We start from the raw sequence: 44,166 nt of genomic DNA, 5'->3' as shown, positions 1-44,166 counted from the left end.
GATAAATCGCGAAATTGTTCCGATAAAACACAAATTTATTCCGATAAATCTCTCAACCACGCTTTGTCGCTGCCGTTGCGCTTCGCTCCACTTTCGTCGCAGAGAACTTGTCGCTGCCGTTACGCTGCCGTTACGCTACCGCTTCGCTCCACTCCACTTTCGCGGCAGAAAAATGAGCTCCCCTTTAGGGCAGCTCATTTCTTGTAACTAATTTGTAACTAGTCTTTTATATAGTGTTTACATAGCAACGAAAGCGCTTTCTTTTTAGTTCATTATGAAAGGGGTTATGGGATGAAGAAGCATTGGTTATTTGTGCTTTTATTAATGTTGGCGATGTTGATGGTGGCTTGTAATTCGGATGATACGAAGGATAGTTCAACTGGTGGTAAGGCTTCGGAGGATGATACAAAGGGGACTACTGAGGAAGGCGGGACTATTAAAATTGGGGTGCTTGCGTCATTGACGGGTGCTCTTGAGTCGTATGGGAAACAAACGCAGCGTGGCTTTGATTTAGGGATTGATTACGCTACAGGCGGTACGATGGAGGTTAATGGTAAGAAAATTGAGATTGTTTATGAAGATACAGAAACAAAGCCTGAGGTTGCGGTACAAAAAGCAACGAAGCTATTAGAGGATGATAAGGTTGATTTTTTAGTAGGTTCCTCTAGCTCTGGGGATACGCTTGCTGTACTACCACTTGCGGAAGAATACGAAAAAATTATGGTTGTGGAGCCTGCCGTAGCGGATAGCATTACGGGCGCAGAATTTAATGACTATATTTTCCGAACAGGTCGAAATTCTTCTCAGGACGCTTATGCAGCAGCTGCAGCAATAGCTGGAAAGGATGTTAAAATTGCAACGTTTGCACCAGACTATTCTTTTGGCTGGGATGGGGTGAATGCATTTAAAACTGCTGCGGAGAAGCTAGGTGCAAAAATTGTTTTAGAGGAATATGCAGATCCGGCAGCAACTGATTTTACGTCTAATTTGCAAAAAGTAATTGATGCAAAACCAGATTATTTATTTGTTGTATGGGCAGGAGCAAACTCACCGTGGAATCAAATTGCAGATTTAAAAATTCAAGAAAAGGGCATTAAAATTTCAACAGGTGCACCAGATATTATTGCACTAAAATTTATGAATCCATTAATAGGTATGGAAGGGTTCTCTGTTTATTATCACACATTACCACAAAATGGTGTGAATAAATGGTTGGTTGATGAACATAAAAAACGCTTCAATGAGGTTCCGGATTTATTTACGCCTGGAGGAATGTCCGCTGCGATCTCTATTGTAGAGGCTTTGAAGAAATCAGAGGGTGACGCAGATGCGAAAAAACTGATCGGTATTATGGAAGGGATGTCATTTGAAACGCCAAAAGGAACAATGACTTTCCGAAAAGAAGACCATCAAGCATTACAGTCGATGTATTCGATCCGTCTTGAAAAACAAGAGGGGGTAGATTATCCGGTTCCAGTACTAATTCGTGAGCTTAGCCCTGAAGAAACAGCCCCTCCAATTATGAATTAGTGAAGTTGGAGACAGAATGACAATTCTGTCTCTCTTCATCTACTTTTATTTGAGAATGGATGAAGAGAGATAGAAGTGTTAGAAAGGAGAATACGATGGATCCTATTTTACGAACAGAAAACTTAACGATTCGTTTTGGAGGACACACAGCTGTCGACCATGTGAATTTTAATATGCCAGAAAAGCATTTGAAATCAATTATTGGACCAAATGGAGCTGGCAAAACAACTTTCTTTAATTTGATTAGTGGAGAGTTACAGCCGACTGTAGGGGATGTTTATTTTAAGGGACAATCACTTGCCCAAAAGTCAGCCATAGAAAGAACAAGAATGGGGCTTGGGCGATCTTTTCAAATTACGAATGTTTTCCCGAACTTGACGGTTTTAGAAAATGTCCGTTTAGCTGTGCAATCAAAGGAGAAAGTACGCTACCAATTATTTCGCCATTATAAAAGTTATAAAGCGATCACAGAAAAAGCAGAGGAACTTTTAACGCTTGTTTTACTTGACAATAAAAGGGATGCCCTAACAACAATGCTGTCTCATGGGGAAAAGAGAAAGCTTGAAATTGCTATGTTGTTAGCTCTTGATACGGAAATCCTTTTGCTTGATGAACCAACGGCTGGTATGTCTTTAGAGGAGGTACCGACGATATTAGAGGTTATACGCACCATAAAAAAACAGGGCGATAAAACAATTCTCCTCATTGAGCACAAGATGGATATGATTCTAGATTTGTCGGATTCGATTATGGTGCTGTTTAATGGCCAGCTTCTTGCGGATGGAACACCAGAGGACATCATGAAAAACGAAACCGTACAAAATGCTTATTTAGGAGGTCTGTACGATGAACACCTTACTGAAATTAAATGATGTTCACACGCATATCGGTCAATACCATATTTTGCAGGGGGTCAATTTTGAGGCCATGGAGGGGCAAGTAAGTGTCCTGCTTGGAAGAAATGGTGCAGGTAAAACTACCACTTTAAAAACGATTATGGGGTTAACACCTGCTTCAAAGGGAGAGGTAGAATTTCGTTCGCATTCAATTAAGAAAAGCCCTACCTATAAAGTGGCGAAATTAGGAATAGGCTATGTACCTGAAAATCAAGGGATATTTGCAGATTTAACAGTAGAGGAAAATATGAAAGTGGCGATGCGAAAAGAAGATACAGCTACTTTAGAGCGACAAAATTATGTGCTGGAGCTGTTTCCTGATTTAAAGAAATTTTGGAAGAAGGCTGGTGGACATCTTTCGGGTGGTCAAAAACAAATGCTGTCGATGGCCAGGGCATTTATCAATGATAGTAAGTTAATTTTGATTGATGAGCCTTCAAAAGGACTGGCACCAATAGTGGTAGAGAAAGTAATGGAGGCCATCGTTGAAATGAAAAAGCAAACGTCCATTGTACTTGTAGAACAAAACTTTATTATGGCGAGTCGAATCGGTGATACGTATACATTAATTGATGACGGGAGAACGGTTCACTCAGGTAAAATGCAGGATCTTATCCATCATGAAGAACTAAAAAGAAAATATCTTGGAATCGGATAAAGGTGGTGTACTTTATTGGAGCTATTCGTAAATTTAGTCATTAATGGCCTAGCGACTGGCATGTTAATTTTTTTACTGGCGGCAGGTCTAACGTTAATTTTTGGATTAATGGATGTTTTGAACTTTGCACATGGTGGTTTATTTGTGTGGGGGGCTTATGCGGGGATCTTTACGTATATGTTCACAGAGAGCTTTCTTATTGGAATTGTAGGTGCCATTGTAACGGGAGCTTTATTAGGCCTCATTACAGAAAAATTAATTATTACTCCTGTGTATGGCAATCATATTCAACAAATTTTAATTACATTAGGGCTGATGCTCGTGCTACAGGAGATGATTAAAGTTGTTTTCGGTCCAAATGGTGTGGCCGTTAAAACGCCTAGTTATTTATCAGGAAGCTGGGAAATTGGAGACGTAATTATCATAAAATATCGATTATTTATTATTGTAGTAGGTTTTGTGATTTTCGGTATTTTCCAGTACATGCTGAAGCGTACAAAGATTGGGCTAATCGTTCGAGCTGGTGTACAGGATAAAGAAATGGCACAGGCACTTGGCATTCATATTAAACGGGTATTTTTATATGTCTTTATGGTCGGAGCGGCACTTGCAGCCCTCAGTGGTATGTTAATGGCTCCGTATTCAGGTGTGATCTATGCGGAAATGGGCATGGAGTATGCGATTTTAGGTTTTATCGTTGTCGTTATTGGCGGGATGGGCAGTTTTTCAGGTTCGCTACTAGCAGCGATATTAGTCGGTTTAGCAGGTAGCTTTATGGCGTATTATGTGCCAGTGTTATCGCTTGCGGTCAATATGATATTAATGGCGATAGTATTAATTTTCCGTCCACAAGGATTATTTGCAATGCGAAAGGAGAGATCGACATGAAAAATAAGCTTTCATTAAAGTGTGTAGGCTTTTTCCTCATGCTGGCAATATTAGTGCTTCTCCCTTTCGTCAATGATTCAAGGACGCTCATAATTTTATTAACGCAAATCTTTATTTTCGGTATTTTAGCGATGAGCTATGATATTCTCCTTGGCTACACAGGGATTGTGTCGTTCGGGCATGCGATGTTTTTTGGAATAGGTGCCTACACAACGGCAGTCATGCTGAAACAAATGGATACAACTCTTTCGATATTTTTATTATCAATCGTAGTCGGTATGTTGCTAGCGGGGTTCATTAGCTTTTTAGTAGGGTTACTGACACTGCGATTAAAAAGTCATTTCTTTGCGATGCTGACATTAGCTTTTTCAGGACTATTTTTAGTCGTTGCAGAAAAATGGCGTTCGGTCACTTATGGAAATGATGGTTTTACGTTCAGAGCACCAGAACTATTTAGAGATAGAATGACGTTTTATTTCTTCGTCCTGGCATGCTTAGTCGTTATTTTTATTGCGTTATATCGCTTCGTGAACTCACCAACTGGTCGAATTTTAATTGCTGTTCGGGAAAATGAACAACGAACTAAATCATTAGGCTACAACACCTTACATTATAAAGTGATTGCATCAGTTGTCGCAGGGACCGTTGCAAGCTTAGCAGGCTCTTTATATGCTGTATCACTCCGATTCGTCAATACGAGTGTGATGACAATGGACATTACGCTAGATGCGTTATTGATGACGATTATTGGGGGTGTTGGCACATTAGTTGGACCATTGCTCGGAGCGGGTGTTATTGAATATGCACAGCATGCACTTTCAGGATTAGCCCGTGATTATCCAATATTTGAACGTTGGATTATTTTCTTTGGGATTCTTTATATTTTAGCTGTTATCTTTTTCCCAAAAGGAATTATTGGATCACTGCGCATGCTGTATTGGAAATGGAGATTAAAGATAAAAGAAAGAAAAACAACGGGTGCCCTGTCGCAGGAAAAGGAGCGATTTGAATGACTGTAGGCATTGTAAGTACCGGAATTTATATTCCACAAACAAAAATGACATCTAAAGAAATAGCAGTACGTTCTACTATTCCAGAAGATATTATTCGACAAAAAATGGGCATCTATGAAAAGCCTATTCCTGGTGAGCATGATCATACCGTTCAAATGGGTGTTTGGGCCGCTCAGGAGGCTATACGCAAGGCTAATATCGAGCCTAAGGATATTGATGTTGTTATTTATATGGGGGAGGAGCATAAGGAATATCCCCTGTGGACGGCCTCTATAAAAATGCAGGAGGAGCTTGGGGCCGTAAATGCTTGGGCATTCGATGTGCAATTAAGATGCGGCACGACTATAATGGCTCTAAAATTAGCAAAAAGCTTAATGGCATCAGATGATTCTATTCAAACTATTCTGTTGGCAGGTGGCTATCGAAATGTTGATTTTATTGATTACAGTAATCCTCGAACACGCTTTATGTACAATTTAGCAGCTGGTGGAGGCGCTATCCTTCTACAAAAAAACTATGATAAAAACCAATTATTAGAGGCGGATATCATGACGGATGGCTCGTTCTCGGAGGATGTGGTCGTGCCTGTTGGTGGTACTAAGAAACCTTTGACACCATTTGATTTAGAGAATAATTTATATCAACTTGATGTCATAGATCCGATAGGGATGAAGGAGCGCTTAGAACAAAAATCTTTAAGCAATTTTTTGAAGGTCATTCGAACATCTCTGGCGAAAAGTGGATTAAGTGAGGAAAATCTTAGCTATTTAGCGATGCTTCATATGAAAAGATCTGCTCATCATTATATTTTATCTGAACTTGGTCTAGAGCAGGAGCAATCCATATACTTAGAAAATTATGGTCATATCGGACAGATTGACCAAATATTATCATTGCAGTTGGCGGTAGAAGAAGGTTGTATTCACGATGGAGACATCGTCACACTTGTAAGTGCAGGTATTGGCTATGTATGGGGAGCTATGACAATTCGATGGGGCTAAGGGGGAAATGCGATGTTAAAAACTGTTGAGCTATCAAATGGAGAAACGATTGCTTATCGTAAACGTCATGGGGGAGAACGTGTTTTATTACTTATTCATGGCAATATGACATCCTCTAAGCATTGGGATGTTTTAATAGATTCATTGGATGAGAAATATACAATTTATGCAATGGATTTACGAGGTTTTGGTGGTTCATCTTATCATAAACCAATTTCTTCGATTAAAGATTTTAGCGATGATGTGAAGCTTTTTGTGGATGCCATTCAATTGAAACAGTTTGACATGATTGGCTGGTCTACGGGCGGAGCAGTATGTATGCAATTTGTCGCAAATTATTCAGGTTATTGTCAGCAACTTATTTTACTAGCCTCGGCATCTACGAGAGGCTATCCATTTTACACAGATTTAGGTACTGGCAATCAAGCATCTTTAAAAAGGGCATTTTCTTATGAAGAGGTACTCGTCGATACATCAAAAACAAAATTAGTTCAAGGTTTGTACGACTCGAAAAATGTGCAAGGCTTACAGGCGATTTGGAACGCCCTTATATACACACATCAGCAACCAAGCACGAAACAGTATCAGGAATATGTGGAGGATATGCTGACGCAAAGAAATTTAGCTGAAGTTTATCATGCATTAAATGCCTTTAATATTAGTGCAGTTGACAATGAGGTCGCGAAAGGAACTCAAGAAGTACAACAGATCACCATTCCTGTCTTAATGTTAAGAGGGGATCGTGATTACGTTATAACAAAAGAAATGAATGATGAAACAATGCTCGATTTAGGTGCCAATGCACAATTTGTTAGCTTAAAAGACTGCGGTCACTCCCCATTAATTGATGATTTAACACAGCTTACATCTGAAATCGAAGCTTTTTTAGAAATTGGAGGAAAGAATTATGCGTTTAAACAATAAGGTTGCCATAATTACAGGAGCTGCAAACGGAATTGGCTATGCTGCTGCTGAACGATTTATAGAAGAAGGCGCATTCGTTGTTATTGCGGATTTTGACGAGGAGGCTGGTGTATTAGCTACGCGGCAATTAGGAGATCAGGCATTATTTGTGCAAGTAAATGTTGCGGATAGAGAGAGTGTCAAAAAGTTAGTTGCAACGGTCATAGAGCATGCGGGCCGAGTCGATATTTTAGTGAATAATGCAGGTATTACACGTGATGCGATGTTAACGAAGATGACAGAGGATCAGTTTCAACAAGTACTTGATGTTAATTTGACTGGCGTTTTTCATTGTACACAGGAGGTTATTCCACATATGGTTGCTGCCGGCGGGGGCAAAATCATTAATACATCTTCTGTTAGTGGTGTATATGGCAATGTTGGACAAACGAATTACGCTGCAACAAAGGCCGCTATTGTCGGCATGACAAAAACTTGGGCGAAGGAATTGGGACGTAAGGGTATCAACGTTAATGCGGTGGCACCTGGCTTTACAGAAACTGACATGGTGAAAAAAATGCCGGAAAATGTGTTAGCACAAATGCGTTCAGTCGTACCATTGCAAAGATTAGGCACACCAAGAGATATTGCCAATGCCTATTTATTTTTAGCATCTGATGAGGCTTCCTATGTCCACGGTCACACGCTTCATGTGGATGGGGCAATTATGATGTGATAAGGGGGCTTTCAAGATGTTTGTAGAGCAAGCCTGGATATTAAAACGTGCATCGTTAACACCTAAACGTCTAGCATTGGTGAACCTAGAAACAAAGGAGCAGTGGACTTATCAGCAATTAACGGAGGAAATTACAAAATGGAGTTATTTTTTTGAGCGACAAAACTTGCAGGTAGGGAGTCGTGTAGCCGTCTTTGCGAAAAATCACATCCAGCTTTTTGCCGTCTTATTCGCCTGTGGATTAAGGGGACTGATCTACGTGCCATTAAATTGGCGTATGAGTACGAAGGAATTAAATGATATTTTGACGGATGCTACGCCTTCCTTACTGCTTTACGATGAAGAAATGAATTGCCCTTTATCTTTAGAAAATATGCATTCCCTTCGTTTAGCGAGGGAAACGGCTACACTTAGCATTCGAGAGGTAGAACTGAATGATCCATGGCTAATGATTTATACTGGGGGCACAACTGGCAAGGCAAAGGGTGTTGTACTATCCTTTAATTCTGTTAATTGGAATGCCATCAATACCATTATTAGCTGGGGCTTAAATGATACTGATTGTACGTTAAATTATATGCCGTTGTTTCATACAGGAGGTTTGAATGCCCTATGTATTCCGCTGCTAATGGCTGGGGGTACGGTTGTTATTGCTGATAAGTTTGACGCAGAAACGGCACTTAAGGCAACGAATCAATATAAGACGACGATTTCGCTTTTTGTACCAACGATGTACCAAGCGATGATTGCGACGGATTACTTTAAGAAGAGTAGCTTCCCTTCTATGAAAGTATTTTTATCAGGAGGGGCACCATGTCCGTATCCAATCTATGATGAATTTTATAAAAAAGGACTATTTTTTAAAGAGGGCTACGGCTTAACGGAAGCAGGTCCAAATAATTTTTATATTGCTCGCGAGGATGCTTATTTGAAAAAGGGTGCTGTAGGAAAGAGCATGCAATTCAATGAAGCTAAAATTATCAATAGTGCAGGAGAAGGCTGTTCACCAAATGAAGTGGGCGAGCTATTGGTCAAAGGAAAGCATATGTTTCGGTTTTACTGGAATAATCAGCAGGAAACTGAAAAAATCATTCATGACGGTTGGTTAAAAACTGGTGATTTAGCCATGATGGATGAAGACGGTGACTTTTATATTGTCGGTCGCAGTAAGGAGATGATTATTTCTGGTGGTGAAAATGTTTATCCGCAGGAGGTTGAGCAATATATTTTACGCCATCAGTTAGTTCAAGAAGTCGCGGTGATTGGCGTAGAGGATAATTATTGGGGAGAAATTGTAGTAGCCTTTATCGTTTGTAATGATCGGGAAGATACTTTATTAGAGGAAATTAAAGAAATCTGTAGTAAGCATCTAGGTCGCTACAAAATCCCCAAAAAGATTATTGTCATCGATGAATTGCCAAAAACAAGTGTCGGAAAAATTGATAAAAAAGCATTACAAATGTATGTGAAAACTATGAATTAAAAGGAAGCGCTTGGAGATCCAGGCGTTTTTTCAGGTCTATAAATGAAATATTTTCTTATTGCTCAAAGCAACTTCTTCCTAGAATCATCCTAAATCGAGGAAGGAGTATTTATGTTAAAATATTGCGAGTGAAATCAGTTTCTTAAGGAAGTATCAAGAATATAATTCGGGAACGAAGAAAGGGCAGTACTAATATGGAAAACGTATCAAATGTAGAAAAAATGGAATCAATAAATTCTTTACAATCGACAATCAGAAAACTCGAAAATGCCTTGTCCCAGATGACTCAGAAAGGCGCAAATACTAAATTAGTGAAGAAACGACTCAAAGCTGTTTGCATTGGCTTAGCAATGCTAGAAAATGTTTGGAATCAAAGCCCCCATCAATATACCCCAGAAGATTTAGCTGAAGCTCGCAATGTTCTTACTGGTTTATTACCATCAATTGAGAACATATATATTAAGTCGAAGGTTGGTAGTCCCCAAAGAACGCTATTAGAAAGAAGAATCAAAGCGTTGGAACTAGCCGTTCAAGCGATTGATGAATATTCAATAACTAAATAAAGTATCAGGAGATTTAATAAGAAATCATAATAATCCTTTTGAAGAATATATACAGCCACTTCCTTAGCACTTCGCTTTCGCACAAAAACCATTTGTTGTTGCCCCGACGCCCCTAGGAGGAACGGAAATAAACCCTACGTTGTGAATTTACTGTCTTCCCACTGCTCACTAATTAGTGAGCAGTGGCTATGAAAAAATAAGATCAAGGGGAATAGAATGATTTCCATCTTCAATAAGTTCATACAATAATTGACAAACTAATAATAGTTAAGTAAACTTAACTTAACTAAATGTGAATTGGGGCTGATAAAACTGTGCATGATTATTTAATAATGATAGACCAAATCAATCAGAAGTTTGAGCAGTTCAAGTTGTTAGTTTTACAAGAAACCAAAGAGGTTGAGGAATTAGAAAACTTTCATTTAACCCCTCAACAAGAAATTATTATGTTTTATATCATTCGCAATGAGCCCTTAATCGCGAATGAAATTGCAAATCATTTTGGTATTTCAAAAAGTGCGGTTAGCCAAGTAATTTCAAAGCTCGAAGAAATGAAAATGATCTATCGACAAGAGAATTCAATAAACCGTAGAGAGACCTTTATTTATCTTGGGGATAGAGGTCAAGAGTTTCATCAGCTTCTAAATAAAATTGACGCAATTCTTGTTGAAAAATATTATTCGAAAGTTAGCTTAACAGAGTTAAAAAATGTTCTTGATACATTAAATAAGATTGTCGGAACTAATGAAAACAAAGGGAGTTAAGATAATGGAGAAAAATTTGAAACAACTAACGAATCGTATACATTATTTGCCGCATGATCCTGATACAGATCGACCAATACTGTCTGTCATTTGTGGGAATCAGCAAACCCTAATTGTAGATGCAGGAAATTCTGATAAACATGCTAAGTTATTTTTTGATGAACTAAATCAAAGCCAAATTGCTAATTATCATTCTGTAGTATTGACGCATTGGCATTGGGATCATAGCTTTGGAACAAATCAGATGAATCTCTTAACCATTGCACATGAAAACACAAAAATGCATCTTGAAAAAATGATGGAATTTGATTGGACAGATGAAGCGTTAAATAATCGTGTCGAAAAAGGCCTAGAGAATCAATTTTGTTCCGACATGATAAAAAAAGAATTTGGAGAAGACAGAAATATTACCATCAAATTACCTAATATTACTTTTAAAGATAAATATGAGATTGAATTAGGTGGTATTCGGTGTGTAGTCAAACATGTAGGTGGAGATCATTCTGATGACTCATCACTTATTTATGTAGAGGAAGAAAAGGTACTTTTCTTAGGGGACTGTTTGTATCCAAGTATTTACACACAACAACCACAATATAAAATTGAAAATGTTAGACATCTCTTAGAAAACATCGAAATGTTTGATGCCGAAATTTATGTACTTTCGCATGAGCCCCCATTGTCTAAAGAGGAGTTTATGGGGTATATAATGTTGTTGAAGTTAATTTGTGATTTAACAGAAAAACAGCAAAGAAACCATTCGAATTTGGTTAATGAACTATCTACTCAACTGAATCGTAAATTAAGTCAGATAGAAGAAGAAATAGTATTTTGTTTTATTAACGGGTTATCAGTTGATTAAAATAAAGTTGTAAGTGGTATGTAGTTCCATTATAGAACCGAAAAAACGCTTGGAGATCCAGGCGTTTTCCAATTCTACAAATGAAATGTTTCCTTTATGCTTAAAGCAACTTCTTCAGCACTCAAGTTTGTGTTGTTGATCTTGAGATAATTTGGATATTTTAATTCGCCCTCTAAGGAATTTAATCTGTATTTTTCCATTGAGCTTTTCAAATCCTTTTCGGACCATTCAATATCTCTTTTTGAAGGTTTATGCTCAAGTCGATTACCGCTTTTATTTCTTTCCAATCTTTCTATTACATCAGCTTCAAGCTCTACATAATAAACAGTACCACCTCTAGATTCAAAAAGCTTTGCAAGATCGTCGACATAATCCCAATCCTTCTGCATATCAAATGCCCAGACATAAGTAAAAATTAACCCATACAAATTACTTTTGGATACCTCTTCGAATATTTCCTGACGAAACAAATTAACCAATCTTTTTCCTTCTGTTGTACCATAACCAAAAAAATGACCAACCAAATCAATCGTCATATGGTTATGAAAAAGCTTCAAATCCGTTAATTTAGCTAATTCCTGTCCAACAGTCATTTTTCCAACTGCTTGAGGACCAAATAGTAAAATAAGTTTCATAAACTCTCCCCTTTTAAAAGATATATTAACATAAATTTAAAATTACACCATAAAAATGAAGAATTTTAGTTCACCAGCGAGAGATGATGGTGACATTATGTTGTTAAAGTGTATGTTATACGGATAAGTTGATTGGAGTGAAGACTGGGTGACTTCTCGGGGATTAGGTCACAGATGAGACCCTGGAGCAAAGCGGATGTTTTCTGTGCGAAAGCGTAGTGTTAACGTAGCGGCAGCAACAAAGTGGCTCATCGGACGCCTTCAGGAAGCTCTGCTCCGTGCGAAAGCGAAGCGGCAGCAACAAATGTTTTATCTGTGCGAAAGCGAAGCGGCAGCAACAAAGCGCCCAGTCGGAACGGAAATCAACGACACGTTGTGAATTCATTGTATCTCCCTTAGCCACTGCTTACCAACAACTCATTTATATTAAAATTGTTAATTTATTGATAATGTATTGAAACTATTTATAGAATCATGTTTAATAAAAATGGTTTACATTTTATACATAATATTCCTGATTGATGTGAGAAAGGAGAGAAAACTTTGTGCGCACTTTTAAAATTAGTACGAAATTTAATTTGCTTTTAGTGGGCGTTATTCTGTTTTTAAGCATTATGATTGGATTTGTATCTCATATACAAGTGAAGCAAATTATGCTTAACAATTTTGAGAAGAGTATAACCCATATTTCAAAGGTTGGTTATATGCTGCTAGAAGAACGCTTTAAGGGCGATTGGGCCATAAAAGATGGTGAGCTTTACAAAGGGAATACGAAAATGGTTGATCAGGAGGCATTTGTGGATGAGGTAGGAGAAAGCATCGATGGTGGTGTAACCATTTTCCAAGGCACAAAAGGACTGATCACCAATCTACAGCTAAATGGAGAACGTTTAGTTGGCAAAGACGCAGATCCAAAAGTTGTTGAAAATGTAATGAATAAAGGGGAAACCTTCATAGGGGAAGCGGATGTAGTAGGAACAAAATATCTAACGCTATATTCACCAATTAAAGATGCAAATGGAGACATCATTGGGATGTGGTTTGTCGGTGAACCGATTGATGAGATGAATGCTATTATTTTCACATTTATTGGCAAGATACTCATTGTCTTATTCATCGGAGCTGTCATTGCAGTATTAGGAAGTTTCCTTTTCACAAGGGCTTTTGTCAAGCCACTTCATGAAATGAATGATCAGCTACGAGATATAGCTGATGGAGAGGGAGATTTAACAAAGCAGCTACAAATTAATTCAAAAGATGAAGCAGGTGAGCTTGCCCAATCTTTTAATAAAATGCTGACAAGCTTAAAAGTATTAATGCAACAAATAGCACACTCTTCTAAACAGGTTGATATATCTTCGGATGGCTTAACATCTAAAGCACAGCAAACGGCGGATATGACGAGACAGCTAACGTCAAGCTTACAAGATATAGCAACTGGTTCAAGAACGACTTTGCATAGTACAAGTGAGAGCTTACATGCAACGCAGGAAATGGCGGTTGGCATCCAACAAGTTGCTGAAACCGTTTCGACTCTTTCAGATGCTGCTGATTTAATGAGCAATGAGGCAGCACAAGGAAATGACTCTTTGAATCGTGTAATGACACAAATGACAATCATTAATGATTCATCTGACAATGTAGAGTCGCAGGTCCGAATATTAGGTGATCAGTCACAGCAAATAGGCAATATCGTTGATGTGATTACAAGTATCGCCGATCAAACGAACTTGCTTGCTTTAAATGCTGCTATAGAAGCGGCTCGTGCCGGAGAGCAAGGAAAGGGATTTGCTGTCGTTGCAGATGAGGTTCGTAAATTAGCAGAACAATCAAAGGAATCTGCGGATCAAATAGCATCACTTATTTTTTCTATTCAAAATAATACGGCCAATGTTATTACGGCCATTTCTAGTAACTCGAAGGAAACAGCAGCAGGTAGGGATGTTGTAGATGAAACAAAGCAGGTCTTCCACAAGATTATGCATTCGATTAAGGGAGTTAGTACTCAGCTACATGACATCTCTGCTGTAACAGAGCAAATGTCTGCCAGTATTGAAGAAGTTACAGCGTCAACAGAAGAGATGGCACGCATTGCCAACAAAGCAAGTGAAAGTACAGACCATGTTTCGCTTACATCGAAAGAGCAATTAGCTTTCATAGAAAATATGGCCACTTCCTCAAAAGAAATGGCACAACAGGCACATGAGCTGCAAGGCTTACTCAAAAAATTCCAATATTAAAGATGAGAAAACGCTTGGATATCCAGGCGTTTTTTTAATGGTGCGCCAGGCATGTGCAATAACTTGGTGCTGAAAGCCTACTACAGGCATGGCGGTAGGAACTGTTAGAGAAAGATAAGGGTGTTCATGAAATCGGAAGCGCCAAGCCGGAACGGAAATCAACCCCACGCTAGAAGATTTCAAACACGATATAAAAGGAAAATCTCTGTTTATCGTTATTTAAATTAAATGATTGTGCAAACTGTCATTTATTTTTTTTATATAGGTTCCCAGAATGCGAACATACCAGTAAAATAGAGAAGGTTAGGGGGACTTTATTTTGAAAGATCAACGCTTTAAAATTGCGCATCGAGAGGCGCTTATTGGCATCGGGCTTGTGATCGTCAACTTTGCGATTTGGTACGGCTTTGCCTATGGACTTGGTTCGGGTGATCCGAAGAACTATACGTATGTATTCGGTTTCCCTGCATGGTTTTTCTATAGCTGTATTGCAGGGACAGGCTTCATGATTATTTTAATCTGGCTCGTCTTGAAACTCTTTTTCAAAGAGGTACCATTTGATGATGAGGAGGTGGATCAATAATGCACTGGCAAGTTATTGTTCCACTGCTATTATTTTTAGTCATCATTTTTGGGATTGGTATTTGGTCAAATAAGCATATACGCTCTTCCAATTCATTTTTACAGGAGTACTTCCTTGGTGGTCGTGAAATGGGAGGCTTCATCTTGGCCATGACTATGATTGCAACGTACGGTAGTGCGAGTAGCTTTATTGGAGGTCCAGGTGTAGCTTACACGAAAGGGCTTGGCTGGGTATTGTTGGCGATGGCGCAGCTTCCTGCAGGTTACTTTGTTCTGATGATTTTAGGGAAGAAATTCGCTATTATCGCAAGACGTTACCAAGCCATTACATTAATTGATTTTTTACGAGAACGCTATAAAAGCCATGTTATTGTGATTTTATCAGCTATTAGTATTATCGTATTTTTATTTTCTGCGATGATGGCTCAATGGGTAGGTGGTGCTCGCTTAATCGAATCGTTAACTGGCTTAAACTACACAACTGCACTCTTTATTTTTGCGATTTCCGTATTAGTTTATGTAATCATTGGGGGCTTCCGTGCAGTTGCATTAACGGATACAGTGCAAGGGTCAATTATGGTGATCGGAACAATCATTTTATTAATTGGGACAATCATCGCTGGTGGGGGAATCGATAATATTATGGCCTCACTTGTCGCAGAAAACCCAAATCTTGTGTCTCCATTTGGAGCTGAAGGTGATTTAACGCCATTATACGTTTCTACATTTTGGATTTTAATAGGTGTTGGAGTTGTAGGACTCCCACAAATCGCAGTTCGTGCCATGAGCTATAAAGATTCAAAAAGCATGCATTTAGCTATTATCATTGGCACTATTGCCATTGGGACAATCATGTTTGGGATGCATTTAATTGGTGTATTTGCTCGTCCAGTTTTACCGGGAATAGAAATTGGAGATAAAGTTATGCCGCTACTGACATTGAAGGTTTTGCCACCGTTTTTAGCTGGCGTTGTGTTAGCAGCACCAATGGCAGCAACAATGTCTACAGTCAACGCGCTACTTATGCTTGTAAGTTCCACGGTAGTAAAAGACATTTACTTAAATTATATTAAGCCAACTGCGAACGATACTGAAATTAAGCGGGCAAGCTTTATTGTCACGACGGTTATTGGTTTTGCGGTTATTATCTTTGCATTAAACCCACCAGATTTATTAGTATGGCTTAATTTATTTGCTTTTGGTGGACTTGAGGCCGTCTTTATTTGGTCCGTCGTTTTAGGACTATATTGGAAAAAGGCCAATAAATATGGTGCTATTGCATCGATGATTTCAGGTATGACCTTATATATAATCATTGATCGTTTTTACCCATCCGTCTTTGGTATGCATACCGTAACAATTCCAATTGTCGCTTCACTTTTCATTTTTGTTATTGTTAGCTTATTAACAAGTCATAAATTTAAAGACGAAAAATTATTTATTTAACTAAGAAAACGCCGTAGAGTGAATATCTACGGCGTTTTCTATTTTAGACAATAAGCGACGGATAGAACCTTCGAAATGATGGATAGAACGTCCAAAGTCGTGGATAGAACCTTTGAAATGATGGATAGAACGTCCAAAGTCGTGGATAGAACCTTTGAAATGATGGATAGAACGCTCAAAGTCGTGGATAGAACCTTTGAAATGATGGATAGAACGCCCGGAATCGTGGATAGAACCGTCGAAATGATGGATAGAACGTCCAAAACCGTGGATAGAACCTTTGGAATGATGGATAGAACGTCCAAAATCGTGGATAGAACCTTTGAAATGATGGATAGAACGTTCAAAGTCGTGGATAGAACCTTCGAAATGATGGATAGAAAGTCCAAAAGTTTGTCGACAAGCAAAAACGCCGTAGATAATATATCTACAGCGTTTTTTTAACGAACTACTATGTAATCATAAGCATTTTTAGTGAGCAAGGTAATTGTTACGATAATAAACAATACGCGAACAAAGCCGCTCCCTTTTTTTATCGCCATACGTGAGCCTACAAGTGCACCGGCAATTTGAGCTACCCCCATCAATAATCCATAAACATAATGGATGTGACCTAAGTAAGTGAACATCAAAAGTCCAGCAAAATTACTTGCTAAATTTAAAAACTTCGCATTTCCTGCCGCTTTTAAAAAATCAAATCCTACAAGTAAAAAGCTAAAGATTAAAAATGAGCCAGTCCCTGGACCTAGAAATCCATCATAAAATCCAATGCTAAATAACAACAGCATAAATAACAGTAAATGAGTACGTGATAAATGTTTAACTGCAGATACAGAGCCCCAGTCTTTTTTGAAGATCGTATAGACTGCAACAGCAGCAAGCATGATGAGCATGATTGGTTTTAATAATTCAGGATTTATTAAATGAACTGTCCATGCACCCAGTAACGATCCAATAAAGGATAAAGGAAAGTATTTAATCACAGAACGAATTTCTAACTGTCCAGATCGATAAAAGGAGATGGTCGATGTCAAAGCCCCAAATGTTCCGGCAAGTTTATTGGTCGCAACAGCAGCTGCTGGATTTAAACCAGCAAACATGAGGGCAGGCAATGCAATCAAGCCACCCCCTCCGACGACTGCGTCCACAAAGGCGGCTAAAAAACCGAAAGATATTAATAATATTACTAAATTTAAATCTAATTCAACTGGCATGTTTGCACCTCTTTATTTAGTTACTACTGAAATAGTAACTAAAATTCTGCTTGCTGTAAAGACTAACTTTTTAGTAAGCAAATGATCTGCAAAATTTAGATTCTTAGAAACTGGTTGAGGGTAATACTATTTTAAAACGATACCATTAAATTAAATCTAGACTGTATTTGTATCTAAGTTGAATTAAAGAGAGTTCTATCACTTGAAGTAAGGATAGAAGAGGATAGGTATGGGGTTAAAAAGGCATAGATTGCGAAGAAGCCTTTGAATAAAAGGTAGAATAAAAAATATGGAGCGAAATCCAATTTCACTCCATACTTTACATGAAAATAATAGTGTTGGTACTGCCATAAAGAGTCTTAGTTTTGACTAATTAAAACGTACTTGCTACTTTAACAGCCTTTTCAAGTCCTGCTGCAATAATTTCTTTCGCTTTATCTGGGAATTGATTGTGACCTTCAATCACTATTTTCTCTAAATCTTTTACACCGAAGAAGTTCATCATGTTTGTTACATATGTAACAGCCATTTCTAACTCAGCTTTTGGTCTTTCAGAATAGACACCGCCACTTGCGTTTAATAATGTAATTTTTGTATCTCCAAAGTAGGGAATCCTACTGTCTTTACAATATCTTAGTAAAACTATACTCCATGTCTCCACCTAGAGCTTCAGGAGTATCCCCAGTTTCTCTGAAGTCATGTGTATGAATTTTCTCAAAAGGACCAAAACTTACTTGCTTATAAAATTCATAACAAGGGAATCCGTCATGTGCACCTTGAATATCGACAGTACCATCTTTTTTGACATGTACAGTTAAAAGATAATCAACGGGAGGTGCATATACATTTAATGGGTTGCTAGCACTAGCACTCATTTGAAATTTAACGTCATCTAATCCCCATACAATATCAGTACATAAAATACCTTCCGTACTAGCTTTTCCTGTTCTTTTATTAACGGATCCATCGGGAGTTATGATTTTTTCTGTTGTTATGCCAGTATTTGCATATGTGAAAATTTCTTTTTTATAAAAATCTACAACTACTTCTTGTTCAACTCTGGACCGCATAGTGTTGACAGCATATGGTGTAAATTCACGTGAGTCACCTTCAAATTGAATGACATTTCCTGTTTGAGTATCCTTCTTAGGTTCAGTCCAAGACATTGGAATAAATACACTTGCTCTAACTTTAATGATGTTAGCCATAAGAATCCTCCATGATATATTTATTTAAGAATCGAATTATAGTCAACTTGATTGACCACATTGCGTATAGTACAATGTGTTACAAATAAAGTCAACCTAATTGACTTTATTTGAGGAGGTTTTATGTGTGAATCATGAAGTATTTAATGAGTTGGATCTTACATCACTTTTATCATTATCCTTTAGTACATCAATTAATGAACTGCATGACAGATTGAGTGTAATGGGATTTGGAGATATTAGACCTGTACATGGTTTTATGTTTAAATGTATCATTCCCAATGGAGCCACAGGTATAGAAATTGCCGAATATTTAGGAATTACAAAGCAAGCTGTAAGTAAAATGGTGGATTATCTTGAGCACCGTGGTTATGTAATGCGCAAAGCTCATCCCACTGATAAGAGAGGGAAAATTATTGTTTTGACCGAACGAGGTTGGTTAGTAGTTAATGCAAAAAAGAAGATACTAGCTGAGATTGAGCAACAATGGATTACAAAAATAGGTGTTGAACGACTGCAAACGCTCAAAGAAGATTTAACCACATTAGTTTATGATGTAAATGAAGGTAAATTACCAACGAGACTGAGACCTGTCTGGTAATTATAGAGCTTATAACAGGGACTATTTGTACACCTAAAAATAAGCATTTTTCTTTCAAAATTTGGCCCATCAACCACACGTTATGATGGTTGGACTAAAATTTGGTTATGGAGGGATTGGATGGATGAATTAATCGCCCAGTTAAAAGAACTGGGATTTACAGAATATGAAGCTAAGGCCTATACAGCACTCGTACAAAATAGTCATGTAAGTGCCTATCAAGTAAGCAAAAACTCCGGTATTCCACGGGCAAGAATATATGACATACTTGATTTACTTGTTGAAAAAGGGCTAGTACTGAAAGAAGAAACTACAGATCAAACGACTTACTCTTCCATTCCTGTAGCTGTGTTTTTACAACAAATTCAGCAAAGTTGGCAATCGAACTTTACGTCGATTAGTACACAATTAGAAAAATTAGAAACAAAAGAGCAGGAAACAGAACATAAAGTGCTAATGCTTAAAGGGAAACAGGCAATCGTCAATTACTGTCAGTCGTTATTAAAAAAAGCGGAGAAAAAAGTACTATTATCGATGTGGGAAGATATGTACGAAGAATTACGAGAAGATATACATGAGGTCAACCAGCATACTCCGGTTCATGGCATTACATTGTATGTGGATGAAAATGTTGCATCCATTGACCAACATCGTATTACACAATATACGAGGAAAGCTTCCACGCCCCATTGGTTTATTTTATCCGTAGATGGTCAGGAAATGATTTATGGTCACTCACCATCCAATCAAGAAACGGCTTTTATTACAACTGACCCTGTTCAGATTTATTTATTAGAGGATTATATATGGCATGACGTCCTTGTCAATCGACTATTAAAGCGTGATGATAAGGAGCTTGAGGAATGGATTACAAAAGAACGTAAAGCCTTTTTCTTAGATTAAAAGCAGTAAAAAAGAATCTGCTCTACGTAAAGGAGAGCAGATTCTTACTTTTGGCTGTCTTATTAATAAAAAACTTTATCAACATTGTATTTAGCGCGGAATGAGTTGATCGCGTATGTTTCGTAAATTTCACGTTCCATTGGATCTTCCACTTCATACACTTCAATTTTGAAAATTTCATTACGATGATTTTTCATCGGTGACACATTGTCCTCGAAGTGCTTTTTAATACGTTGACGAATTTTACGTGCTTTACCGACAAATAATAGTTCATTCTGTTCATTGTAGAATAAGAAAATGCCGCCATTTTCACGTGTGATTTTATGGAAATCAATAAAACCATGGTATGGTGTGATTGGTACATCACCTGGCTTTAAATCTTGTTCGCGTTGGCGAATTACTAAATCTGGTTTTGGAAATTCAATTTTAATCAAACTATTCACGTTCCTCTCTATTACTAAAGGTATATGGTAACATAATTACGGCTTGTTTACCATAATATTTCATCGTGTAAATATGGTTTGCGTCAAGAGTAGTGTTCATCAATTCATAGTAGAACATGCATGTTAATAACAAAATATTCTATGTATTATTGAGATTCCTAATTGTTCATGTTACAATTCTTTTTAATTAAATAATCTTATCAAGAGAAGCCTTAAAAGAATTTTTGAAAAGTCAGTAATACCAAGGGTTCAAGGCACTTGATAAGATGTGGAGTAAAATACAGTTTATTTGTTATCAATAGTACACTTCTTACTGTCTATTAATTTAGATGAAAAGGAGTGTATTTTTTTATGCTTTTAAAGTTTGCGTTTGATGATTTTATAGCGGATAGACGATTTAATAACACAACTGATTCAAATATCAATAGTTATAAATACTTGATCAAACCCTTCGTTGACTATTGCCTTAAAGAAGGAGCAGTTAATGTTGAGGATGTGACACGTAACCATTTCAAGAATTATTTAATAATAGCACAGCAACACAATAAGAAACCAAATACAATCAACACAATTATTTTACGACCTAAAGCTTTTTTAAATAATTGCGTTGAAGAGGGATATGTCGATGAAAACATTGCGAAGAAGATAAAAACTCAAAAAGTAGATGTGAAGATTGATACTTTTACAGATCAACAAATTAATCAAATGTTAGCGTTTTATCGTACCAAAAGAAAGAGACATCAATCATATAGCAGTTATCGCAAATAAAACAATTAATAGAACAACGACAAATAACCTTGCAAATAAAATGCAAGGGTGGTAGAGTTAAAATTAACTATTTAGAAGGAAGGGTAAATTTATATGTATAAGATTTGTATACTGAGTATAGCATGTGGAAAAAAGGATGTAAATAAATTTGGGTAAAATAATGTAGATTATATTACTTTTAAATACCGAATAAAGGGAAGCTGAAAAGGAGGAGATTTTAATGGAAGTACCGCATTTTCATTCGTGGAAGAATATCGAGGAAGGTTACTACACTAAAACTAAATTGAAAAATGAATTAGGTTTAAAACCGTTTGATGAATCGCAATATGACGCTACAGCAAAGTTATATGTAAACTCCAAATGGGGCAATTATGTTTTATATCACATTGACAACTGTGTAGAGATAAAAAAGCGTAAAGTTACGGAACACCCTATTACATTACAAAATATTGCTGAGTCACTTTATTTAATCAATAAATCAGCTAAAGTAAGTCGTGATACTAAGAAGGATAATTATCATTTGAAAAACCATTCATTTGTACAGGCTGCTAAAACTAGACAGTCCAAATTATACGATTTAAAGGTGTCCGTAATTAAAAAATTATTATCAGAAAGCGAAATTGAAATTAAAGGTTATCACACAATGTTTGGTGGTTTTTTAATGTTACTAGAGATTAATGACTTTACATTCCATTTACCAGTTTTTAAAAATGAAATAGCCAATCTAACACATTTAGGGGTGTTGGAAAATGAAATTTCATCTGAAAGAACACGTAAAGTAAGTCTTAATTTTTTTGAAGCTGAAAATCTACTAAATAGATACATAGATAATGTATAAATGAGAATAAGAAAATTACACTAGTAAACATATTATTGGAGGAATTAAGATAGATATTATCTAAATAAATTTTTTAAAAATATCAAATCCGTAAACTTTACAGTGTAAATTGATAATTTATTTTCAACTTCCTCGATCATATTAGATAAGCCTATAAAGTCATCTTTAAACTTATCAAATAAATAAGTAACCGTCTCATCATTCTCAAAGGAACATGTAGATTGTTTTATTTCAATAGCTCATTGATCTCATCTTCAGTCAACGCGGTTTATAGTTGCTATGACGACTTTCACTTAAATTTGTGGTACTAAACTTTTATATTTATAGATATTAGTCCAATGTCCGTCTGCACCTGTAAAGTAGAATCCATAGCCATTTTTTTAGGAATTCTTCAATTACTTCTGTCCATTTACGACCTAAAACATAATAGTTACAATTTCTTAAATCAACGTGTACTCCACTGTCTTCACTTGCACCATCACATTCATTAATTTCATCCTTTAGAAAATTCAGTACCAATGAAACAAATTGCTTTCCTTCATTTCTTCTTCCCATTCGGATAGATTAAATTTCATCTCGCGTTCATCTTCAGAAGAATCAAAGTCAGTTATACCTTCATTAATTGGTTCACTATGAGTTCCACCGTCCTCATCTGGAATATCAATAAATAACGTCCATCGAATTTCATATTCATCAATGTTCCACATGCAAACGCAATAACTTTGATTTTCCATTTCTACATAAATGCGATCTAAATCCCAATAGTAAATGTATTACTCCAAAATTAAAGCTATTAGGAATCTCATAATATTTCATCGTGTAAACATGGTTTGCATCAAGAATAGTGTTCATCAATTCATAGTAGAACATGCATGTTAATAACAAAATATTCTATGTATTATTGAAATTCCTAATTGTTCATGTTACAATTCATTTTAATTAAATAATCTTATCAAGAGAAGCTGAGGGATTTGGCCCGATGACGCTTCAGCAACCTCTAACAAAAAAAGTTAGAAAGGTGCTAATTCCAGCGAAGGTTTGATCCTTTGAGAGATAAGAGTGAACGTGGTAAAAAATCCTTCTCATTCTATCTCAAATGGAATGAGGGGGATTTTTTAATTTAATTCGATAAAAGATTTTATGAGCTTTGTGCATGGATACTAAGGCACTAATTGATGTTAGAAAGAGAGAAATAAAAGAGAGGGGAATGCAAGATGCCAATTAATATTCCGAAAAACTTACCAGCTGGAGAACATTTACGTGAGGAAAAAATCTTCGTAATGGAAGAGGATAGAGCGAAAACCCAACAAATTCGTCCGTTAAATATATTAATTTTAAATTTAATGCCAGAAAAAGAAAAAACAGAGCTACAATTACTACGTTTATTAGGTAACACACCATTACAAGTCAATATTACATTTTTAAATACTGCTACGCATGAATCAAAAAATGTTAGTAAATCACATTTACAGTTATTTTACACGACCTTTCATCAAATTCGCCATCGCCGCTATGATGGCATGATTATTACGGGAGCACCAGTAGAAAAAATGGCATTTGAAGATGTGAACTACTGGCAGGAAATATCAGAAATCATGGATTGGTCCAAAAAGAACGTAACATCGATCCTTCATATATGTTGGGGTGCACAAGCAGCGTTATACCATCATTACGGTATTGGCAAAATTGAGCTTCCTGCTAAATGTTCAGGTGTTTATTCCCATGTCATTACGGATTTAACAGTGGATTTAGTACGTGGCTTCAGTGATTTATTTACGGCTCCACATTCACGTTATACATCAGTTTCCATTGAGGAAGTCCGCAACCATCCTGATCTACGTTTATTATCGTATTCAGAAGATGCGGGTGTCTTTATTGTGCAATCGAAGGATAATAAAAACATTATGATTACAGGCCACCTTGAATATGATGCGACAACATTAGCAGATGAATATAGTCGTGATGTTGCAAAAGGATTGGATATTGCAGTTCCAGTGAATTACTTCCCAAATGATGATCCATCAAAAGAACCGAATAATACATGGCGTGCCCATACACATTTATTATTCTCAAACTGGTTGAACTACTATGTTTACCAAGAAACACCATATGAATGGGATTTCGTTGATGAAATTGAATATCATATATAAGCGCATGGTTTTTATAAACTCTCGATTGTAAAGTAAAATGATGACCTTGATTATTTCGTGGTCATCATTTTTTTATCCGAATATGTTGCTAATTTTTTGGCGGATGTTCATTGATAGATACATTTTGATTTTTTGTATTACTTTCGTTCTTTGCAGCATTTTGGCTGTTTTTATCGCTCGCATTAGTAGCAGTATTTTGACTGTTGTTATTGCTAGTATTAGTAGCAGCATTTTGACTGTTTTTATCACTCGCATTAGTAGCAGCATTTTGATTGTTGTTATTGCTAGTATTAGTAGCCGCATTTTGGCTGTTGTTATTGCTAGTATTAGTAGCCGCATTTTGGCTGTTGTTATTGCTAGTATTAGTAGCCGCATTTTGACTGTTTTTATCGCTCGCATTAGTAGTAGCATTTTGATTGTTATTATTGCTAGTATTAGTAGCAGCATTTTGACTGTTTTTATCGCTCGCATTAGTAGCAGCATTTTGACTGTTGTTATTGTTTGTATTAGTAGTAGCATTTTGGCTGTTGTTATTGTTTGTATTAGTAGCAGCATTTTGACTGTTTTTATCGCTCGCATTAGTAGCAGCATTTTGATTGTTATTATTGCTAGTATTAGTAGCCGCATTTTGACTGTTTTTATCGCTCGCATTAGTAGCAGAATTTTGGCTGTTGTTATTGTTTGTATTAGTAGCAGCATTTTGATTGTTGTTATTGCTAGAGTTAGTAGCAGCATTTTGGCTGTTGTTATTGTTTGTATTAGTAGCAGAATTTTGGCTGTTGTTATTGTTTGTATTAGTAGCAGCATTTTGGCTGTTGTTATTGCTAGTATTAGTAGCAGCATTTTGGCTGTTGTTATTGCTAGAGTTAGTAGCAGCATTTTGGCTGTTGTTATTGTTTGTATTAGTAGCAGCATTTTGGCTGTTGTTATTGCTAGTATTAGTAGCAGCATTTTGGCTGTTGTTATTGCTAGTATTAGTAGCAGAATTTTGGCTAAGGTTATTACTTGCATTATTAGCAGTATTTCCGCTATTGCAATTACTTCCATTCATTGCAGCATTTTGACTGTTTTTATCGCTTGCATTATTTGCAGCGTTTTGACTGTTGTTATTGCTTGTATTTGTAGTAGCATTTTGGCTGTTGCTATTGTTTGTATTAGTAGTAGCGTTTTGGCTGTTGCTATTGCTAGCATTATCAGTAGCATTTTGACTGTTTTTATTGCTTGTATTTGTAGTAGCATTTTGGCTGTTGCTATTGTTTGTATTAGTAGCAGCGTTTTGGCTGTTGTTATTGCTTGAATTAGTAGCAGTATTTTGGCTGTTGTTATTGTTTGCATTAGTAGCAGCATTTTGGCTGTTGTTATTGTTTGTATTAGTAGCAGCATTTTGGCTATTGTTATCACTTGCATTATTAGAAGCATTACCGCTATTGCTATTACTTCCATTCATTGCAGCATTTTGGCTATAGTTATTGCTTGCATTATTAGAAGCATTACCGCTATTGCAATTACTTCCATTCATTGCAGCATTTTGGCTATTGTTATTACTTGCATTATTAGCAGTATTTCCGCTATTGCAATTACTTCCACTCTGTACAGCGTTTTGACCGTTGCTATCGTTTGGATTATTAGTAGCACTTCCACTATTGCTATTAGTTTCGTTCTGTGTAGCATTTAGGCTGTTGTTATCACTTGCATTATTAGAAGCATTACCGCAATTGCAATTACTTCCATTCATTGCAGTATTTTGGCAGTTGTTATCACTTGCATTATTAGCAGCATTTCCGTTATTGCTATTACTTGCATTCTGTGTATTACAATTACAGTTTGTATTCCCTTGATTACCATTAATATTGCGAATTTTTGCAGCGATTAGTAAAACTATCGGTAACAAAATTGCAAAGGTACCACAAAACAAAGGCCAAATTTCGTTATTATAAGTATTGGAATGAACGATATCAGGATGAATAATTTGCGAAAAGCCAATACTAATCATTCCGAGTGGCACAATGAGCGGACGATGATCTTTGATTTTACATATTTGTGCTATGCCGATTACGGTGGCATAAAAATACATAAACGTTTTAATATAAATAGATATGATCCACATGGCTGCCATAATAATTTCAACACGTTGCAAAAAATGCCCAATTGAAATTCTTTGCGCTAATGCATAGCTAGGAAATGTCCGATTAGCAGTATTTGATGGACCTATGACAAGGAGACAAAGTGAGACGATGATAATTAAAACAATGCCTCCAATAGCTGTCCCAATATAAAATCCTTTGTGTGCGGACTTATGAACGTTGACAGCAGATGGGTAAAGTATTAATAGCGCGGCAAGAGGGAATGAACAAATACTCATAAATCGAATAACACCTATAAATAATGATTTTTTTGAAGTTTCCAATATGGGCTGTAAATTTTCAAAATGGATTAATGGTGATATAAAACCTACAAAAATTATAAAAACCAACATAAATATTGGAAAAAGTATTTCTGTTGAACGTGCAAAGACTTCGATCCCTTGGAATGCAGCAAAAATGATGATAATGCCAAACAGCAATGAAAAAGCCATAGGAGGCGTCTCTGGCATCACTTCCGTTGACATGAAATTACCAATAAAATATAATAATTGACCTGCACCAAAAAAGGTAAGAATGGTAAAACCAATTGCGGTCAGTTTTCCGAAAAAACGACCTAGTATTTTTTCATTCGCCTCTGTAAATGTAAGTGTGGGATTCAGATTTCCTAAAGTAACGTATAGCTTCACTAAGAGAAAACTTAAACCGACACCGATACTTGTTGCTATCCAGGCATCTTGCTTTGCTACATTTGTTACACTTGAAGGGATAATTAAAATGGCTGTACCAACTGTAAAAAGAAGGGTAATGATAGTAAATTGTCTTGAACTAATGATTTGTTTTTTCATCATGCACTACCCTTTCTTTTTAAAGTTACTTCATTTATTTTGACAGTGAAACGATGAACTCTTTAATTGAAGTAAAGATAAAGGTAATCAAGTCTATCGGGCTTGGAATTTTAAGATTTAAAGCAATCCCGATATTTAATGCAGTACCGATCAATAAAAAAATCGAAAAAATAACAATTGTTTTCGTTTCGTTATTTTTTTGAAGTTTAGGAATAAAAGCATAGGCAAGAACAATTGAAATAATGATTATGAATATTGTTACAACCATATCTTATTCCTTCTTTTTCTTATTCAAAAATGAATTTTGCATTGTTCCTAGTCCTTTTGTTCTGACATGTACTTCAACATTAACCGGTAGATCTTGGAATATGGTTGGCCAGTCATTTTTAATTTTTTTCCATTTTTCAGGATCTGCCCGGTGTAGTTCTTCACCAAATCCAAAAATATCGGCTCGATAAGTTTGCTGAATTGTAGTGATTGTTTTTTCGATTCGTTTTTTAATAAGTTCTTCCGTTTTTTTATTTACGTAATCAATATTTTTATGGGAAGTAAGGTTGATTTTACATTCTACTTCTCCAACATTTTGCTCAACTTCTATATGAACATTAATTTTGGGCGCATCTTTTTCAAACTTACCCTTTATTTTTGTTTTTGATTTCGTAATTTCTGTTGCTATTGTACCTCCCTTAGGACAAGCAATAATTTCAATTGTACTTTGTATTTTGTCACTTAAAAAACTTACACTTTGACTTTCTTTATCTGTTAAAAGCCCAACGTATTTATCTCCTTTGAATACTGCTAATCCGGCATACTTTAATATCACTGGCGTTTCTACTTTATTAATATTGGCTTTACTCATTCCTAATGCTGCATCCCCTTGTATTTCAATGGCAGGGATGAGTGGACTTTTTTCGTTACTACTTAAAGTACTTACTAATTCATCAATATTAATGGAAATCGTAGAACCCCAAGCTTTTTGAGATGTCCTAAGTGAATTAATAATTTTATTAGCAGGTACTTTTTCAACGGGTGTTAATACATTTAAGACGTCTTTTGCAGTTGCCTCGTGAGCGATGATAACATCGAAATCATTTCTGAATTCATGATCTCTAGAAATTAAATCTAATGCCTCGCCAATTCCTTCTTTCGCCAATTCATCCCCCAAAATAACTACTTGTGTATGGGCAAAATAAATCTTCCTTGTCGATAATGTTGTCATTTTTCGGATAGCTTCGAAGATAGTTTTGCCCTTTGCATGATGGGTAATAACAGGTGATCGCCCACTAGTAGGAGCTTTAGATGAAATTTCACCAGGAACCACTATTTGAACAGTTACATCGAATTCATCATCTACTTTATCTATTCCTAGTGCCGAGACAATTGCTAATTCATTGAGTTCTCGTTTACTCCAGCAACCACTTAAAAATAAAGAAACAATCAAAAGTAAGCATATAGTTTTAAATTTTGACATGGTCTATTCCTCGCTTACACATTCTTTAATTCCTTTTTTTAACACTAAAATATTTATGCCCTCTTACATTGTTTTTTTGACTAATTAAACGCGGTCGAGTCAATAGAGCTCTGCGAGGAAACAAGACTAAGGCATCTTTTTGATCCTTTAAGATTAATGGCCCAAATGGACTTAAATAAGGAACACCAAAAGTTCGTATGCTACATAAGTGAATAATGATGATCATCATACCAAACATCACTCCGAATAAGCCTAACATCGCTGCTAATATCATTAATGGGAAACGTAAAAGACGAATGGTATTAGATAAGCCGTAAGCGGGGAACAAGAAACTACAAATAGCTGTTAGTGCTACAATAATGACCATTACAGCTGATACAATCCCTGCTTCTACAGCGGCTTGACCGATGACTAAAGTTCCTACAATAGATACTGCTGGTCCAATAGTTCTTGGCATTCGAAGACCCGCTTCTCGTAATATCTCAAAGGCAATCTCCATCATGAGTGCTTCGACAACTGCGGGGAAGGGGACTCCTTCTCGTTGAGACGCAATACTGATGAGCATCGGTGTTGGTAGCATTTCTTGATGGAAAGTTGTGATGGCCACATAGAGAGAAGGTGCCATTAACGCAAGGCCAACACCAAAAAATCTTAATATGCGCACTAAAGAACTAATGAACCAATTTTGATAGTAATCTTCAGCAGATTGTAAAAAGGTTGTAAAAAGAGCAGGTACAGCTAAGACAAATGGTGTACCGTCCACTAAAATAGCAACTTTACCATCTAATAATTCTCCCGCAATGACATCGGGTCGTTCAGTATTATAGACAGTTGGGAATATAGAGAATTTAGAATCTTGAATAAAATCTTCGATATAGCCACCTTCCAAAATTCCGTCTATATTAATGCGATCTAATCGAGAAAGAACCTCGGCCACGATTTTGTCATTGGCAATGCCGTTTAAATACATAACAGCAACATCCGTTTTAGTGACCTCTCCGATAACACGGGACTTTATCCAGAGATTTGGACTTTTAATTTTTCGACGGATAAGAGCCGTGTTAGTACGTAAAGTTTCTGTAAAGGACTCGCGTGGACCTCTAATAACGGATTCTGTTGATGGTTCGGTAATAGCTCTATCTTTTGCACTTTTTGTACTAGTGGCTATGCCAGTTGTAACACCATCTAATAAGATGACGGTATCTCCATTCAAAATAGAATCGTACAGTGTTGTGAAATTCAAAATTTCATTGACATCGCCGACTGTTAAACAAGATTCTTTTACATACTCTTTTATGGTCTCTACGTCTGTGTCTTGAGCTTCTTCAACTTCTTGCATCAGCTTATCAATCACAGAATCAGAAATGATTGTTTTATCGGATAAACCATCAATATTGATAATGACCATTGCATGTTGTTCAGCTTTACCAATCATAATTTCACTTGTTTGTGTATTTTTTTCAGCTGTACCAAGCGTAATTTCTCGTATAATAATGTCATTACTATTCCCCAGTGTATTTTTAATCACCTTCATATTTTGAGAAAGTGAGCTAGACAGTAGGTCATTGTTTGAAGTTGATTGGGAGGTATTCGTTGCTTTAGAAATTGACATTTTTCTTTCCTCCTCAAGTTTGTGTTCACTACCTCTAGAATGCACAACTTTCAGAAGAGATAAACCAAGTATGGAATTGAATTCATATAAATCTTTGGATTAAAAAGAAAAGCAGTATCTCCCCCGAGTAAACGAAGGAAACACTGCTTTATTTACGATAATCATATTTTAATTCGTCTATTGTAGCATCAATATCTACATGTAAATTGTGATCATTGAAAAACCATAAATCTTTTTCGTCGATGTAGTAGGTGATACCATCTATTACGGTCTTTACACCGATTTCGATTGGTTCTTCACGTGTCATACCAAGAGAAAAGCCTTCGTGAAAAGGACTGGAACCACCATATCTTGCATAAAAACGAATCGTATCTCCTGTTTCTACTTCCATCTCTCGTTTAAACCATTGCAGGGCTTCATCTGTTAGTAAAATATTCAATAGTATGCTCCTCTCTTTGTTACAGCCATTTCACCTTTGGTTCGGTCCCATTTTTAATGCGGCCAATATTCGCTCGGTGACGATAAATGATAAAGCTAAATAAACATGCTACTAAAAAACCTAACGCAATATCACCTGTAACAAAATAATAAACGATTGAATAAATTAGTGCTACTAAAGCGGCAATCATAGAAGTTAAGCTGACAATTTTCGTTAGTTTTAATGTAACGAAAAAAGTAATAAATAGTAAGACAAATAGGGGCCATGTATATCCTAAGAGGACTCCTGCTGATGTTGCCACAGCTTTTCCACCGCGGAAACTCGCAAAGATAGGGAACATATGACCAACAACCGCTACAAGTCCAAGGATTAATGCGTGAATTGATACATCCGAAAATACTGGCAGTGCAACGAGTAATACTGCTGCTGTACCTTTTAAAACATCCATAACTGTAACAACTATTCCTGCTTTTTTCCCTAAAATACGAAATGTATTCGTCGCCCCTAAATTCCCGCTACCATGTTCACGAATATCTGTTTTATAAAAAATTTTGCCTATCCATAATCCTGAAGGTATAGAGCCGATTAGATAAGCACATAAAATAATAAGTCCATTTAACATAGCTGGACTCCTTTCATTTAATTATCACTTGGTACTAATAATATGTAACAAGTATTTTACACTTTTTCTCGTTAATCTACAATGTCATGAAGGAGATTTCCTAGTGTATCTTGAATTCAATACAAAAGATAATAATTTTTAAGGGTTTTTATATGCATATTGAGTGGAGGTTAGGCTTTTTGACACGATTCGACAAGTCAGCCCGAAGTCCTTTCTAAAAATATAGGTAAAAAGGCAATTTTGTCAATCATCCATTCATTTGGTAGAATAGAAGTCTATCTTTAATTTCTAGAATAAGCTAGTAGTATAAATCTTCTTTAGACAGAAGAAACCCATTCTTATATTTATGTACTTGTATATTTTTCAGTGGATATTCAAATGCTTCTGTTATCATTTTGAATAAGAGTAATGACTAGAAGGTAGCTATATGTCGTTGTATTTATGCAACTAAAGCATAGTGCCATGCGTTAAGGGAAAGGACAACTCTTTTTCCTTCTGGTAAACAGATCAAAACGACCAAGCTGTGAGGAAATTTTAAAATTTTTTTGGGCCTGTCACTAGCTATTGACAGGAAATGCTATTATTATTAGGAAGAGAACATAAATAGAACATGCGTTTGTTTTTTGGAGGGGAATTTTTTGGCGAATAAACAGTCACCAAGCGTCTATAATGATGACGCCATTCAAGTATTAGAAGGATTAGAAGCGGTACGGAAACGACCCGGCATGTATATCGGTTCTACAGATGGCCGTGGACTTCATCACCTAGTTTATGAAATCGTAGATAATGCGGTGGATGAAGCACTGGCTGGCTTTGGTTCTCATATCATTGTCACTATTCATAAAGATCAAAGTATCAGCGTTCGAGACTTCGGCCGTGGAATGCCTACAGGGATGCATAAGATGGGTAAACCAACTCCTGAAATTATCTTTACGGTCTTACATGCTGGTGGTAAATTCGGACAAGGCGGCTATAAAACGAGCGGTGGCTTACATGGTGTAGGTTCTTCAGTTGTAAATGCTTTATCAACTTTTTTAGAAGTAACGATTCACCGCGACGGCAATAAGTATCGACAACGTTTTGAAAACGGTGGTCATCCAGTTACAACGCTTGAACAAATTGGAAAAACGAAACAAACAGGAACACTTGTCCATTTTCTACCAGATGACACGATTTTCTCTGTAACAAAATACAATTATGATACGCTTGCAGAACGTTTACGTGAGTCAGCATTTTTATTAAAAGGCTTAAAAATTGAGTTAATCGATGAACGCGAGGAAGGCAAAGGTGATGTTTTCTTTTACGAGAACGGCATTGAAGCTTTCGTTGCGTATTTGAATGAAGAAAAAGATGTACTTCATCCTGTAAAGTATGTGGAAGGGATTCAAGACGAAATTGAAGTAGAATTCGCCTTCCAGTACAACGACGGCTATTCAGAAACAATTCTTTCATTCGTTAACAATGTACGTACGCGCGATGGTGGGACACATGAAACAGGCGCCAAAGCAGCGTTAACACGTGTTTTCAATGAATATGCACGAAAAATTGGTCTGTTAAAAGATAAAGATAAAAATTTGGAAGGAACAGACATTCGAGAAGGTTTAGCGGCGATTGTTTCTGTTCGTATTCCAGAGCATTTACTACAATTCGAAGGCCAAACGAAGGGTAAGCTCGGGACGAGTGAGGCTCGTTCGGCGGTAGATAGTGTTGTTTCGGAGCAAATTTTATATGTGCTGGAGGAAAATGCTGAATTGTCTGCATCTCTTGTGCGTAAAGCTATTCGTGCGCAGCAAGTGCGTGAAGCAGCTCGTAAAGCTCGTGAAGATGCACGAAACGGCAAGAAAAGCAAAAAAGGCAGTACGATTCTTTCTGGAAAACTAACACCAGCACAATCTCGAAATGCTGCGAAAAACGAGCTGTATTTAGTCGAAGGTGATTCTGCAGGAGGCTCTGCTAAACAAGGGCGAGATCGTACGTTCCAAGCGATTTTACCATTGCGTGGTAAAGTTATTAATACGGAAAAGGCAAAGCTTCAGGACATTATGAAAAATGAAGAGATTTCAACGATCATTCATGCCATTGGTGCAGGCGTTGGAACAGATTTCTCTGTCGAGGATTCTTCCTATGATAAAGTCGTTATTATGACCGATGCGGATACTGACGGAGCGCATATTCAAGTGTTGCTACTAACGTTCTTCTATCGTTATATGCGACCATTAATTGAAGCAGGAAAGGTATTTATCGCATTACCACCACTTTATAAAATATCTAGAGGCACAGGTAAAAAAGAAGTCATTGAATATGCTTGGACCGAAAATGATTTACAAGCGGCCATTAAAAAAGTTGGAAAGGGTTACATATTACAGCGCTATAAAGGTCTTGGTGAGATGAATGCTGACCAGCTGTGGGATACGACGATGAACCCAGAAACGCGTACATTAATTCGTGTAACGATTGAGGATGGTGCACGCGCTGAAAGACGTGTCACAACATTAATGGGCGATAAAGTAGAGCCGCGTCGTAAATGGATCGAAGCGAATGTAGACTTCGGTATGGAGGATGATTCAAATATTTTAGATAATGAATTCATCCAACAAGAGGAGGACCAAGCATGAGTAGTACAGAAAAGTTTCAAGATTTACCTTTAGAAGAAGTAATGGGTGACCGCTTTGGTCGCTATAGTAAATATATTATTCAAGACCGCGCGTTGCCTGATGCACGTGACGGTCTTAAGCCTGTGCAACGTCGTATTTTATATGCAATGTTTACAGAGGGTAATACGAACGATAAACCATTCCGTAAATCAGCAAAAACAGTCGGTAATGTTATTGGTAACTATCATCCACACGGTGACAGCTCCGTATATGAAGCAATGGTGCGTATGAGTCAGGATTGGAAGGCGCGTCATATGCTCATTGAAATGCATGGTAATAACGGCTCTGTTGATGGTGACCCACCGGCAGCGATGCGTTATACAGAGGCAAGACTTTCTGCTATTGCAGCGGAGATGCTACGTGATATTGGCAAGAAGACCGTTGAATTTGTGCCAAACTTTGATGATCAGGATATGGAGCCAACTGTTTTACCAGCTCGTTTCCCGAATTTACTAGTTAACGGCTCAACGGGGATTTCAGCCGGTTATGCGACAGACATCCCTCCACATGCATTAGATGAGGTGCTAGACGGTGTTCTAATGCGTTTAGATAACCCAAATACCTCGGTTGATGAATTAATGACGGTGATTAAAGGACCTGATTTCCCAACTGGTGGTATCATTCAAGGTGTCGATGGCATTAAAAAGGCATATGAAACTGGCCGCGGTAAAATTATTGTGCGCGCTCAGGCAGTCGTGGAGCCAATTAAAGGTGGCAAAGAGCAAATCGTTATTACGGAATTACCGTATGATGTCAATAAAGCAAATCTTGTGAAGAAAATCGATGAGCAGCGCGTGGATAAACGACTTGAAGGAATTGCAGAAATTCGCGATGAATCAGATCGTACAGGCCTACGTGTTGTTATTGAGCTGAAAAAAGATGTTCCAGGACAAGGGATTTTACAATACTTGTTCAAAACAACTGATTTACAAGTAGCCTATAATTTTAATATGATCGCAATTCATAATCGTCGACCGACAATGATGACATTGCCATTGTTACTGGATTCTTATATTGCCCATCAAAAGGAAGTCGTGACGAACCGCTCTATTTATGATTTGCAAAAGGCTAAAGATCGTTCGCATATCGTTGAAGGCTTGATTAAGGCACTGTCCATTTTAGATGAAGTCATTGCAACGATTCGTTCCTCAAATGATAAACGAGACGCGAAAACGAATTTACAGGTGAAGTTCGACTTTACAGAAGTACAATCAGAGGCAATCGTGAGCTTGCAATTATACCGTTTAACAAATACAGATATAACGGAGCTTCGCAATGAACAGGATGAATTAAATAAACTTATTGCCAAGCTTGAAGGTATTCTTAATAGTGAAGCTAAGCTTATACGCGTTATTAAACAAGAATTACTTGATATTAAAAAGCGTTTTGCAGAACCACGTCGTTCAAAAATTGAACAAGAAATTGAAGAAATTAAAATTACTTTAGATGTTCTTGTCCCAAGTGAAGAGGTCGTAGTGACTGTCACAAAGGATGGCTATATTAAGCGTACATCTACACGTTCACATGCCGCCTCGAACGGTCAGGATTTTGCGATGAAGGATTCCGATTATTTATTGTATGAGGCAAATTTAAATACACAGCATCATCTACTGCTGTTCACAAATCGAGGCTATTATATTTATCAGCCTGTCCATGAGCTACCAGATATTCGTTGGAAGGATCTTGGTCAGCATATTTCAAGTATTGTGCCGACTGGAGAAGATGAATCTATTATTGCTGTGTACGGATTTGAGACATTTGAACAGGCCAATACGTATGTCTTAACGGCAACGAAAGATGGACAAATTAAACGTTCACCTTTAGCAGATTATGCGGTAACCCGTTATTCAAAGCCAATTAAAACGATGAATGTTAAAACAGGCGATGAAATGATTTTTGTAGATTTCGTGTCAGACGAGGTGGAATTATTATTAACGACTGATACAGCCTATTCAATCCGTTTCCCAATTGAGGAATTACCAGTAACAGGCGTAAAAACAGGTGGCGTCAAAGGGATTACGCTGAAAGAGGGAGAAGCGTTAGTCGGTGTCAATGTATTACAGCCAAATGACACTGAATACGTTGTGATTGTGACACAACGTGGTGCTGTGAAGAAAATGAATGTAGCTGAGGTAGAAATGACAAGTCGTGCGAAACGCGGCTTAAAAGTGTTAACAGAGTTAAAAGCGAACCCACATCGTATCGTGGCTGTAGTAAAGGCTACTGATGAGGAACAGCTAATCATCGAAACCGAAAAAGGTGTGCAAGAAATCCTCGATGTACAAGCATTGACTCGAGCAGACCGCCATTCAAACGGTTCCTTTAAAGTAGATATCGCGACAGACGGTGCCATTTCACACGTATTAACATCCAAAAAAGAAGAAAAATAAAAGTAATTTTCTAGCCCATGCTCTTTTTGAGAGCTGGGTTTTTTTTATGTATCATTACTGAATAATTGCATTTGTGCTTTCAATTTACGTAGAAAAGATGTTAAAGGTTGGGAATGAGTCGATGAGATATTTTGCTTCGTAAGATAGAATCATCATGATTGATATTCTTCTAGTTAAAGAGACTTGGCATTAGTATATTTTTAAAACAAAATTAATAAATTTCATATCAGAAAAGCGTGAGAAATCAATGTCTAATTTTTGGTGAATCGCTGAATAAAATAGGGCAATCGCTGATAAAGTGGCGAAATCGCTGATAAACCTCCAACAATCGCTGATAAAGTGGCGAAATCGCTGATAAACCTCCAACACTCGCTGATAAAGTAGCGAAATCGCTGATAAACTTCCAACAATCGCTGATAAACCTCCAACAATCGCTGATAAACCTTCGACACTCGCTGATAAAGGTAAAAAACTCACCAGTCAAACCCTGAAAAAAGGTGCTATCTTTTTGCGTTGACCTAAAATCTGGAGGAATATAAATAAGCGGATACTATTTAATTACTTTTCTCATTTATAAAAAAGAGGCTGATTTAAATTAAAGCAAAATTTAAAAATTTCACATTAGAGAAGCGCGAGAAATCAACATTTTAAAATTGATTTCTCGCGCTTTTTAAGGTTTTGATTTCTAATCACGTTATTTTTCAGGTTTAATATAAGGAACGATTTGTGCAGTGGCTCCTACTGAGGCACCACGGATAAAATCTTGATTCTCTAAGGCTTTAAAATTATTTGCTTTGCCAGTGAGCATTACCCCTAAAATTTTCACTTCATCAAACCGTTTATTTTTATTTGAATTTAAAAACTCCTGAATTGTTTCGTTATTTTCATTAGCATCATATGTTTTAAGTGAATCAATAAAGCCATCGTAGGATTTTTTCGGTGAATCTGCCGGATCAAAGCCATAAACCTCTAAACCAGCAGGTCCTGTACTTTCATCAACAATTGGTGATGCCATATACAACCATACGATGTTTAAATTGCTAGGAATTTTTTCTTGTATTTCATTTAATGTATAAGGTTTATTGAAAGAAACGGCAACTTCTGCAACGTGATTCTCCATTTGCGAAATTTCGCTTAGTTCGTTTGGTACATCGTCAAAGTATTTTTGAATAGATGGATGATAAAATGTCGCAGATTTAGTCTTTGTCTGTTTATCGTATTCATAGTACTCTGAATCAGACCAATAAAATCCTGGTACTAACTCGTTATTATCAACATTGCCTCGGAACCAACCGAATGAACTAGTAAGTGTGCTCCATGGAACCATATAACCATTAATATTCTTAGAACGGTTTGTAATGATATTTCCACCAAACATTGATGAATTACTCACCGTGACTTGAGAGTCGATTTGAATATTAGGTTCTGCAATGTCATTATGTAAAAAAAGCTGTTCTTTAAGTCTTTGAGAACTTTTCGCTGCAAAAAAGGAACCAGTTTTATAAAAAACAGGTAAGAGAATTAATATGACAACAATTGAAGTGATGATAATTTTTAGTAACTGTTTTCGTTTAGCCTTTTTTAAAGCGTTATTTAACGAAGTTTCCATCAAAGTTTACCTCCTATTTTTGAGTGAATACATTTACGTGCACGATATAATTTTTGCTTGACGCTATCTACTTGAATATCCAACAAAATAGCAATTTCTTCATATGACAAATCATAGTAATACTTTAAAAAGAATATTTCTTTATATTCTTTTTTAATGTCTTTTAACAAATAGAAAATCTCATCCTTATTTAGCAACGTCTCAAAATTATAATCGGTGTGTTGGAGCTTAGAGTATATTTCCTCGGTGATGTAAATGTTTTTCTGCTCCTTTTTCCTTTTTAAGTCAATATATTGATTGAGCGATACCCTAAAAAACCAAGGACGTATATTGTTTTCTGTTAGGCTATCTAATAGCATGTATATTTTGTAATAGGTGGTTTGAATAATATCTTCTGCATCTTCTTTTTTGGCTCCTTTCGCTAGTAATAGATTGAACACTTCCTCTCCTAAATGGATTAGATAGGAGGTTAGTTCATTTTCTTTTTTCATTGCTGATCCTCCTTACTCTTATACAACGAATGAGTGATCATAAATGTATACACTTAACTATAAAGTTTATTTTGGAATAAGGGCTATGTTTGACATTGCTTTTTGAAATGATATGACAATATAATGCTTTAACATGAAAGAGACCCTTGTCATTTACAGATAGATATGGGTATAATAATCACGAAAAGTTCATATGGAAAGAATGTAGGGGGGCTGGTAGTTGCCAGCTGAGATTGTGTCCGATAGACGCTGACCCTTTGAACCTGATTTGGCTCGTACCAGCGTAGGGAACATCTATTCAAAAAAAAGAAAGTTTTTGATACTGATTGTAAAACGTCTGGGAGGAATCCTGGGCGTTTTTTTTATGTTTTTGTTGTATGTGCAAGCCTTGGGTACATACTAATTGTGAATACGCTTTCTTCTGGTGGAAACATTCATTCATGAACACTTTCACATTACTTACTGGGAGGATTAAACATGAAAAAATGGTTATTGATTCTGATGGCTACACTTTTAACATTAGTGGGTTGTAGCAAAAAAGAGGAGACAAAGGATAAAAACGATGCGAATGCATTAAAAAAGGTATCGGTCGTGCTAGATTGGACACCGAATACAAATCATACAGGTTTATATGTAGCGGAAAAACTTGGCTACTTTAAAGAACAGGGCTTAGATGTTGAAATTTTATTACCTGGCGAAACGGGTGCAGATCAACTAGTGGCGTCTGGTAAGGCTCAGTTTGGCGTAAGCTACCAAGAAGGGATTACACAGGCACGTGTGCAGGATGTACCTTTAGTATCGATTGCAGCGATTATTCAACATAATACTTCTGGCTTTGCATCCACTGCATCTAAAGGGATTACGTCACCGAAGGATTTTGAAGGTAAAACATATGGTGGCTGGGGTGCACCACTTGAAAAGGCTGTCCTACAATCACTTATGCAAACAGAAAATGCGGATATTAATAAGTTAGATATTGTCAATGCAGGTGATTTGGATTTCTTCACAATGATGAAAAAAGATATTGATTTTGCCTGGATTTATTATGCATGGACAGGGATTGAAGCAGAACTTCGTGGTGAAAAATTGAACATGCTTTATTTAACAGATTATAGTGATCAGTTAGATTATTACACACCTGTACTTGCTACAAATGAAAAAATGATTAAGGATGATCCAGATACAGTCAAAGCGTTTGTCGCTGCTGCAGCAAAGGGCTATGAATATGCGATAAGTCATCCGAGTGAGGCGGCTGATATTTTATTAAAAGAGGTACCTGACTTAGATAAAGACCTTGTGCATAAAAGTCAGGAATGGCTAGCAGATAAGTATCAAGACGATGCGGCGCAATGGGGCGAGCAAAAGCTAACTGTCTGGGAGAACTACGCAAAATGGATGGCCGACAACAAAGTTTTAGAGGGCGAATTTAACGCAGAACAAGCATTTACAAATGACTTTTTACCGAAAAAGGAGACAAAATAACATGGCAAACTCATTAATTAGTGTACAAATTATCCCGAAAACTGAAAAATATGAAGATGTTATTCCATTTGTCGATGCAGCGATTGCCGTTATAGACGCATCAGGGGTGAAATATGAAGTTCATCCATTAGAAACGACAATGGAGGGTGAGCTATCGACTTTATTACAAATCATCGAAAAAATGAATGATAAGATGATAGAGCTTGGTGCTATTAATGTCATTACTCAAGTGAAAATTTTATATCAACCATCAGGTATTACAATGGGTACATTAACGGAGAAATACCAGTGATGAAGTCGGTAATCAAACAAGGAAGGACGATAATTTTTATCGCCTTCCTCTTATTCATATGGGAACTAATTGTCCGTTTTGCAGATGTTCCACATTGGCTATTGCCTGCACCAAGTGCCATCTTGAAAGAAGGCTTTCAATCGTATGAAACGTTCTTGCCGCATGCGTTTGCAACTGTTCAATTAGCACTTCTAGGTCTTGCCATTGGGATAATGTTCGGGTTAACGGTTGCCGTGTTATTACATCGTTTTACGTTTATTCGGGAGCTATTTTATCCTATTCTCATTATGTCTCAGAATGTCCCTGTGCTCGTCCTAGCACCGTTATTAATCATTTGGTTTGGATTTGGTTTATTGCCAAAGCTTATTATTATTTGTCTCGTATGTTTTTTCCCCATTGTGATCTCAGCAATGGATGGCTTTCGTCAAACCTCACCAGAGCTGAAACATTATTTTGAGATGGTCGGTGCAACGAAAGCACAAACCTTTTGGAAACTTGAATGGCCGTATGCGTATCCAGCGATTTTTTCAGGCATTAAGATCGCGGCAACCTATAGCGTTATGGGAGCGGTCATTGCGGAATGGCTAGGTGCGAAAAAGGGGATTGGTGTCTATATGACATTGGCACAATCTTCATTTCGAACAGATCGTGTGTTTGTAGCGATTTTTGCCATTGTAATTTTAAGTTTACTATTATTCAGTGCTATTCGATTATTAGAAAAGCTTGTTGTGAAGGGGAGGGGCCTACATGCTCAGCATTCAAAACATTGATAAATCCTTTGATTCCCTTCCAGTCATTCGTAATTTATCTTTTGAAGTGAAGGACGGGGAATTTGTGGCGATTATTGGTCCGTCAGGAAGTGGAAAAAGCACACTCTTTCAATTAATTGGTGGTGTGATTTCTATTGATAAGGGAGCTATCTTATTAAACGGTACCGATATCCAGCAAAAAAGAGGAACGATTGGCTATATGCCTCAGCAACCATGTTTACTGCCTTGGCGTACGATAGTAGAAAATATCACGATCGTTGAGGAGCTTCAGCAAAAACCGAATATTGAACGTGCCAAGGAATGGTTAGACAAAGTGGGACTCGCATCGTTTGAAAATGCATATCCAAATGAGCTGTCTGGTGGTATGCAACAACGGGTATCATTTATCCGTGCAATTGTCAGTGACAAGCCGATTTTATGCTTAGATGAACCGTTCTCTGCACTTGATGAGTTTACAAGGCTTGAAATGCAGGCGTGGCTTTTATCGATATGGGAGGAATATCGTAAATCTATTGTATTTGTTACTCATAGTATCGAGGAAGCACTTTTTTTAGCGGATCGCATCATTGTCTTAACGAAACGACCAGCTACGATTAAAAAGGAAATTATTGTACCTTTTGCGAGGCCACGACAAGAGGAAATCCGCCATTCCGCAACATTTACAGCATTAAAGCAACAGTTATTTACTTACTTAAAAGAAGAAAAGGATGACGGAATGTTGATTGATGCGCATATTCATTTAGATCAGTATTTGGAGAATGAAGTACCAACTTTGCTAGAGGAAGCTGAACATGTCATTGCTGTTAGCATGAATATTGAATCGTGTGAAAAAACGTTGAAGTTGTCGAAAACCTTTGCAAAGGTAAAGGCGGCGTTTGGTTTTCATCCTGAACAAGCGTTACTAGGTGTTATGGAAGAAGAGGCATTATTCGATTGGATACGCCAACATGCTTATGACATGGTAGCTATTGGTGAGGTAGGGTTACCTTATTATTTGAAACAAGAGAAGGCTATTGATGATCTTCCGTATGTGGCATTGTTAGAACGGTTTATTTTGCTGGCGAAGGAATTAAATAAACCGATTATTTTACATGCTGTTTATGAGGATGCGGCTATTGCTTGTGATTTGTTGGAAAAGCATCATGTAAAGAAAGCACATTTCCATTGGTTTAAAGGCGATGAGGAAGTGATTGAACGAATGATTCAAAATGGGTATTTCATTTCTGTAACGCCTGATTGTACGTATGAGACGGAGATTCAACAGGTTATCAAAAAATACCCAATTGAGCTGATGATGGTAGAAACCGATGGACCGTGGCCATTTGAAGATCCCTTTGACAATAAACGGACGTCTCCATGGATGATGAATCATTCCATGGAGGTTATCGCTTCAATCAAGGGGATTACAACGCAGGAAGCGGCGCGCATCATCACAAGAAATACGACAATATTTTATAATTTATAACAAAAAACACAGCTGCTTTTTTTAGAGCAGCTGTGTTTTTTTAAGGACCAGAATCGCTGATAAAAGAGTCGGAATTGCTGATAAAACCTCAAAATCGCTGATAAAAGAGCTGGGACCGCTGATAAAACCTCGATATCGCTGATAAAAGTACCAGAACCGCTGATAAAACCTCGATATCGCTGATAAAAGAGCCAGAACCGCTGATAAAACCTCAATATCGCTGATAAAAGAGCCAGAACCGCTGATAAAACCTCAATATCGCTGATAAAGCATCAAATATCGCTGATAAAAATAGTAATATCACTAAAAGCCCACCCTGTGGAACACATCATGTTTGAAATATTAACGCAGGACAATTTCTTAAAAATGAAGCGATAAGACTTCTAGCCGCAGGAACTTCGGGGATATCCTAATCCAAACTTTCGGTTACGGAGGTGTTCTTAGGAATCTCCCACTTCTAAGTTAGCGAAGTGGGAGTAGTTCAATCCAGAACGTAGTACTTATAAACATCTAGATGTCTCATTAAAAGCAAAACCCAACCACTAATAATCATCTGAGTGGTTGGGTTTTCTATGCTTTGTGAAATTTTGTTCGATGCTTTCTTTTTTAGTTTTCGTTAGACGCTCATGTGTGCTGAAAGGGGAGAATTGACGATTTTTTCTACGTCTTTTCCTTGAGTGCGCTTTTCATGCATGCGCTTCTTTTTTGCTTTTGATTGTGTCATGTTACCTTACCTCCAACTGTCATTTGTAAATATAGTACCGAAAACGGAAGGAAAAGGCAAAGCGAGGGTGATGTCCGTTCCGACTAAGCGGCTTTCTTTGGGGCGTCTGAAAAAGCTGCTTCGTTTGAGCTAGTCTGTACGCTGATCCCTAAGGAGTCGTTCAGCCTCCACTCCCATCTCAAACTTGGTGATGAGCCAAGAAAAAGTAAAACCTCGTAAGTATGTAACTTACGAGGCCGTTGTCATATTATTAGTGAGATACATCCTGTACAGAAATACCTGTGTTTGCTTTAACTTCCACTTCACGATATTTTTTGGCATCTGATTCTTTAGAAAGTAATGTTCCGATGAAACCTCCTAGGAAGCCAAGTGGTACAGAGATAATAGCTGGATTCGTTAAATTAATTAACGGATTCCCAACGAAAATTGCTTTTCCTTCAACTGGATTCCAGATGTTTGGTGAAACTGCAACAAGTACTAATGCAGAGATTAAACCAGTTAACATTGCCGTTACAGCACCAGCTGTATTAAAGCGTTTCCAATAGATTGTATAGATGATTACAGGTAGGTTAGCTGAACCTGCAATACAGAACGCAAGTGATACTAAGAACGCTACGTTTAATGTTTGTGCACCAAGTGCTAAAAGAATTGAAATAATAGCGATTGTGATTGAACCGATTCGAGCTGCAAGTACTTGCTCTTTCTCTGTAACGTTCCCTTTTTTAATGATTTGACCGTAAATATCATGTGAAAGGGCAGATGCTCCAGAAAGTACAAGACCAGCTACTACCGCTAAGATTGTTGCGAAAGCTACCGCACATACGAATGAGAATAGGATGTCTCCGCCAAGCGCTTCTGCAAGAAGAGGAGCAGCCATGTTACCTGCAGCGT

Annotated in this window: 44 protein-coding genes, 2 pseudogenes and 2 riboswitches (1 of these 48 cut by a window edge); of the genes and pseudogenes, 28 read left to right on the top strand and 18 right to left on the bottom strand. The window is 37.1% G+C overall.

Annotated elements, in window-relative coordinates; all coding sequences use genetic code 11:
• Window positions 1-291: 291 nt before the first annotated feature.
• From QRN68_RS03445 to QRN68_RS03390, 12 genes are all read left to right on the top strand, one after another.
• Window positions 292-1,530 (top strand): substrate-binding domain-containing protein, encoded by a 1,239-nt coding sequence (locus QRN68_RS03445; RefSeq protein ID WP_285395285.1) that lies wholly within the window; start codon window positions 292-294, stop codon window positions 1,528-1,530.
• Between the two features lie 95 nt (window positions 1,531-1,625).
• The gene (locus QRN68_RS03440; protein ID WP_285395284.1) at window positions 1,626-2,402 is read left to right on the top strand and encodes an ABC transporter ATP-binding protein; all 777 of its coding nucleotides are present in this window, start codon (window positions 1,626-1,628) and stop codon (window positions 2,400-2,402) included.
• Window positions 2,377-3,084: an ABC transporter ATP-binding protein gene (locus QRN68_RS03435; protein ID WP_285395283.1), complete on the top strand. Its 708-nt coding sequence runs from the start codon at window positions 2,377-2,379 to the stop codon at window positions 3,082-3,084. Before QRN68_RS03440 ends, QRN68_RS03435 begins: the two co-directional genes overlap by 26 nt.
• Window positions 3,085-3,099: 15 nt before the next feature.
• On the top strand, window positions 3,100-3,972 hold the full coding sequence (locus QRN68_RS03430; RefSeq protein WP_285395282.1) for a branched-chain amino acid ABC transporter permease: 873 nt from the start codon (window positions 3,100-3,102) through the stop codon (window positions 3,970-3,972).
• The gene (locus tag QRN68_RS03425; protein WP_285395281.1) at window positions 3,969-4,985 is read left to right on the top strand and encodes a branched-chain amino acid ABC transporter permease; all 1,017 of its coding nucleotides are present in this window, start codon (window positions 3,969-3,971) and stop codon (window positions 4,983-4,985) included. Before QRN68_RS03430 ends, QRN68_RS03425 begins: the two co-directional genes overlap by 4 nt.
• Complete coding sequence (locus tag QRN68_RS03420) at window positions 4,982-5,986, top strand: 3-oxoacyl-ACP synthase (RefSeq protein ID WP_285395280.1); 1,005 nt, start codon at window positions 4,982-4,984, stop codon at window positions 5,984-5,986. The genes QRN68_RS03425 and QRN68_RS03420 overlap by 4 nt, the downstream gene beginning before the upstream one ends.
• A 12-nt stretch (window positions 5,987-5,998) precedes the next feature.
• Entirely contained in the window at window positions 5,999-6,910 is a 912-nt protein-coding gene (gene phaZ / locus QRN68_RS03415; RefSeq protein WP_285395279.1) for an intracellular short-chain-length polyhydroxyalkanoate depolymerase, read from the top strand.
• Window positions 6,894-7,625, top strand: coding sequence for a 3-oxoacyl-ACP reductase FabG (gene fabG, locus QRN68_RS03410; RefSeq protein WP_285395278.1), 732 nt, complete (start codon window positions 6,894-6,896; stop codon window positions 7,623-7,625). The genes phaZ and fabG overlap by 17 nt, the downstream gene beginning before the upstream one ends.
• A gap of 16 nt (window positions 7,626-7,641) precedes the next feature.
• Window positions 7,642-9,108 (top strand): class I adenylate-forming enzyme family protein, encoded by a 1,467-nt coding sequence (locus QRN68_RS03405; protein ID WP_285395277.1) that lies wholly within the window; start codon window positions 7,642-7,644, stop codon window positions 9,106-9,108.
• A gap of 194 nt (window positions 9,109-9,302) precedes the next feature.
• A complete protein-coding gene (locus QRN68_RS03400) occupies window positions 9,303-9,671 on the top strand; it encodes a hypothetical protein (RefSeq protein ID WP_285395276.1) in 369 nt (122 codons plus the stop codon).
• Window positions 9,672-9,985: 314 nt separating this feature from the next.
• Window positions 9,986-10,435 (top strand): MarR family winged helix-turn-helix transcriptional regulator, encoded by a 450-nt coding sequence (locus QRN68_RS03395; protein WP_285395275.1) that lies wholly within the window; start codon window positions 9,986-9,988, stop codon window positions 10,433-10,435.
• A 4-nt stretch (window positions 10,436-10,439) separates the two neighbouring features.
• Window positions 10,440-11,297 (top strand): MBL fold metallo-hydrolase, encoded by an 858-nt coding sequence (locus QRN68_RS03390; protein WP_285395274.1) that lies wholly within the window; start codon window positions 10,440-10,442, stop codon window positions 11,295-11,297.
• A 74-nt stretch (window positions 11,298-11,371) separates the two neighbouring features.
• Here the strand turns inward: QRN68_RS03390 and QRN68_RS03385 are convergent, their stop codons facing one another.
• Window positions 11,372-11,932: an AAA family ATPase gene (locus QRN68_RS03385; RefSeq protein WP_285395273.1), complete on the bottom strand. Its 561-nt coding sequence runs from the start codon at window positions 11,930-11,932 to the stop codon at window positions 11,372-11,374.
• 205 nt (window positions 11,933-12,137) lie between these two features.
• Between QRN68_RS03385 and QRN68_RS03380 the strand changes: the two genes are divergently transcribed.
• The 4 genes from QRN68_RS03380 to panF all read left to right on the top strand — a co-directional run bounded on the left by QRN68_RS03380 (window position 12,138) and on the right by panF (window position 16,200).
• A complete protein-coding gene (locus QRN68_RS03380) occupies window positions 12,138-12,311 on the top strand; it encodes a hypothetical protein (protein WP_285395272.1) in 174 nt (57 codons plus the stop codon).
• A gap of 166 nt (window positions 12,312-12,477) precedes the next feature.
• Window positions 12,478-14,172, top strand: a complete 1,695-nt coding sequence (locus tag QRN68_RS03375; protein WP_285395271.1) for a methyl-accepting chemotaxis protein — start codon at window positions 12,478-12,480, stop codon at window positions 14,170-14,172.
• 319 nt (window positions 14,173-14,491) lie between these two features.
• Window positions 14,492-14,755 carry a YhdT family protein gene (locus QRN68_RS03370; protein ID WP_285395270.1) on the top strand — a complete coding sequence of 88 codons (264 nt, stop codon included), beginning with the start codon at window positions 14,492-14,494 and terminating at the stop codon, window positions 14,753-14,755.
• Complete coding sequence (gene panF / locus QRN68_RS03365; protein ID WP_285395269.1) at window positions 14,755-16,200, top strand: sodium/pantothenate symporter; 1,446 nt, start codon at window positions 14,755-14,757, stop codon at window positions 16,198-16,200. Before QRN68_RS03370 ends, panF begins: the two co-directional genes overlap by 1 nt.
• Before the next feature lie 38 nt (window positions 16,201-16,238).
• Here the strand turns inward: panF and QRN68_RS03360 are convergent, their stop codons facing one another.
• From QRN68_RS03360 to QRN68_RS03345, 4 genes and pseudogenes are all read right to left on the bottom strand, one after another.
• Window positions 16,239-16,589 (bottom strand): hypothetical protein, encoded by a 351-nt coding sequence (locus QRN68_RS03360; RefSeq protein ID WP_285395268.1) that lies wholly within the window; start codon window positions 16,587-16,589, stop codon window positions 16,239-16,241.
• A 51-nt stretch (window positions 16,590-16,640) separates the two neighbouring features.
• Complete coding sequence (locus QRN68_RS03355) at window positions 16,641-17,414, bottom strand: sulfite exporter TauE/SafE family protein (protein ID WP_285395267.1); 774 nt, start codon at window positions 17,412-17,414, stop codon at window positions 16,641-16,643.
• Between the two features lie 373 nt (window positions 17,415-17,787).
• A pseudogene (locus QRN68_RS03350) lies at window positions 17,788-18,015 on the bottom strand (NAD(P)H-dependent oxidoreductase); the annotation flags it as partial.
• A 22-nt stretch (window positions 18,016-18,037) separates the two neighbouring features.
• Window positions 18,038-18,622, bottom strand: a complete 585-nt coding sequence (locus QRN68_RS03345; protein ID WP_285395266.1) for a DUF3238 domain-containing protein — start codon at window positions 18,620-18,622, stop codon at window positions 18,038-18,040.
• Between the two features lie 127 nt (window positions 18,623-18,749).
• On the opposite strand from QRN68_RS03345, the gene QRN68_RS03340 reads away from it, so the two are divergent.
• Window positions 18,750-19,223, top strand: a complete 474-nt coding sequence (locus QRN68_RS03340) for a MarR family winged helix-turn-helix transcriptional regulator (RefSeq protein WP_285395265.1) — start codon at window positions 18,750-18,752, stop codon at window positions 19,221-19,223.
• Between the two features lie 120 nt (window positions 19,224-19,343).
• Window positions 19,344-20,126, top strand: a complete 783-nt coding sequence (locus QRN68_RS03335) for a TrmB family transcriptional regulator (protein ID WP_285395264.1) — start codon at window positions 19,344-19,346, stop codon at window positions 20,124-20,126.
• 62 nt (window positions 20,127-20,188) lie between these two features.
• On the opposite strand, the gene QRN68_RS03330 is transcribed toward QRN68_RS03335, so the two are convergent.
• Window positions 20,189-20,560 carry a nucleotide excision repair endonuclease gene (locus QRN68_RS03330; RefSeq protein WP_285395263.1) on the bottom strand — a complete coding sequence of 124 codons (372 nt, stop codon included), beginning with the start codon at window positions 20,558-20,560 and terminating at the stop codon, window positions 20,189-20,191.
• Between the two features lie 360 nt (window positions 20,561-20,920).
• Here QRN68_RS03330 and QRN68_RS03325 point away from each other — a divergent pair, with 360 nt between their 5' ends.
• Together QRN68_RS03325 and QRN68_RS03320 are read left to right on the top strand one after the other, a co-directional pair.
• Window positions 20,921-21,337, top strand: coding sequence for a phage integrase SAM-like domain-containing protein (locus tag QRN68_RS03325; protein WP_285395262.1), 417 nt, complete (start codon window positions 20,921-20,923; stop codon window positions 21,335-21,337).
• A gap of 220 nt (window positions 21,338-21,557) precedes the next feature.
• Window positions 21,558-22,175 carry a YkyB family protein gene (locus tag QRN68_RS03320; protein WP_285395261.1) on the top strand — a complete coding sequence of 206 codons (618 nt, stop codon included), beginning with the start codon at window positions 21,558-21,560 and terminating at the stop codon, window positions 22,173-22,175.
• Between the two features lie 330 nt (window positions 22,176-22,505).
• Here QRN68_RS03320 and QRN68_RS03315 read toward each other — a convergent pair whose 3' ends face one another.
• Together QRN68_RS03315 and QRN68_RS03310 are read right to left on the bottom strand one after the other, a co-directional pair.
• Entirely contained in the window at window positions 22,506-22,694 is a 189-nt protein-coding gene (locus QRN68_RS03315) for a hypothetical protein (protein ID WP_285395260.1), read from the bottom strand.
• Window positions 22,685-22,882, bottom strand: a complete 198-nt coding sequence (locus QRN68_RS03310; RefSeq protein WP_285395259.1) for a hypothetical protein — start codon at window positions 22,880-22,882, stop codon at window positions 22,685-22,687. The genes QRN68_RS03315 and QRN68_RS03310 overlap by 10 nt, the downstream gene beginning before the upstream one ends.
• Window positions 22,883-23,121: 239 nt before the next feature.
• Window positions 23,122-23,235, top strand: a riboswitch (SAM riboswitch).
• Window positions 23,236-23,389: 154 nt separating this feature from the next.
• Between QRN68_RS03310 and metA the strand changes: the two genes are divergently transcribed.
• A complete protein-coding gene (metA, locus tag QRN68_RS03305) occupies window positions 23,390-24,325 on the top strand; it encodes a homoserine O-acetyltransferase MetA (RefSeq protein WP_285395258.1) in 936 nt (311 codons plus the stop codon).
• 88 nt (window positions 24,326-24,413) lie between these two features.
• Here the strand turns inward: metA and QRN68_RS03300 are convergent, their stop codons facing one another.
• From QRN68_RS03300 to plsY, 6 genes are all read right to left on the bottom strand, one after another.
• Window positions 24,414-27,254 carry a GerAB/ArcD/ProY family transporter gene (locus QRN68_RS03300; RefSeq protein WP_285395257.1) on the bottom strand — a complete coding sequence of 947 codons (2,841 nt, stop codon included), beginning with the start codon at window positions 27,252-27,254 and terminating at the stop codon, window positions 24,414-24,416.
• A 34-nt stretch (window positions 27,255-27,288) separates the two neighbouring features.
• Window positions 27,289-27,522, bottom strand: coding sequence for a hypothetical protein (locus tag QRN68_RS03295; RefSeq protein ID WP_285395256.1), 234 nt, complete (start codon window positions 27,520-27,522; stop codon window positions 27,289-27,291).
• A gap of 3 nt (window positions 27,523-27,525) precedes the next feature.
• The gene (locus QRN68_RS03290) at window positions 27,526-28,725 is read right to left on the bottom strand and encodes a Ger(x)C family spore germination protein (protein WP_285395255.1); all 1,200 of its coding nucleotides are present in this window, start codon (window positions 28,723-28,725) and stop codon (window positions 27,526-27,528) included.
• Between the two features lie 25 nt (window positions 28,726-28,750).
• A complete protein-coding gene (locus QRN68_RS03285; protein WP_285395254.1) occupies window positions 28,751-30,337 on the bottom strand; it encodes a spore germination protein in 1,587 nt (528 codons plus the stop codon).
• A 148-nt stretch (window positions 30,338-30,485) separates the two neighbouring features.
• Window positions 30,486-30,776 carry a HesB/YadR/YfhF family protein gene (locus QRN68_RS03280; RefSeq protein ID WP_285395253.1) on the bottom strand — a complete coding sequence of 97 codons (291 nt, stop codon included), beginning with the start codon at window positions 30,774-30,776 and terminating at the stop codon, window positions 30,486-30,488.
• A gap of 19 nt (window positions 30,777-30,795) precedes the next feature.
• Window positions 30,796-31,398, bottom strand: a complete 603-nt coding sequence (gene plsY, locus QRN68_RS03275; protein WP_285395252.1) for a glycerol-3-phosphate 1-O-acyltransferase PlsY — start codon at window positions 31,396-31,398, stop codon at window positions 30,796-30,798.
• Between the two features lie 638 nt (window positions 31,399-32,036).
• Here plsY and parE point away from each other — a divergent pair.
• Together parE and parC are read left to right on the top strand one after the other, a co-directional pair.
• The gene (gene parE, locus QRN68_RS03270) at window positions 32,037-34,013 is read left to right on the top strand and encodes a DNA topoisomerase IV subunit B (protein WP_285395251.1); all 1,977 of its coding nucleotides are present in this window, start codon (window positions 32,037-32,039) and stop codon (window positions 34,011-34,013) included.
• On the top strand, window positions 34,010-36,442 hold the full coding sequence (gene parC, locus QRN68_RS03265; RefSeq protein WP_285395250.1) for a DNA topoisomerase IV subunit A: 2,433 nt from the start codon (window positions 34,010-34,012) through the stop codon (window positions 36,440-36,442). The genes parE and parC overlap by 4 nt, the downstream gene beginning before the upstream one ends.
• Window positions 36,443-36,631: 189 nt before the next feature.
• Here the strand turns inward: parC and QRN68_RS03260 are convergent, their stop codons facing one another.
• From QRN68_RS03260 to QRN68_RS03250, 3 genes are all read right to left on the bottom strand, one after another.
• Entirely contained in the window at window positions 36,632-36,919 is a 288-nt protein-coding gene (locus tag QRN68_RS03260; protein ID WP_285395249.1) for a hypothetical protein, read from the bottom strand.
• Window positions 36,920-37,136: 217 nt separating this feature from the next.
• Window positions 37,137-38,051: a sigma factor regulator N-terminal domain-containing protein gene (locus QRN68_RS03255; RefSeq protein WP_285395248.1), complete on the bottom strand. Its 915-nt coding sequence runs from the start codon at window positions 38,049-38,051 to the stop codon at window positions 37,137-37,139.
• Window positions 38,051-38,542 (bottom strand): RNA polymerase sigma factor, encoded by a 492-nt coding sequence (locus tag QRN68_RS03250; RefSeq protein ID WP_285395247.1) that lies wholly within the window; start codon window positions 38,540-38,542, stop codon window positions 38,051-38,053. The genes QRN68_RS03255 and QRN68_RS03250 overlap by 1 nt, the downstream gene beginning before the upstream one ends.
• Before the next feature lie 196 nt (window positions 38,543-38,738).
• Window positions 38,739-38,849, top strand: a riboswitch (TPP riboswitch).
• A gap of 170 nt (window positions 38,850-39,019) precedes the next feature.
• Here QRN68_RS03250 and QRN68_RS03245 point away from each other — a divergent pair.
• The 5 genes and pseudogenes from QRN68_RS03245 (at window position 39,020) to QRN68_RS27035 (ending at window position 42,551) form a co-directional block, all read left to right on the top strand.
• Window positions 39,020-40,024 carry an ABC transporter substrate-binding protein gene (locus QRN68_RS03245; protein WP_285395246.1) on the top strand — a complete coding sequence of 335 codons (1,005 nt, stop codon included), beginning with the start codon at window positions 39,020-39,022 and terminating at the stop codon, window positions 40,022-40,024.
• Window position 40,025: 1 nt separating this feature from the next.
• Window positions 40,026-40,316: a thiamine-binding protein gene (locus QRN68_RS03240; RefSeq protein WP_285395245.1), complete on the top strand. Its 291-nt coding sequence runs from the start codon at window positions 40,026-40,028 to the stop codon at window positions 40,314-40,316.
• Window positions 40,316-41,086 carry an ABC transporter permease gene (locus tag QRN68_RS03235; RefSeq protein ID WP_285395289.1) on the top strand — a complete coding sequence of 257 codons (771 nt, stop codon included), beginning with the start codon at window positions 40,316-40,318 and terminating at the stop codon, window positions 41,084-41,086. Before QRN68_RS03240 ends, QRN68_RS03235 begins: the two co-directional genes overlap by 1 nt.
• Window positions 41,064-41,801: pseudogene (locus QRN68_RS27040) on the top strand (ABC transporter ATP-binding protein); the annotation flags it as partial. The gene QRN68_RS03235 and the pseudogene QRN68_RS27040, both read left to right, overlap by 23 nt.
• Window positions 41,802-42,551 carry a TatD family hydrolase gene (locus QRN68_RS27035; protein WP_285395288.1) on the top strand — a complete coding sequence of 250 codons (750 nt, stop codon included), beginning with the start codon at window positions 41,802-41,804 and terminating at the stop codon, window positions 42,549-42,551.
• 974 nt (window positions 42,552-43,525) lie between these two features.
• Here QRN68_RS27035 and QRN68_RS03220 read toward each other — a convergent pair.
• A protein-coding gene (locus QRN68_RS03220; RefSeq protein ID WP_285395287.1) for a solute symporter family protein crosses the window boundary here: on the bottom strand, window positions 43,526-44,166 show its 3' portion. It continues 904 nt past the right edge of the window; 641 of the gene's 1,545 nt are visible here — the last part of the coding sequence; its start codon lies beyond the right edge, outside the window; it ends in the stop codon at window positions 43,526-43,528.

The organism is Lysinibacillus sp. fls2-241-R2A-57 (assembly GCF_030209535.1).
Classification (GTDB): Bacteria; Bacillota; Bacilli; order Bacillales_A; family Planococcaceae; genus Lysinibacillus.
This window is presented reverse-complemented; position numbering and strand designations above follow the sequence as displayed.

Excerpts from the sequence above, each read along its gene's own strand:
- parC (WP_285395250.1), top strand. The coding sequence starts at position 34,010 with ATGAGTAGTACAGAAAAGTTTCAAGATTTACCTTTAGAAGAAGTAATG.
- QRN68_RS03445 (WP_285395285.1), top strand. The coding sequence starts at position 292 with ATGAAGAAGCATTGGTTATTTGTGCTTTTATTAATGTTGGCGATGTTG.
- panF (WP_285395269.1), top strand. The coding sequence starts at position 14,755 with ATGCACTGGCAAGTTATTGTTCCACTGCTATTATTTTTAGTCATCATT.
- QRN68_RS03405 (WP_285395277.1), top strand. The coding sequence starts at position 7,642 with ATGTTTGTAGAGCAAGCCTGGATATTAAAACGTGCATCGTTAACACCT.
- QRN68_RS03320 (WP_285395261.1), top strand. The coding sequence starts at position 21,558 with ATGGAAGTACCGCATTTTCATTCGTGGAAGAATATCGAGGAAGGTTAC.
- QRN68_RS03255 (WP_285395248.1), bottom strand. The coding sequence starts at position 38,051 with ATGGAAACTTCGTTAAATAACGCTTTAAAAAAGGCTAAACGAAAACAG.
- QRN68_RS03435 (WP_285395283.1), top strand. The coding sequence starts at position 2,377 with ATGAACACCTTACTGAAATTAAATGATGTTCACACGCATATCGGTCAA.
- phaZ (WP_285395279.1), top strand. The coding sequence starts at position 5,999 with ATGTTAAAAACTGTTGAGCTATCAAATGGAGAAACGATTGCTTATCGT.
- QRN68_RS03295 (WP_285395256.1), bottom strand. The coding sequence starts at position 27,522 with ATGGTTGTAACAATATTCATAATCATTATTTCAATTGTTCTTGCCTAT.
- QRN68_RS03385 (WP_285395273.1), bottom strand. The coding sequence starts at position 11,932 with ATGAAACTTATTTTACTATTTGGTCCTCAAGCAGTTGGAAAAATGACT.
- QRN68_RS03440 (WP_285395284.1), top strand. The coding sequence starts at position 1,626 with ATGGATCCTATTTTACGAACAGAAAACTTAACGATTCGTTTTGGAGGA.
- QRN68_RS03400 (WP_285395276.1), top strand. The coding sequence starts at position 9,303 with ATGGAAAACGTATCAAATGTAGAAAAAATGGAATCAATAAATTCTTTA.
- QRN68_RS03240 (WP_285395245.1), top strand. The coding sequence starts at position 40,026 with ATGGCAAACTCATTAATTAGTGTACAAATTATCCCGAAAACTGAAAAA.
- QRN68_RS27035 (WP_285395288.1), top strand. The coding sequence starts at position 41,802 with ATGTTGATTGATGCGCATATTCATTTAGATCAGTATTTGGAGAATGAA.
- plsY (WP_285395252.1), bottom strand. The coding sequence starts at position 31,398 with ATGTTAAATGGACTTATTATTTTATGTGCTTATCTAATCGGCTCTATA.
- QRN68_RS03245 (WP_285395246.1), top strand. The coding sequence starts at position 39,020 with ATGAAAAAATGGTTATTGATTCTGATGGCTACACTTTTAACATTAGTG.
- QRN68_RS03310 (WP_285395259.1), bottom strand. The coding sequence starts at position 22,882 with ATGTGGAACATTGATGAATATGAAATTCGATGGACGTTATTTATTGAT.
- QRN68_RS03235 (WP_285395289.1), top strand. The coding sequence starts at position 40,316 with ATGAAGTCGGTAATCAAACAAGGAAGGACGATAATTTTTATCGCCTTC.
- QRN68_RS03250 (WP_285395247.1), bottom strand. The coding sequence starts at position 38,542 with ATGAAAAAAGAAAATGAACTAACCTCCTATCTAATCCATTTAGGAGAG.
- fabG (WP_285395278.1), top strand. The coding sequence starts at position 6,894 with ATGCGTTTAAACAATAAGGTTGCCATAATTACAGGAGCTGCAAACGGA.
- QRN68_RS03390 (WP_285395274.1), top strand. The coding sequence starts at position 10,440 with ATGGAGAAAAATTTGAAACAACTAACGAATCGTATACATTATTTGCCG.
- QRN68_RS03335 (WP_285395264.1), top strand. The coding sequence starts at position 19,344 with ATGGATGAATTAATCGCCCAGTTAAAAGAACTGGGATTTACAGAATAT.
- QRN68_RS03285 (WP_285395254.1), bottom strand. The coding sequence starts at position 30,337 with ATGTCAATTTCTAAAGCAACGAATACCTCCCAATCAACTTCAAACAAT.
- QRN68_RS03300 (WP_285395257.1), bottom strand. The coding sequence starts at position 27,254 with ATGAAAAAACAAATCATTAGTTCAAGACAATTTACTATCATTACCCTT.
- QRN68_RS03425 (WP_285395281.1), top strand. The coding sequence starts at position 3,969 with ATGAAAAATAAGCTTTCATTAAAGTGTGTAGGCTTTTTCCTCATGCTG.
- metA (WP_285395258.1), top strand. The coding sequence starts at position 23,390 with ATGCCAATTAATATTCCGAAAAACTTACCAGCTGGAGAACATTTACGT.
- QRN68_RS03420 (WP_285395280.1), top strand. The coding sequence starts at position 4,982 with ATGACTGTAGGCATTGTAAGTACCGGAATTTATATTCCACAAACAAAA.
- QRN68_RS03345 (WP_285395266.1), bottom strand. The coding sequence starts at position 18,622 with ATGGCTAACATCATTAAAGTTAGAGCAAGTGTATTTATTCCAATGTCT.
- QRN68_RS03325 (WP_285395262.1), top strand. The coding sequence starts at position 20,921 with ATGCTTTTAAAGTTTGCGTTTGATGATTTTATAGCGGATAGACGATTT.
- QRN68_RS03355 (WP_285395267.1), bottom strand. The coding sequence starts at position 17,414 with ATGCCAGTTGAATTAGATTTAAATTTAGTAATATTATTAATATCTTTC.
- QRN68_RS03290 (WP_285395255.1), bottom strand. The coding sequence starts at position 28,725 with ATGTCAAAATTTAAAACTATATGCTTACTTTTGATTGTTTCTTTATTT.